The organism is Myxococcales bacterium (assembly GCA_016699535.1).
Lineage (GTDB): Bacteria > Myxococcota_A > Polyangia > Polyangiales.
Map to the genome: position 1 here is coordinate 1,943,136 of CP064980.1, position 57,671 is coordinate 2,000,806.

Sequence of the window (57,671 nt, forward strand, 5' to 3'; positions counted from 1 at the left end):
CCGCAAAACTACCAAGACCACCATAGACGCTATAATAACGTTCCCCGTGATCCAGAATCACAATCTGACCGTAGGAGCCGTAGTTATCGGCGAAGGCAACCCGTCCGTTGGCGGCAGAATAAACCGGAGCACCTGCGCTCGTAATAAATTCAAGGCCTGCTCCCTCACTCTCGGGGCGCTCGGCACTGCGGACCGATTGATAGGCTTCTACAGGCGCGGCGAGTTTGCCGCGAAGTTGTTCAAAATACGAGCTGGATGCTTCTCCTGATGCAGAGGAAAAGGAGATCCCCTGTTTCATTGCGCCGTAAGCATTGCGAGTGTTGACATCGAGATTATCCCAGTGAGCCGCAGCGTTCGGAGACGAATCAATAGGAAGCTGCAGGCTTAGCCCGCCCCCAAACTGAAGTGTGTCCATTTGGTTTTCATAGTTTGCAATTTTGCCAGCAAGCATTTCCGAACGATCATTCAGACCTTGCCAGTGTCGGCTCAGTTCCTTGAGCTTTGATAAGTTCTGAGCCACAAGTTTTTCCAAGCGGTTGATTCGCGCTGAATGAGACAGCAAAGCGTCAAAACCACCTGCGACCGGCAAGGTTCCAGCGCGCCTAAGCCGATACAAGCTCTGTGTATGCGTGCGCAAGGCTGTCTTTGCGCTGCTGAGGTTTGTGTCTATGGACATCATCTCGGTATCAATGCGAGCCTTCTCCGCCCGAAGAATCTCAAGCTCACCAAGCAGTTGGCTGATGTCCGTAACATTCGAGTGCTGAGAAAGCGTTGTAAGGCCATTTTGACTGTGGGCAATCGGTACGAGGCTTCCAAGGGCAGCAGCACAAAGCAAGCGAACGATCATTTTTCTCGAGCATATGCCTGCTAAGGTAATCATGGCTATGGATTCTCCCGAAGGTAGCGGTGAACCGACACAAAGCTGCCCAAGCTTCCCATAAGTAATCCAAGACCGATAAGCATCAAGCCTGAACCGAGTCCAAGGAAACTTGCACGCATGCCAGTAAAGACAGTGAGCGCTGCATCGATTTGTGGACGCATCAGTAAGAAAATCAGACTAAGGCAAAGCAAGGCGATTCCAGCAGAAGCCAGACCCTGCACCGCCCCTTCGACGAGAAAAGGACTACGAATGTAACTGTTTGTCGCCCCACAGAGCTTTAGGACTCGGATCTCATCGGAACGATTGCTCACTGCCAAACGGATCGTGTTTGCAACGACGGCAATCACACACAGAGCAACCAGGAGAGCGAGCAATGTAGCTGCCGTGTGTGCGGTTGAGAGCAATGCTTGCATGGGTCCGAACCAGGCCGCGTAGGTTTCAACATCTTCGGCAGCTGGAAACTCTTTGATGTGCTCCGATAGGTTTCTTATCCGGCTTTTATCGATGCCTTCGGCGATGCGAATCTCCAGCGATGCTGGAAAGGCGTCGGCAGGTACCGAAGCAAGGACACTGTCAAGCTCAGCGTCTTTAAGAAACTGAGTTTTAGCATCGTCGCTACTCAAGTAATGAACTGCACTAAACTCGGACATGCTTTGAAGAGCAAGTTGCAATTGCCTTACATCGTCCGTGCGGGATCCGTCACGCAAAAAGATGGTCATGCGGTTGCTCTGTGACCATTGATGCGCCATTTTTGAGAGATTGCCGATGGCGAGCAGTGACGTTGCCAGGCAGAGGAAAGCGACTGAAAGACTTACAATCGAGACCAAGTAAATCTTTTTGTTTTCTTGCATGCCGCGTTTTGAGCGTTTGATGAGTGTTCCAAGATCCATGATTGTTCCTATCCGGTAAGTGCTCTGATGTCGCTGTGGTACGATTGAAGACCATGACGTGCTTCGGTAATACTTCCTTCATCAAGCACGATGAGACGGTGTGGACGTGCTTCAAGCAAGGCATGATCGTGTGTGGCAAAAAGAACGGTAATGCCTGAAGCATTCACCTCTTCAAACAACGTGAGAATATCCAGTGCAAGATGTGGATCGAGATTGCCGGTAGGCTCGTCTGCCAGGATAATCGCAGGCTCGGTGACGATGGCGCGAGCCACCGCAACACGTTGTTGTTCTCCGCCGGAAAGTGATGCCACTTTATCACGTCCGCGACCTGCTAGACCGACGCGCTCAAGGGCTTCACTTACACGTGAGCGTACCAAGCGAGTGGGCATGCCAAGGATTTCCATAGGGATGGCCACGTTTTCAGCAACGGACCATTGGTCGATGACGCGGAAGTCTTGATAGACAATCCCAATGTTGCGACGCAAAAAGGTACGGATTCATCACGGAGTTTGCACACGTCACGACCGCAAAAAAGATTTGTCCGTGTTCAGCAGGGTACTCGCGATTGACAAGTTTTAGTAACGTGCTTTTCCCGCGCCGCTTGGTCCGGTGATAAAGACAAACTCACCGCGCTCGACACTGAGCGAAAGATTTTTCAGAATAGCTTTGTCACGATCGAAGTATTTGCTTACGTCGATCATTTCCAAAATCGGCCGCGGCGTGTCTCGAGGAACGCTGCCGCCGGCTCGAAAAAAGGAAAAAGGTCGTACAACGTTGTTTTGTTGTTCACCGTCGTCGCGGGATCGAAAGCGAACACTTGAAAAAATATCTTTGCTGGCCATGGGACATAGGTAGCAGTATGTAGTCCATATAAGCAAAAAACGTACATGCACCTACACATTGTGCGATGTTTGCATGTAACTATCTGAAATATATGGCTTTAGTTAAAAGTTAGGGGCTTGTTTCCAGGGCCATGGTGATGGATCGGCTGCCCAAGGGCTGGAAAAAGCGCGCTCCAGGTAAGTTTCGGCGAGCTTTCCATGCGGAGAAAAAGCCCAAATGGGTTCTTGAGAAACGTCGGCAAGATAAGCGTAGTAACGCCAGATAAATAGACCCGCGAACCAGGGCTTGGAGGCGAAAGCAGAAAGCATGGCGTGATAGCCGCGAACCTGCTCGTTTTCATCGTAGTTGACCTCGGATGTTTGTTCCGGCCACTGCCAGGGGTGAAAGAGGGTGTCTTTACGGCTTGTGAAACCAAGTTCAGTAAATATTAATGGCTTATTAATCACCTGTATAAGTTCTTTAAGCTCAGCCACGGCTTCTTCGGCTTTGATTTTGTTTTCGTAAGGTGTGTTTTTCTCCCAGGCCAGCTCGTAAAAAGCGTTGACGCCAATCACATCAAGTAAATCCCAAAAAGCACATCGATGGTTTCTTGGTACCAGTTGGCGCTGTAGGTAAGCAGGCCCGGAAAAACATCTCGAACTTGTGCAATAAGCGTTTTCCAATAGTGGCCATAGCGTCCAGAAAAGGTCTGGCATTCTTGGCCAATGGCATACATATCGACGCCCCAGTCGCCAGCATCCTTGGCCCATGCGACAATAAAACGTCGATACGATTCTAAAAATTGCTTCCAACGCGCCTCGCTGCCTGGATCGATGCTGCGTCTTTCGCCTCCGGCTTCCATCCAGATATGTGGCACAAGCATCACCCGGATATTGCGCGCGTGCGCCTGGGCCACGATGTCTTTCATGGCCTGACGGTTTTGTTCGTAGGGCGCTTCAAAGTCCATGCGGATTTCAGTCGAGCGATCGTTCCACATCCGGCCATAGGGCGTAATGGCTACCCAGTTCACGCCCATGCGCTTTAGTTCATCGAGCAGCTCAGCACTGGCGCTGCTGCCGTAGCCGCGATTGGGATGCTGGCTTGACTCAATCGGACCAATGGTAACGCCGCGGATGGCAGAAAGGCCTGTGTCGGGCCATGAGTTTGCCTCAACAGAGAAGGTCTCAAGTTGAGCGGAAGCGACAGATGTAGCAGGAAATAGGCAGAAAAGAAGACAAAAGTGGCGTAATTTTGGAAAAAACATGACAGGGTGTGCTGCACATGCCTAGTGGTTGGAGCTGTGCTGCAAAAAAACGGTTTTAGCCGCCACCGCGTTTTAGCTCTTGGAGTACCAGTTTGGCAACGGCTTTGAGTGTTTCAAACACGCCTTCGCCAGTGGTGGCGATAGCCTCGAAATGCAAGGTTCCGATTGGGTTGAGTAGGGTACGTAGCTCTTCAACCGAAGCTACGCCTGGCATGTCTCGCTTGTTGTATTGAATCACGTAGGGCAGTTTCTCAAGCTCGTAACCTTGCTCGATGAGATTGATTTTAAGGTTATCGAGTGATTCGGCGTTGGCTTCGATACGGGCAATTTGGGAGTCGGCTACGAACACGACGCCATCGACGCCTTTAAGAATCAGCTTTCGTGAAGCATCGTAAAAAACCTGACCTGGCACGGTGTACAGATGAAAACGGGTTTTAAAGCCGCGAATTTCGCCAAGAGCGAGGGGCAGAAAATCAAAAAACAAGGTGCGTTCTGTTTCCGTGGCCAAGGAAATCATCTTGCCTTTGGCTTCGGGGTTGGTCTTGTTATAGATGTACTGAAGGTTGGTCGTTTTTCCACACAGACCAGGGCCATAGTAGACTATTTTGCAGTTGATTTCGCGCGACAGGTAGTTGATGAAAGACATCGTTGGCCCGGTTTATCCTTAGTCGTTAAATAGATTGTCGATATCGTCGTCGGTGATTTCGGCAAAGGGAGTTTCCCGGTTGGGGTCCTGTACCTTCATAAGAAGCTTTTCAAAGATCAGATTAAGTTCTTCACTGGACCGTTTGACGCGCAAGCGTACCAGTCCCAAGCTGGTTTTATTATCGAATATCACTACCAAAATAACACGATTGCCAACAAGCTGAATATGAATGTTGGCTTTTTTCCCCTTCGTGAGTGGGTGGGTGGTCGTTTTCGCGCAGCAGTTTCGCCATGCCACCGGTAGCGGCAATGTTGCCGGCTGTGAGCGATGCAAGTGACGTTGTGTCGAGTTGCTCAGTGTCGCGTGATGCAGCGATGAGCTGGCCGTTCTTATCAATGATAAAGACGACGCGTGCATTGGCTTCGGAGACGAGTCGTTCCACGATGGCTTGAATCTGATGGAATTCCTCCTCGTACATTACCATTTGCGGACTGGTCATTTTTGCTTCTTTACCTCAGGCTAAGTCTATCGCTAAACATAGGCTCACGCGCACTATCGCCCGCTTGGCTAATGCTATAGTCGTAGCAAAGCCTGTGCCTTACGTAAAGTTGTTAGCTTTTTTGGGGCAAGCGAGTGAGCTTTGTGGCTTCTGCACCGCATCCGGGATGCCCTGAGACCTTATCGTAGGGGAACGGGGGTGTTTGGCTTACATGGCCTCAAAGAGCGTCGGGGTTTAAACTAGAGTTATGGTGTTGTTCTACTCAACTGCGCCAGCTCGACGTGAAGCTGAGCTCGAAGAAGCCATTGCTTCGTTGGCAGAGCTCTTGTGGCGCGCCTCAGCACATTCTTTTCCCGGCGCGGGAAAGGCAAGTGCGCTTCAGGATCATCTGATGCAGTGGGCGATGAAGGATCCGGCGTTTAAAACTGATCTTTTTCGTTTTGTTGATGTGTTGCCGTCACTGCAAACGCCTCAGATGCTAAGTGAGCACCTTCGCGAGTACCTGCTTTCTGACGGTCGGTCGGCGCCGTGGGCTATTGATAAGTTGCTACGGTTGGCCTCGAAGGAAAGTGTATCAAGCGTTTCGATTGGACAGATTCGCAAGCAAGTGCAGGGCATGGCCAAACGTTTTATCGCGGGTACAAACCTTCAAGATGCGCGAAAAACTCTGTCTGTTTTGGCTGAAAAAGGCTTGCTTAGCACTCTGGATTTGCTTGGTGAGATGGCGGTGAGCGAAAAAGAAGCGGAGCAGTACCAAGCGAGTTATTTGGTTCTTTTAGAGGAGTTGCGGGTGCAGGCAGCGGCTTGGCCCTTTCAAGAGGGCTTGCTTCGCAATCACAAAACCATACTTCCAGCAGCTCAGCTTAGTCTTAAGCTTTCGACTTTGTATTCCCAGTTTGATCCAGCAGCCATGAAGGAATCGGTAGAGCGCTGCTATGAGCGGCTTGCAGTGGTTGCGGCCAAGGCGCGCGAATATGACATCGGCCTTAACATTGATATTGAGCAGTTTGATAAGCATGAGTTCGCCTTTCAGGTGTTTGAAAAAATTGCTAAGGATCCTGCGTTCTGTGATTGGCCTCATCTCGGTATTGTCGTTCAGGCCTATTTGAGAACTTCGGAGCAGGACGTCGAGCGGCTGCTCAGTCTCGTCAAAGGTCGCGGAGCCCCCGTTGGGGTGCGTTTAGTCAAAGGGGCGTATTGGGACTACGAAACCTTGCTGGCTGAGCAACGTGACTGGCCTTGCCCGGTCTTTGGCAGCAAAGAGCACACTGATGCGAACTACGAGAAACTAACTCGTTTATTGCTTGAATCGAATGAATGGCTTTGGCCGGCTTTTGCTAGCCATAACCTTCGCTCTCTCGCGCATGCCATGTGCGTGGCTGAAGCGATGGCTTTGCCCAAAGAGAGTTATGAGTTGCAGATGCTCTATGGTATGGCTGGGGGCGAATGCCAGGAACTTATTAAGCGTGGCCATCGTGTCCGTCTTTATGTTCCCGTGGGCGAGCTCATTGCTGGCATGGCTTATCTGGTGCGCCGTCTGCTTGAGAACACTTCCAATGAAGGTTTTTTGAAGCAAACGAAGGAAAATGCTGAGTCTCTAAAAAAGTTATTAACAAAACCAACTGCTGAAAACCAACCCATGCCTTCTTCGTCCAAGATGGTTTTTGATGACGTGACAGGATCGTTTTCAAACTGTCCGCTGAGTGATTTTTCAAAAGCTGAAACGCGGGATGCTTTTATGCGTGCTCTTGAACAGGAGAAAAAAACCTTTCCTTGTGAAGTGCCAATATGTGTTGGTGGCGAAAAGCTGCTGTCGCAAAAGCAAGTCGTGAAACGTTATTGTCCGAGCGATCATAGTTTGCACGTTGCGACAGTGCATTATGCAACTGCCGATGATGTAAACAGGGCTTTGGATATTGCCCAGAGTCATACTGCCCGATGGCGCACGACTTCCGTGGAGCACCGGGCCAAGTTGCTATTAGATCTTGCTCGCTTGATGAATGAGCGGCGCTACCGTCTGGCTGCCCGTATTTGTTTCGAGATCGGAAAACCTTGGCATGAAGCCGATGCTGATGTTGCAGAGGGCATTGATTTTTGTGGCTACTATGCGCGCATGGCCATGCAGGAACTCGCCCCGCGACGAATCACAAGTCCTCCAGGTGAAGATAATACCTTGAAGTATGAAGGACGTGGCGTAGCTGTGGTGATTGCGCCTTGGAATTTCCCGTTGGCTATTTTGTGCGGAATGAGCACTGCCGCGCTTGTTGCAGGCAATACCTTGATCATGAAAGCCGCGGAGCAATCGAGCGCGGTGGGCTATGCGTTGTTGGAGTTGATGCACGAAGCGGGCTTTCCTACTGGTGTGGTGCAATTTTTGCCTGGCCTTGGACAAGACCTCGGGCCTGCGCTGGTTAGTGATAGGCGTGTATCGACTATCGCTTTTACGGGTAGTCGCGAGGTGGGTGTTGCCATTGCAGGGCAAGCTTCAAAGATCCAAGCAGGGCAGCATCAGCTCAAACGCGTGGTGTGCGAGATGGGTGGTAAAAATGCAATCATCGTTGATGACGATGCAGACCTGGATGAAGCTGTGCTTGGCGTTGTTCACAGTGCTTTTGATTTTGCGGGTCAAAAATGTTCGGCTTGCAGTCGGGTGATTGTGCTCAATGGTATCTATGATCTGTTTGTCGAGCGTCTAAGAGAAGCAGTGCGTTCCTTGGTGTGGGCGCGGCGAACGAGCCGCTTCATCGTGTGGGTCCTGTGATTGACAAAGAGGCGCATGAACGAATTTGGCCTTGCTTGATGGCTTTGGCTCTGAGCTTAGGGTGCTGGCGCAAGCAGAAGTTCATGAAGGTGGCTATTTCATTGCACCGACCCTAGTTGAAGTGCAAAACCCGAAACACGAGATCATGCAAAGCGAGCTTTTTGCTCCGATTCTCGCACTAATACGTGCTGCTGATTTTGCCGATGCACTCAGAATCGCAAATGATTCGGACTATGCGCTCACGGGCGCTGTTTATTCGCGACTGCCATCGCATCTGGAACTGGCACGGCGTGAGTTTCGTGTCGGCAACCTTTATCTCAATCGTGGTTGCACAGGTGCGTATGTAAACCGGCAGCCTTTCGGTGGATTTGGCATGAGCGGTACCGGACCGAAAGCGGGCGGGCCGGGTTATCTACTGCAATTTGCGGATGCAAGAGTGGTCACAGAAAATACAGTGCGCCGAGGCTTTGCGCCCGAAAATTGATTCATTCTATTCGACGATAACTTGCCTAGCGAATCGATAGGTGACGGCCGTTTCGGCATCACAGCTATCATTTTCGAGATTTGGTGAGTCGTCACTTCAATGCAGCAGCCACTTGGTAGATCTGATCTCCGAGATCGCGTAAGAATTGATTTTCATTGGCAAGATGTGGCTTGACGCTAAGCCTGACAGTTGCCCGCTGATCACTGTAGTCTATACCGGGGCATGCGATGTTGTCTGCTGTATCTTCTAGCATTTCTAACTCAGACAATAAATCTGTGAGATCGACGCGAATATTGGATGCAGCGCCTGCATCGGTGAAGTCAGGCTCTTCTGTTGCTTCGTCGCCGGATACATTGCGGAAACCATAAAAGGTCATTGCCGCTCTGCTTTGTTGGCCGTCTTCCATGATCCAGGAACCTTTACGCATGGCAGCACACACAACGCTTTCCCCACATCCATCGATCAGCTCTCCTAGTTCATTGTTAGGATGGGATATGACTCCTGACCAGTTAACTCGTGCATCTAGATCGGCGTAGCCGCTTACATAGTAGTATGGATCTTCCGATTCGTGCGTTCTCACATCAAACCGTGTCTGGTATTGAGCGTTAATAAACTTGTCCAATCCAGCTGACGAAGTAACAAAAAGGCCAGTCGTTGTTCCGTAAAACTCGTTTTCGAAAATCGCAGAGGCGCCGGAGCCATTCTCCAGCTCCGAGCCGATGTCGGTGCTGCAGCCGATCAAGGATATAAAAACAACGGTACTTAAGAAAATCCTCATTTTAAGTGCTCCTGCAACCAAAGCTATGCATCTTCCATGCCAGGAAAAGCAAGTGTTGATCCTAAATTGCGATTTTCGTAGAAAATTACAATCATTTTGAACGATCTCTTGTTCTCAAATACCTACATACACACGCAGGGACTTAGTAGTGACTGGGTTCAAAAGTCACCATTTGAGGAGCATGACTGACAGTAAATGTATCGCCGGCGCTCTATTTTTTCATGGCCAAGGCTACTAGTTTAAAGAGCTCGAAAACCGGAATGGTCAAAAAGGAGAGCACTAGGACGACCAACCATTCGTTGAGGTCTAGCAGATGACTCTTAAACACAGGGTGCAACACTGGAAGAAAAATAGCCACAAGATGAACCGCTGCGCTTGCGAGGACAGCGACCCAGAGCAATACGTTTTGAAAAAGACCGACGGAAAAAATTGAGTTGCGCGTGCTGCGGCAATTGAAGGCATGAAAGAGTGGGGCGATAGCTAAGAGTGTAAAGGCCATCGAACGCGCTCGTTCGAGTTGCTCCGATGGTGTTATGTCGCGCCAGAAACTTGGATAAAAATCTGGGATCAGAAAGATTCCTAGGGCGCTTATACCCATGAACAAACCAATGAAAAGAATACCTGCGGACTCATGAAGGCCCAGCAAGGACGCGCTGCTCGGGCGAGGTTTTTCTTTCATTTGTTTGCGTTGTGGTGGATCGACTCCCAAAGCAAGTGCTGGCAAGCCGTTGGTAACTAAGTTGATCCATAGAAGCTGCAAGGGGGTGAATTGGGGCCATGGAAAGAATGAGCCGACGATAACGGCAATGACTAGTCCTGCGTTGGAACTCAGCAAGAAGAAAATAGATTTCTGGATATTCTGATAAATCGCGCGGCCTTGCTTTACTGCTTCAACGATAGAGGCAAAGTTATCGTCTTTGAGAACCATCTCTGCTGCTTCGCGCGCTACGTCAGTTCCGCTTTGCCCCATGGCCACGCCGATTTGAGCCTCCCGTAAAGCGGGAGCATCATTGACACCATCACCGGTCATTGCGACGACTTGGCCTGTGTTTTTGAGTGCACGTACGATGCGAAGTTTCTGTTCAGCCGTGACTCTGGCAAAAACCGAAGTTCTCTTCAAAATTGACTCCAATCGCTGATCTTCGAGATCATCGATTTCGGTTCCTGTTAGGGCAATTGAATCATCGGTCCACATGCCAAGCTCACGTGCAATGGCTATGGCAGTGAGTTTATGATCGCCGGTGATCATGGCGGTGCGAATGCCGGCTTGATGGCAGGCGTGAACGGCTTCGGTGGCTTCTTCTCTTGGTGGGTCCATCATGGCCACCAATCCGAGAAAGGTGAGATCGGTTTCGGCTTGTTCGGCGGAGTCCACTGTGCCGGCGGCATCGCGCCGTGCAAGAGCTAAGACACGATAGGCACGGGAAGATAGTTCTTCGTTGTGGGTGATGAATTTCGCGCGAGTCTTTTCATCAAGCGTTTGAATTTGCTGCCCTACGAGAATGTGTGAGCATCGAGCAAGCAGGACATCGGGAGAGCCTTTGCTGTACACCTGACTTTTTCCATCGTGCTCCAGAACAACCGACATCATTTTTCGGTCGCTATCAAAAGGAAAGCTTTTTACGAGACGCCTATGCTCTAGTAGTGCACTCTTTTCAATGCCTAGCTTGTGGCCCAGCGTTAAGAGTGCGCCTTCGGTGGGATCCCCGATGGTTTTCCATTCGCCGTCTTTTTCTTGGACGTTTGCTGTGGTGCACAGGACGGCTGATTCGACGAGTTTTTCTAGGCTTCCGGTGGTTTTTTCTAGGGCCTTGCCGTTTTGCTCCAGGTGCCCGGTGGGGGAGTAGCCAACGCCGGTTACATTGAAAGCACCTTCGGCGTTTTCAATGTGTTGAACCGTCATGGCGTTTTGCGTCAGGGTGCCAGTCTTGTCGCTGCAGATGATGGTGGCCGAGCCTAGGGTTTCAACCGCAGGCAGCTTGCGAATCAAGGCGCCGCGCTGGGCCATGCGCTGCATACCAAGGGCCAGGGTAATGGTTGTGATAGCAGGTAGCCCTTCTGGGATGGCAGCTACAGCTAGGCTTACCGCGGTGAGCAGTAAACTCGTCCAATCATTGTGTCCACGTAGGATTCCAATCGTAAACAATCCGACACTGATTAAGAGACAAGCAAAAAGAATGAATTTACCAAACTGGGCAAGGCGGTGTTCAAGCGGGGTTTGTTCCCGTTTCACAGATTGGATGAGCACGCCGATGCTGCCAAGTTCAGTAAAACGACCGGTATGGGCGACAATGCCTCGGGCATGGCCTCGTGTGCTGATGGTACCCATGAAAACCAAGTTGGCACGTTCAGCAAGCGGGGTTTCATTCGCAAGTAAAAGATCTGCCTTTTTTTCGACCGGAACGGATTCGCCAGTGAGTGCTGCTTCTTCGACTGAAAATTCGCTTCTTTGAATCAGGCGCATGTCAGCAGGCACTGCGTCACCGGCCTCAAGTTCAACAATGTCCCCGGGTACGAGTTCGAAGGCTGGAACAATTTGCAGCTTTGCATTGCGAATCACGCGCGCATTGGGTGCAGCCATCTTTTGCAATGAGTCAAGGGCGGCCTCTGCTTTGCGCTCTTGCACGAAGCCGAGTAGTGCGTTTAGTGCCACGATAAGAAGAATCGCTATGGTGTCGCCAAAACGAGACAACCACGATGCGCTTTCAGGATCTTCGCTAAGGGCGACTCCAAAAGCGACCACTGCTGCTAAAAGCAGCGCCCCTACCAGCGGATTGGCAAATTGCGAAGCAAGTTGTAGGAGTGCAGTCGGTTTTGAAGTTTTGGGCAAGCTATTGTGACCGAACTGCTCCAGGCGCTTTTGTATCTCTTGACTACTAAGGCCATTAACCTGATCACTTTCCCAGTATTGAATAACTTCGCTGGCCGTCATGGCATGCCAGCGTTTATCGATCTGTTTTTGTATTTCTTCCATGAACTGAAGGCGGAGTGTAGCAGGCAAGTGCCAACTTTTGCATCAAGCTTGCTTCACCTATTACAATTAGGCCAAAAAACCGGCTACTTGGCAAATGCTCCCGGGACAGCTATGGGCAGGGCAGAAGGATGTAAATCGGTATGCGATGGTTTTTTAGACTTTTTTTTAACTTGATTCGATTGAGTTTGTTTTTCGTTTGGTTGCCTTTGCGCCTTTTTGCTCGTCCGCGTGGACCTTGGGCCATGTTGGTGGTGCATTCGCATATCGTTCAGTTCGCAAGTTCAGAAGGCTGGTTGCGAAAGCTGCTTTTGAGGATGTCGTCCGAGAAACAAAGTAGCCTTGCAGAGTTGCGCGAGATGGTGGAAGCGATTATTGAAAGTCAGGCCATCGAGAAAGTACTCATCAAGTTGCCTCATTTGCATGCAGGCTGGACGACATGCCAGGAGCTTCGTGAACTGATCGAGCAACTCAACGAGGCAGGTAAACATACGGTGATCTTTTTGAGTCACGGGGCAACGAACCGTGAGTACTATGTGGCCTGTGCGGCAAAGGAATGGATGCCGCCGCATGCTTCGTTGAGCGTGCTTGGTGTGGGCTCGAGTATTTGTATCCGAAAAAGCTCTTGCAAAAACTTGGTGTGGATATGCAAGTGTTTGCTTGCGGTCGCTATAAGACCGCAGCAGAGCGTTTCGATTCCGAGCAGATGAGCGATGCGCAACGTGAACAGACGCTAGAGATATTGCAGGCAGTTGATGCGAGTATTCGCCAAGCGGTTGCTAGGCGTTTTGAACACAATCCCGGCGCGGTTGATTTGTTGTTTCAGAACACGCCTTGCCTGGGTGAGGCCGCTTTAAACGAGAAATATGTGGACGTTCTCTGCGCAAAAGACGAGCTCAAAGAGAAATTGGGTCTTGAGGGAAAGGGCGTTTTTGCGAGCCGTGCAGAGCGTTTGCTTCGCTATAGAAAGCGTACGCTTTGGCGTCCGTTGCTTAACAAGCCCGCCGTCGCGGTGATTGAAATCCATGGAATGATTGTTGCTGAGCAAGGCCAACTTATGGCCAAAGCTGTCTGTGAAAAAAGCATGCTCAAGGCCATTGCGAAAGCCAAAAAAGACAAAAAGCTGCTCGGTGTATTGCTTGATATCAATTCACCAGGTGGTTCTGCAGAAGTGAGTGAAACGGTCTATCGAGCGATTAGAAAATTGAGCGAGGAGAAACCGGTTGTTGCTTATTTCTCGGACGTTGCAGCAAGCGGTGGTTATTTTATCGGAGTTGCTGCGAGTTCAATTGTTGCACGACCGCTAGCGATAACAGGTTCCATTGGCGTTATTTCAATGAAGCCAGTGCTTGACCGAGTCTTGCAGGGCTTGGGTGTCAAGGTCGAACGGGTTGAAGTATCGCCGCACAGCACAATGTTTAGCCCTTGGCGTCGGTTGCAGCACTCGGAAGCTGACATTATTCGACGAGAAGCCGATGTGTTTTATCAGCGTTTCATTGACGTCGTTGCCAAAGGCAGGGCGCTCTCGAACGAGCAGGTCCAAGAGTATGCACAGGGCCGCGTCTGGACCGGAGAGGCTGCACATCGGCGAGGGCTGGTCGATGAGCTTGGCGGTGTGGCTACTGCCCTTGATTGCTTGGCTAAAGCAATTCCGGGTTGCGGGAGTGGTCGAGAATTGCAAACTCGCACAATTACTGTAAGAAAAAGGCAAAGCGTTCCAGCGTGGCTTGGCGCATCCGTAGGGCTGCTTGGTCGTTATGGCTCAGATGTTGGAGATCTCTTAAATTTGTGTCTGAGCCGAGAAAAAGTGTTTTACTATGAACCGAATCTGCCTACCGAATAGGCTGGAGAATGGAGCCGGTTATGCATGGGTTAGCAAAAGCTACAGTTTTCGCATTGTTATTAGTCGCTTGCGGTGGTGGCAGTGCAAATATTAAATCGGGTCCCATGCCCAAAGGAGGATCCTTTGAAGGCGTATGGTTTTCTCCACAGTACGGTCGTTTAGATCTTCGGCAAACCGGACAAATTGTTATTGGCGAGTATACGAAGGATGAGCGCTTGGGCCGTATCCAGGGTCGCGTTGCGGGTAATGTCCTTCGCTTTCAATGGACAGAAAAGCGTGAGTTGATTCAGGGCATGCCTCGTGAAACTCAAGGGCGTGGTTATTTTGTCTACCTTATTGACACCGACGGTGACCATAAACTCCAAGGTGAGTGGGGGCACGATTCGGAAGAAAAAGGTGGAGGCCCTTGGAACGCCGTCAAATCGATGAAGCTGCACCCACGGCTTTCATCCGAGGATCACCCTGAAGACAATGCCGTTGGCCAGGAAGGCGTTGAGGATGAATCGGTGACCGAAGCGCTTAGCGATGATAAGGAGCCAAAAACCGAATCTAAGAAAGCGCCTAAAAAAGAGGAAGAAAAACAGCCAAAGCAAGGTCCAAAGGGCTTCGACAACATTGACGATTTAAGCGACTTATAGTCGTCATGAAGAAACGTGTTGTCGTTGCGTATCACGGTCATTGTTTTGATGGCATGGCCTCCGCGGCTATGTTAAGCCGGTTTTTATTGGATACGATGGATTCTTCGCTCCGTTTTGAATATCGTCCCCTTGATCATCAACCTGGAGGCTCCTTTGTCCCATCAAATATTCTTGATGGGGATATCAATGCCGTGGTCGATTTTCGCTATACGATTTCGGGACGATTGGACTGGTGGTTTGATCATCATATCACTGGCATTGTTGGAGAAGATGAGCGAGCACATTTTGATTCACACGACAAAAGCCAAAAATTTTTTGATCCCAGCTATGGTTCATGCTGCAAGCTGATAGCCGATATCGGGCAGAAAGTATTTTCGTGGAAAGTTTCCGAGTTGGCTGAGCTTGTGCATTGGGCGGATTTGATAGACACCGCTAGCTTTCCTTCAGCACAAGCTGCTGTGGAACTCAAAGAGCCTGCTTTGCAATTGATGACGGTGATTGAGACGTACGGAGATGCTGGTTTTTTGGCGCCACGAATCGAAAAACTCGCTCAAGGGCAAAGCGTAAATACGGTGGCAATGGATCCGGAAGTTCAACGTCTGTTCAAGCCATTAAAAGAGGCGGTTTCAGATAACTGTCGTGTAATTGAAAAAGTCGCGGTCGAAAAAAATGGCGTTGTAAGTTTTGATGTAAGCAATATAGGCACCGATAGATACAATAAGTTCATTCCCTATTGGCTTTTCCCCAATGCGCGCTACTGCGTTGCCGTAAGTTTGGGCAACGAACGCGCGAAGGTATCCGTTGGCGTGAATCCTTGGTCGAAACAAAAAAGGGATGTCGATATTTCTGCGATATGTGCCGAATATGGAGGCGGAGGCCATCCCGTTGTAGGCGCAGTAAGTCTCGAGCCCTCCGAAATCAAAAAAGCAAGACGTATCGCTCAGGAAATAACTGAACGCCTCGGCCAACAAGAATCGTAGGCTACCGACCGTGGCCCAATGCTAAAAGGCCGAGATACAGCTCAATATATTGTAGCCAAACTCTTTCATAAAAGAGAACTCATGAGCTTGCGTTTCCTATTCGGGATGAGCATCTCCCCAGGTATAGCTCCCCACCCCCTATATACTCGCCACTGCAGTCACGTAATCCGGTTGGTGTTGATAATGCTCGGTCATCAGCGTTTCAGCATGTTCGGGCGCCGGCATGGGCAGCGATTTCACAAGCCGAAGACGTTCCCGCGGAAACGTCGGTGCTCCTAACAGCGCCGTGCCGTCTGGCGTATGAAAACTCCAACTGTTTTGCTGTTTGCTCAACGTAAACCCATCTTCATGCACCGCGCGATGATGCTTTGTGCATAGCAATATCAGGTTATCAAGCTTGGTCTCTCCACCATGTGCCCAGTGCTTAACGTGATGCGCATGCAAGAACTTTGTATGCGTGCAGCCTGGAAACTTGCAACCTTGGTCGCGCAATCTTAGGGCCCTCGAGATAGCCGGCGGAATCGTGCGCGCCTTGCGACCAATATCGAGCACATTTCCGTGTTTATCTTCTTTCACTGCTACAAGCGAGCTATCGCAACACAAACGCCGGAATGTTTCTGGCGCAAGCCGTGAGCCGTCTTCAAGCCGCGCGCTCCAGCCGTCTTCTTCTGAAAGCACATCTTTTTTCAGATGCACATAAAGCTGCGTTTGCTCTGCCGAAGGCCGTGAAGCCGTGCCATGGGCCAGAAAACTCTCAGCCATCATCAAGAGCGCATCGCTCTGGTCCGTCGCCGAAGCCGGGGAGGGCGCTGCTTCAGGCTCGGGCGTTTCCGCGGAGATTTTTCCCGAGCGCTTCTCAGAAGTTTCCGCAGAAACGTCGCTTTCGGTTTCCCGCGCCTCGCTTTGCGCTGCCTGCAAAGCTTTCAGTACCACCAGCGCCTCTTCTTTGGGAAGCTGCACTTCAAAACGCACCATGCCTTCGTCGGTCTCCCAATGCCGCAGGTAGCGCTCCATCTTGCCTTGCTCTGTGGCCTCTTCAAGGTTTTGCAATTTGCGATACTGCCGGCAAATCTTCTCAAGCTGCGATGCGCTGCTATCAAGTGCAAGCGCCACCAGCCGCGCTTCGTTCGCAGGAGTTGCAATGCGCGTGATCGCTCTAACCTTAGAGTAACTCAGTTTCCCCTCACGCATCTGCGCATCCACCGTTGGAAGTTCCGCCAGCGCATGCGCCACTCTCACGTGCTCACGTGCCGCGCCCAAGCTCATCCCCACACGCCAAGAAAGCCAATGCGCGCAACTAAGCGCTCCCTGTTTGCGCGGCCCACCGCCTTCATCAAAGGCCCGAATCAGCAAGAGCAGCCGATGCGTCGCCAGCGAAATCTGAGCCGCCAAAAGCCCAATCTCCTCGCCAATTTGATCAATATCTTCAACCCTTTTCACCGCTATACTGTGCATGCGCTCAGTATACCCAAACCACCTCCAAAACCAAGCCCAGGCAGGTGTTTTTCTGGGTTTTTTAATCTGAAAAAAATCCCTTTCCCCACGCAACTACTGCCGTCACTGGCCGATAATCAAAGGGGGTGTGCGGGCTGGTCGGCAGACTTAAAATATGAGCTGGCAGCTTTACACGAAAAGGCGCCGGCACCTGCTTGGGTTCTAGTGACCCAGAAGTATTTCCTGATCATCGGGATGACAGAAAATAAACCTTTGGGCATGTTTGCAGATTCTTGAATTCAAACACCTAATGTACCCTGAATCTACGTTGCGAGATATTTCATTTGCGACGAATAGCAACGACGGAGTGGCGGGCAACACACCGCACTCGACGATGGCGTCTGAACAGATAAAACGATGGCCCTTAGGTGCTTTCAACACTCCCCACTTAACAACTTTTGAGGAAGCCATACATTGGTCAAAATTTAATATCGTGCGCCCTTTGTTGAAGATCCTGCTTGGTATCGCCTTATCACGAGTAAAACCGACTCCTTTCTTTTCAAGAATCTCTTCAGCTGCACGGGTGAGTTTGTCAGGTACTACTCCGTTGATTGGAATTTCGTGGTTGTCTTCCTGGGAAAAGCGAAGTCGGATTCTCCATATACACGAGTAAGAACTTATGATTTCGTGGTCGATTGATTGTTCTTTCAAGGCACGATCCACCTGTTGTTGAAACGTGGTTTCGTGTTTAGTAAAAAACTGTTGCTCAGTCACATGATCCCACGACCGCCAGGTGCAGAAAACCTTGTTATCCGATTTTGCTGGAAAGACTTTTTTCGACCCTGTTTGCAATACAGAAACAAGGCCCTTTTCGTTGGCGAATCTTCGGATATGAGCTGCACTTACTATGTGCTGGTTGCAGGACAGCTGGTGCGGATTGCCTTGCGTGGTACGGTTTCTCTGTTTCATATGAAAAAGGTAACAAAACAACCATTTGGATGGGAGATTTGCATGAAAGCTACGAGCGGTTTTTTCGGCGCGCGCGTCCGGCTAATTGTTGTTTGCGTTTCTTCTGTTGTTGTTTTGATAGTTTCTTGTTCATTTTTGTAGTCTTCGGTTCATTGTCTAAAGGAAACTCCCAGCGGGTTGCTTCTTTTTTTATACCTTCCTTGAAGTATTCGAATTTCGCATAGAGTTTTTGAGCGTTTTCTTGGTCTTTCTTCGTCCACGATCGTGCGTTAAAATAGAGTGTATCTTCCGACATGCCTTCCGCGTAGGGTTCTGTAGCAATGCCGCAAATATCCAGGGCCGAAGGATTTAGGTGCTTCACTACGAGACACATATGCTCAAGCATTGTACGGCGAGCAGTTCTATAATCATCATAGTCAACGGAGGGTGGTTTAGGAAGTACCAGAAAAACCCAGTATGGATCCCCCGACAACCAGGGGAGTACATATTGTTTTCGCATCGAGTTTGGTGGAGTTGTCGCCACCGCGTTCAATAAAATGTTGCTTAGTTCTCGCCGTCGAAAGCGATTTTCTCTGGCCATCCAGCGTAGAAGTTTTTCCTGCTCTTCAACGCCTCCTCCAGTTGAGAAGTGTTGAGTGTTGTTCACAATGTGATGTGCGAATTTTTCGATTAGTTTGTCCCAACAATAGCTCGGCTCATCGGCCTTTTGCTTTGCTGCACACTGCTCACTATCTTTCCAAGAAGACCAAAAGGTTTCGTCAATGTAGACGGCATCGTATTTTTTACCGTCTTCAAACTCAAAGTCGTACCCGTTTCTGGCATCATTTGTATTTCGGAGGTAACAGCCGAGTAAATCTTCCTCGCCAGTTGCAACGACTTTGTCGTGCGCACAAAAAAACTTTTCTTTTTTATCAAGGTATGTGCAGAAATCAGAAATAGTATCGACTGTTTCAAGCACTATGTCCAAGGCCACTTCATCAAAAATATGGAAAAAGTTGCCGTGGGAATCAAAACTTCCTAATTGGAAAGGGCGATCCAAACATTGCTCAAGAGTTTGATTTGTGACGAACAGGCTTCCTGTACCGCCCCATGTATCAAGACTCGCCTGAGCAGTTCCACGACAGGTCAGTATTCGGTGAAACCTAGGTTGTTTTGGTAGTTCTACCGGAAATCTTTGATTGCACCTTTTGTCCAAGAATATGCGATTCTGGTGTTTTAGTAACCATCTTTCGGCGCCAAGCACCTGTTCTGATGATTTGATTACCGCATCGCGATACCAACGTTTCCACGCTACGCTTAGATCGGAGTGCTTTCCGAATCTACAGTGCTTGTCGGAGAAAATAAGCACGTCATTCCCAAACACAACTAGCAGATCACATAGCTCTTTTCCTTCTCCCTTGTTTCGTTGGCCTTGGTCACGAAAAAGGTTTGGATAACTCCAAAGCCTCAAGAACGCCTTGCGGCAAAGTCGTTCCAGGTAAGCCTCGGATTCCGTCACAGGACCAGATTTTTTTGCTTTATCGTTCGCGTTGATCATTCAAACATTTGTGGACATAAAGGGAAGGTTCTGGCGTCCTCGCATCGAGCTTGTCATTTAATTTTCCCAAGATGTCACTACTCACTCACAAACCTCTTCTTCATCGCAGGCGCAGCCGGGTGGGGTGTGGCAGGTGTAGGAGCGGGAGATGCAGGTGTTGCCGCAGGCCTGGCCTTTGCGGCAGACTTTGCAGCATTGGCTGCGCGGTATGCAGGAGAGTGTGCTTGCGCGAAGCTCTGTTGCTTCAGTTCGCGGAGCCGTGTCCACAGCGGGTTCGAAAAACATACATGAAAGTAGAAATAGCGTTGCCCAATGACCCATAGTTTAGTTAACGGCAGCGCTGAAAATAATTTTAGAAGTATTTTAGCTCACGGTGTTTTTGGTGTGTGAGCGCGGCACAATGTCGTATCCGTGACAGGTGCAGTTGCCGTTACTGTGTCCGCATCTGTTTCCGTTGCCGTGACGGTTTCTGAAATTGTGACTGTGACAGAATCAGCGTCAGAAACGGAAGCGGAGACAGGCACAGTCATGGGAACGGTTACAGATACAGAACCGGAAGCACTTGGCTGAATAGGAGGCTGGGGTAGTGCCCTTTCGAAGTCGAAGTCGAAGTCGGGGGACGCCACCCATTTTGGGAAATAAGGTAACCGTCCCTCGGTTACGCGCAGTGTTCTTCGCTAGCCAATGGCTCAAAATCGAAATGGCGAATGTTTAATGCCTTGGCTACTCTTACACATGTCGCAAGCGTTGGATTATATCCTTCCGCAGTGAATAGCCTTCGCACAGCTTCTGGTTTCATCCCCACTTTTAGAGCAAGTGCCTGTTTAGTCAAACCCTGTTTCTCCCGAGCTTTATCAAGCATGCGAATTACCTCTCGTACACCTTGGTCAATCGCATCGATTTCTTTTCGTTCTTTCTGGTAAGCTTCGGCAAATGCGGGATCTTGCATCTGCTGCTCGAAGTACCGATCAAAGCCTGTTTTTTTCCTCTTTGCCATGCTCTGATCGTAACACAAATGTTACGAATCACAAGAGCGTAACAAAAAGACGAGTAATTTCAGATGTCGGAAGATTCAGTCTGGGCAGGTTCGCCAAATCAATGGGTCAACTTTCCTCATTACCGTGTAACGGTGTTGGGTCGTGCGTTTGAATGTATGTGATCAGGCGGTTGTTTGGCCTAAAGCATGTCCCCAGCTGAACTCGTTATGAAACAGCGGGGCAACTACCGCGTGGGTCGCAATTTGACGACCCGGCCTTATTCCTATTCCGTGTTCTCGTTAAAGAATGCGAGCTGTTCACGTGCCAAACGCAGGCCGATTGCAATTACGAGTTGCTCACGAGTTAGCTTTTGGCCGACAAAACTTGTGTCGCAGCTACTCGGATCAAAGTGCTCTTCAAGGGTGTTGTCTAAAGACTGCGTTTTTTCGGTTGACTGCTTGTGCAGGGGAATACCGTTAATATAATAAAGTGTTTCCCTTGCAATAAGGAAAGTTCCGCGAATCGTTAGCTCGTTTTGGGAAGCACTAAAGTCTGCCTCTATTGGACCAGAGTTCTCGCCCAACGCTTGCCAGGTGTAGCCGATACCGTCCCCTTCATCTACCCAGACCGCCTCTAACTTCGCTTCTAAGGTCTCAGGATCCAAGCTTCCTTGAACCTCAATGTCCCATTCGTCGCCATCGTTTGCGATCATGTCAAGTTCGTAATTCCCATCGGAACCCGGTGCTGTATCAAGTAGAACTTCGACCGTGTAGTGGTTGCCTTGCAAATCAAACGACGCTTCCTCAAGTGGACAGGTCCTTTGTTGAGCGGCGTTTGTAGATTCAAGTGTGCCGTCGGTACTCTCAAGTGCACAGCTGCCTGATGCCAAGACAAACATAGCAATCGCAGCATGGATATAATTCTTCATGTCTATGGTCTCCCGTTTTCGATCTTCACGCACAATGTACGCAAAATCTATGCCCGCCTCGATCGGAAATTAAACTAACAAATTCAGTAGTACCCGTGGCTACAGTAGTTGCCATGGGTGCTTTAGGCCTAACCTTAAAGGTTCCAGGCCGTTTGCTTTGAAGATTCAGTCTGGGCAGGTTCGCCAAATCAAAAGGATCCCCATGCGCCCGCGGCGTGGGGCGACGTTCTTTTAGGTTTGAGTGCCACGCACGCGCAGGATGGCACGCCGCGCGCCAACGATCCCTTTGGGTGGACAATAGTTCCCAGTGAAGATGCACCTTCATGGTGCATGGCCGAAAACCATTGTGGTTTTTACGGTGAAGTAATGGCATGCCAATTGCAGCTTACAATCGATTAAGATGTTTTTTTGGTACAAACATGCAAGTAAGCCGAGCACCTTGTGGGTGCTTGTGAGTTTGTTTTTTGCAGCGTGCGTGCCCTTTGAGGCTGAGAGCACCGGTGAGTCCGGATCTGCTCAAAGCAATGCATCGACTATGATGGGCCAACATGCTGAGTGCGGTGGCCCGACAAGTGGAATGTTTTTTGACTCTGCTTCTCGAAGTTGTGTTTCAGAAGGTGAAGGTGTTGAAACCACGTTGCGCCAAGCGCAACCTGGCATGCCGATGGGAGGTCTGCACCCGATTGCTCATGAACAACACCTTGCAACAGGGCAAGATCGAGATACGCCCACCGCTGAACTCGCTGCGAAATATGATTATTTCAGACAACTCGAAGCTCCCAATGCTCTAAAAGCCGATGGCGATATTGACGGCTGGAAACTTGGCGCATCGTTTGCCTACAAACGATTGCTTGCCGAGCAGTTTGCTTTGCCATTACTTGCGCAAGAGAGCGCTTCTTTGAACCAAACTGAAGCCATGATTGGCTACGGGCTCTATCAACTTTCGGAAGGCAAAATTGATCCAACCCTCTATGGAGCAGCGCAACGCATGGCCGATCAATACGAACGTCTGCTGTGGCAAGATGAGAGATTGGCGCCCATGTCTCGTGCGCTTGGCAGCGAAGATATCAGCGCGAAAAAATTTCAAGACTGTGTGAATGTTTTGGGAAGAGAGTCGGACTATATTCTGCTGGATACTGCAACGGCAGGCTGTGCCTCTATTTTCTTGGCGGTGGTTCCTGAGATCCAAGCGTTAAATGCGCAGCGGCAAGTGTATGACAATGTATTGCTTGAGCGCTACATCGAGAGCGCTGAACTTTTGCAACAACGCACCATGGCTTTGGGCGGCAGCGCGATTGTTCATGTCTCCGAGGAACCGGCTTTGTTTTTGCACTTTCGGGAATTGGGGATCAATGTGCTTACGGCATTTCATGCCGTCGTGGATCCAGAGCTTCAAGCCCAAGCGATGTACGGTCATTTGCGCATGACGCTCGAAGTCGAGGTCAAAGGTGTTGACGGGCAACCAGCGGTAAGTACCCAAACCTTAGGGCAGTGGGCCCATCAGTTGGTGCATAAGACAAGCTCGAACGCAAGCTCTCAAGCTGAGCGTTTGTCCTATTTCGCAGACGCTTTTTTGCAGGTGATTGGTCAGCTTCGAAGCAACAACACAGCCGTCACCGAAGAGCTTTCCTCAAACGCAATCGATCCAGAAAAAGCCTGGCATTATGGTTTGTTGATGCAACACAGTGGTCTTATGAGTTTGTACGGCGGCTATGATGGCTTGGGTCAACCCATGGGCTTTCAGCGCATTCATGATGTGCTGCTAGGGGAAGCCGAAGCCCACGAAATACCGCGACCGATGTTGGCTTTGGGAGCGTTGGCAACGTGCGCCACAACGATGTGGGTGCTTGGTCCAGCAAGCCCAGGGGCCGCAGTGGTATGCGCTCTTGGAGCATGGGTGTCTGTGACGGAATACCAACGTTTTGCCCAGCTTGTGAGCGTGGCGAATACCGCAGCGTTTGTGGGACTCGAATACAGTTTAGTGCCTGCTCCCTTATCGCTTAACTTGCAGCGCAGACTCCGTGTCGCAGGTTTTTGGGCGGCGGCCGATATCGTGCTTTCGGTGGCCGATGTTGCCTTGTCACTAACCGATGCATTTGCGCTTGCCAAAAGTCGGCAATGGTTTGCTGCGGATGAGCAGCTCAATGCGCGAATCGATGAAATAATCGACAACCACGCTACGTTGCGCAAACTTTTCCCTATTGAAGATGCCTACGCTGCGGGTCCGAAAGAGATTATGAAGATGACGGTCAACGCTCACCCTGGAACCACTCATATCCCTGGAAACGTGCACGTGCGTGGACAATATTGGGATATACTTAGACAATACGCTCGAGAGTATACCTTTGTTTTGGGCGAGGACGATTTAGACAAGCTAAGAGGAACAGGTAAGTGGCTAATCAACTGGACCTACTCCGAGACAAAACAAAGCTATGAAGTGAGGATGTTGCAAATGGTGGATGCTCGCACGCTGTTGCCAAACGACTTGCTGCAACGGGTAGAGCTGAACAATCACTTGGCAGACGCCATCTCAGACTTTAATAAGCAACGTGGCGTTTCCCACGATTGGATGCACGATTCGGTGTTCACGCATTACATAAACCGTGCAACGATCGAGTTTACCCCAGATAGCCGTTTGATCATTGAAGGCGATTTCAAACCAATAACCGGTGAGGATTTTCCGACCTTTTTGGAGTTGTTTCGCGCGCTGTCCCCAGCTGGTTACCGAGTCGAATTTACTCCCTAGTCTGATCCCCAAGCTGGATAAATTGACCAAGAATCGCTTTGGGGACATGCTTTAGGTGAATTAGCGATGCAATCTTAAGGAGTTGCAAACCGGATCGCGGTGCCTTTTTCTCACTCATAGGGTCCCGCGGTCGTGCGTTTGAATGTATGTGATCATGCGGTTATTTAGACTAAAGCATGTCTCCAGTTTCCCCAGTTTAATTGGTGCAGCGGGCAAGGAGTTGGTCTTTGGTGCACACTTGCTCGAAATCAAAATCGTGAGGCTTTGATAGGGCTGCGTAGCTTTCTGGATCGAAGTTCGTCCAGCGAAGACCCAGGATCTCGCCGCCACCTACGGTCATGGCTGAGATGCCTTCTTGGCTGCTTGTCCATGTTGCGTTGTTGCGTTCAAACACCATCCAAGAATAGTCGCTGTTGCAAAAGCAGTCTTCTATTGCTGGATCGCAGCCTGTCAGTTCATTGTCGTTTGGCCCCGCTCCACAAATTGCTTGGCCAAAACCTGCTCCGAAGTCTTGTGTTGCGATAGTGATTCCGGCGCTTGCAAATAGATCGGTGAGACTTACTTGCGTTCCGGCTTCTTGCAGTTCCAAGCATTCAACGCAGTAATTTTCATCATCAAAACTAACCACCAGTGCAATTCCGGTATCCGTCAGCACCTCGCTTTTTTCCGATGCGCAAGCCGCTATACAAAGCAAACAAGCAGTAATAACCCATGACAGTTTTGTTTTCATTTCACTTTCCTTTGTTATCCAAAGAAGTGATGAAGACACATTCCAAATATGGAAGTTGCCCCTTTCACCCCGAAGGAGGTTGATCTTTAAAAGCTTGGTAGGTCTCCTGGCTTCCGGATCCACCCAAAAACGTTCCTTCCCAGCTTGCGCCAGTGGTTTTATCGTTTTTAGTCCTCGGTTACAGTGGCGGGGGCCGCGTTGGATTTTAACCAACTTCCCTTAGCACCAAATCCTTATCGCAAAGTAACTAAACGCATTCCGTGTTTTTGTCTAGTGTCCCTTGAGTAGATCAAAGCAAAACTTTTAGAGTTGTTGTCTTCGGTATTATTTCCTGTCACAAAGCAGCAAGTTATGAAAGTCGTTCACACATTGGCATGCCTTGTTATTCTTGCTGCCTGTACATCGGAAGAGCACACACCCTTCGGTTTGGATTGTGACCGGGGCTTTGCGGAAACTGTTTTAGCCATGCCCAACTACGGTGACCATGCCGGCTTTGGTCAGGAGTATTTTCCTGACATCGTTCTAGGTCCTCCTCAAGGTGAGGGTGCGTCCCAAGGATCCCTCGATGTTCTCTCTCTTGGTGTTGGTGGAAGCATAGCGTTTGATTTTTCTGAAAATTGCATTGTGGATGGCGAAGGTTCTGATTTTATCGTGTTTGAGAATCCCTTTTTCGTGGGAGGAGAGGCAGCAAATGTTTACAGCGAGCTTGCGCAAATAAGCGTGAGTGAAAATGGCGAAACTTGGCAGAGTTTTCCCTGCGATGCGGAGCATCCGAATGAGAGTTCTTGCGCTGGAATTCATCCTGTTTTTACCAATCCAGACAATGGTATCAGCCCCTTTGATCCACAGGACTCTGGGGGTGACTTATTTGATTTGGCGGAGCTAGGGCTCAGTCGCGCGTGCTATTTACGCATTCAAGACCTAAGCGAATCGGGTCAAAGTCCCAGCGCTGGTTTCGATCTTGATGCGATTGCTACTTTGCATCGCGAGTGTTTGTAGTCTCCTCTTTGTACAGTTGCTCACAGAAGACTATGGTCTCTTCTGTCTACGAACGGACTCAAAATGGACGCTACGTTTGCGTTGAGCACGTTAGTACTAGTAAAAAGCGCTTGGGAGGCTTTTGGACGGAGTATTTGGAATATGTAGTCCTCGCAGGCGGTTGGCTAGTCTTCGATGGTATCCATTCTGTCGCTGGATGTGTGGGAGGCTACTGGAAGGTCATGCTTTTGTGGCGTGACAGCATGCACGCCACGACGCAACACAGAGAACAACCGCTCTAAGATGCTCATCACTGCCAAGATGGCTCCAGTCACAAGGGTGATTGCGATAGCCACACCATAGAGGTCTAATCCGGCTGCAGCGCCGATTGCGGCAAGGATCCAAATTACTGCCGCGGATGTCATACCGTGTACAGTTTCTCCGCGAGAGAGGATGACTCCACCTCCAAGAAAACCAACGCCAACGATTACCTGCCCCAATAACCGCGCTGGGTCTCCCGATGGCCCCTCTAGGTAAGATCCCATCCGAACGAAGGTAGCGCTTCCCAGACATATTAATGCACTGGTTCGTACACCCGCAGGTTTGCCTTTGACTTGCCGTTCGAGTCCGATTGCTGCACCACAAAACGTGGCGAGCGCTAATCGAATCCAAAAACTTGTTTCAAACACTTCAGCAAAGTGCATACGTGGAATTGTAAACTGTTTCTCGTAAGTTGAAAAGCCGTAGGACCCTTCTTTTCGCTTTGCAAATACTCTCCCAAGAGGCTCCCGCCCGGCTAAGCCGACAGCGTGACGACGCGATTGCTATAGTGTATCGCGAATGTTTGTAGTCTTCTTAGGCACTTGCTTGCGGAGGAATACTGTCTCGTCCGCAAAGTAGTATTGCGCAGTTTTTACATTTTGCGCGCTTGATACGATCACAAAGCGCAACCAAGTCAAAGTCTGAATCAAGAACCGCACCGTCGGTGGCTCGACCACTTACTTGATCGTAACGTGCGTTGTCAAGAGCAATCCATTGACCTCGGTATTCGTCGTTGCAACAAATATCTTTCCAGTTCATTAGTTCCATACAGTTTGCAATCCTGGTGCCCCGTTATTATTTGATGACACCTGAAACGGTGCCGGGGCTTACGTCTCCTGCAATGAAAGGTCAAGTGGAAAAAGAGGGTTCTCGATAAAAAGCGCTATGTTTTCAGATATTTGACGCTAGCTTTTGGGGTCGGTACACTGCATTTTATAGCCGACAAAAGGAGGAATCTTGAACGGAGACAAACGCGATCCAATGATGGTTTGGTTTCTCATCGTAGTGACCTGCGGACTTTATGGTTTGTATTGGTACTACGTGATGGGCAGTGACTTGAAAAGCTATTTGGCTGATGAAAGTATCAACCCTGCGGTGGATATCATCATTCTTCTCGTCTGTGGTTTTTACGGTCTGTATCTTCCTATCAAATATGGAAAGCTCATTCAGCGAGCGCAGCAAAAAAGCCGGCATGGCTGATGCGAGCGATCAGGGGAGTGCTCTTTTTGTTATTATCTTTTTTGTGTGGTTACGGTTACGTGAAGATGCAAGAAGAGCTTAATAAAGTTTGGGCTTCAGCATAGCTTGGATCGATGGTCATGAAGGCAAGGTGGATATCAGCTTTTGCCTTCATGGCTTTTGTTTTGCTTCTTTTCTTTGAAGTGCCGCTGTGTCCGGTGAAGAACCTGTTCGGAGTCCCCTGTCCTGGATGTGGGTTAAGCCGAGCGGGATTGGCGTTGCTTCAAGGACACTGGCTAAAGGCATGGCATTACCATCCCTTGATTTTCTTTTTCCTTCCTTTGTTGACTTTGTTGGGAGCAGCAGCTTTTTTCCCAAAGCTGCAAACTGCACTAAACAGGGTGCCCGTTTGGTTTTGGGCTACTTTCGTCCTCTTAAGCCTTATTCTTTGGGGGGGCCGGTTGTGCGGCTATTTCGGGGGACATCCGGATGCGATTGATCTTTCTCGATCGGTCCTGGGAAAGTTGTTCCACTTTCTCAATGCTTAGTGCCCTACAGTGGAATGTTTCCGTGTTTGCGAGGCGGGTTGTAGTCTCGCTTATTAGCGATGAGCTGTAGTCCCTGGCAGACACGACGTCGCGTTTGACGTGCTTCGATAATTTCGTCGACAAATCCAAGTTCAGCAGCGCGGAATGGCGTTGCAAAGTTGTCACGGTATTGCTCGATGAACTCTGCTCGTGCTTTGGCTTTGTCTTTTGCGCCCTGTATTTCTTTGCGGTAGACGATATTAACCGCTCCTTCGGGCCCCATGACTGCGATTTCTGCTGTTGGATAGGCTAGGTTCAAATCGCCGCGCAGATGCTTTGAGCTCATCACATCGTAGGCGCCGCCATAGGCTTTGCGAGCAATGATGGTTATTTTGGGCACCGTGGCGTGCGCAAAAGCATAAAGAAGTTTTGCGCCGTGGCGAATAATGCCACCAAACTCTTGGTCCGCTCCGGGAAGAAAACCAGGAACATCGACGAAGGTGACTATGGGCAGATTAAAGCAATCACAAAAACGCACGAAGCGAGCTGCTTTGACCGATGCGTTGATGTCCAAACAACCTGCAAGAACCATGGGTTGATTTGCCACGATACCGACGGGCATTCCGTCATAACGCGCAAAACCAATCACCATGTTTTGAGCGTAGTCTTGTTGTATTTCAAAAAAATGACCCTGGTCTACCGAGCCCTGAATTAGCGTGCGTATATCGTAGGGCTTACTCGGATCCTCGGGAACCACCGAATCAAGAGCCGTATCCTCGCGATCCCATGGATCGTTGCTTTTCAAAATCGGGGGATTCTCTTGATTGTTGGAGGGCAAAAAAGAGAGAAGTTCACGAATCGTTTTTAGGCAATGTGCATCGTCGTTGCAGGCAAAGTGAGCCACGCCACTTTTTTCGTTGTGGGTTTTTGCGCCGCCGAGCTCTTCTTTACTGACTTCCTCATGGGTCACGGCTTTGATCACGTCGGGGCCGGTGATGAACATGTACGAAGTGTTTTTAACCATCAATACAAAGTCGGTGATGGCAGGGCTATATACTGCGCCACCAGCGCAAGGTCCCATAATGGCACTGATTTGAGGAATAACTCCTGAGGCCAGCGTGTTGCGAAGAAAAATGTCTGCATAGCCAGCAAGCGATGCTACGCCCTCTTGGATACGTGCGCCACCCGAATCATTCAAGCCAATGACAGGTGCGCCCACTTTCGTTGCAAGATCCATGACTTTGCATACTTTCGAAGCGTTGGCCTGACTTAGCGAACCTCCAAAGACCGTGAAGTCTTGGGCAAACACGAACACTTTACGGCCTTCGACATTGCCGTAGCCCGTGATTACGCCGTCACCGGGAACCTTTTGGCTTTGCATATCGAAGTCATAGCAGCGATGGCTTACCAAACGATCGACTTCGACAAAGGAACCCTCATCAAGCAGAGCAGAGATGCGCTCACGTGCGGTCATTTTTCCCGCAGCATGTTGTTTGTCGATGCGCGCCTGTCCTCCGCCGAGTTCGGCGAGCTGATTAAGTTTTTCAAGTGTATCGTGTGAGCGGTCGCTTCGCATAGTTAGCCTTTGGCTAAAGCTAACACAAAGCGATCAAGATCCTCTAGGGAGTGTTTCTCGGTCACTGCGACCAGAAACTCGTTTCTCATGTGTGGGAAAAAGCGAGCAAGTTCTAGACCGCCAACGATACCGGCTTTTTCGAGCGAAGCTAGGCTGGATTTGGCACCTTTGTCGCTGCGTACTGTAAACTCATTGAAGGTTGGAGCCGAAAAAGCAATGTCGTAACCGTCGCATTTACGGATGGCTGCCTTCAAATACTCGGCTTTTTCAAAGCAATTTTGACCGATTTGCACAAATCCCTTTTTGCCGAGCAAGGCCACGCGGATGGCGAAAGCCAGAGCAATAAGACCATGATTGGTACAGATATTGGAGGTCGCGCGTTCACGACGAATGTGTTGTTCACGCGTTGAAAGTGTTAAAACAAAGCCGCGTGCTCCAGTGCTGTCTGTCGTTTGGCCCACCAAGCGACCAGGCATTTGTCTTAGAAAATCTTTTTTACAGCTGAACAGTCCAACCCCAGGGCCGCCAAGTTGCGGCGGCACTGCAAGTGCCTGACCTTCTCCAACGGCAATATCAACACCGAGGCTGCCTGGAGCCTTAAGCAACGAAAGCGCGTAGGGTTCGGCGGTTGCGCTGATGAGCAAGACGCCTTTTTCATTGCACAACTTCTGGATGCTCTTTAAATCTTCAACGCAGCCAAAAAAATTGGGATAGCCCACAACAAACGCTGCGATGTCGGTTGTGAGTAGTTCGTTTAGTTTAGCAAGGTCTGTTTGACCCTTGCTGTCGAGAGGGGCTGACTTTAAGTCCGGTTTGCCGTCATCGATTCCTTGCAAGTAAGTCTGTACCGTTTGAATGTATTCTGGATGAAGTCCATCCGATAGAAGGCAAGTGCTGCGTTTGGTGATGCGGCGAGCCATCAACACAGCTTCAGCCGTCGCGCTGGCTCCATCATACATGGATGCGTTGGCGACATCCATGTCAAAGAGCTGGCAGACCATGGTTTGGAATTCGTAGATAGATTGCAGTGTGCCTTGCGCTACCTCGGCTTGATAGGGCGTGTACGCGGTATAAAACTCATTGCGCCCGAGCAGTTGATCCACTGCGGGCGGGATGTGATGGGCATAATTGCCTGCACCAAGAAAGGGAGACAAATGAGCCGGCATCGGATTTTGCCGCGAGCGTTTTGAGATGGGACATCAGAGCCGCTTCATCAAGGGCAGGTTCGAGTTTAAGGTCTCCGTCGAGACGAACGTCCGTAGGAATGGTATAAAAAAGGGCATCGACATCGGGGACGCCAATGACCTTTAACATTTCCTTAATCTCGGATTCGGTGTGCGGCAAATAACGCATTGTTTGCTTAGTCCTGTTCTGCGACAAAGGTGGCGTAGCTTGCTGCATCCATGAGCTCTTCGAGTTGGCTTTGATCGCTGATGCGAATACGCAACATCCAACCTTGCCCATAGGTGTCATCGTTGATGAGCTCTGGTTTATCAGCGAGGGCTTCGTTGACCTCTATCACTTCACCATCAACCGGCGAAAAAAGCTCGCTTACTGTTTTGACCGATTCAATGTCGCCAAAACGCTCACCGGCTTTGATCGAGCTGCCCACCGACGGCAAATCAACCAGAGTCACATCACCGAGCTGCTCGACTGCAAAGGCTGTAATGCCAACTGTAATGCTGTCTTGTTCTAGCTTGGCCCATTCATGTTCCTTGGTGTAGCGGCGGTCTTCGGGAAATTGCGTGTCACTCATGCTTTTCTCTCTCACGTTTATCGTTTGTAAAAAGGTGTGGGGACGACCTCTGCCTCGATGGCTTTGTCTCGGATTTGTACGTGAACTTGGCTGCCAAGCGAAGCAAATTCGCTTTTCACGTAGGCTAGCGCAATGGCTTTATCCAGGCTGGGGCTGGGCGAGCCGCTGGTGATTTGTCCAATGACTTGTCCTTGCGCATCAAGCACAGGGTACCCATGTCGGCCGATGCCACGTCCGAGCATCTGCATACCCACCAATTTTCGCGATAGGGCTCGCTTTTTTAGCTCCATCAAGGCGGCTTTCCCTCGGAAATCAGCAGAGTCAAGTTTTACAGCCCAACCCAAGCCTGCCTCGAAGGGGTTTGTTTCTTCGGTGATTTCGTTGCCATAAAGAGAGAGTCTGGCTTCTAAGCGCAAGGTGTCGCGTGCGCCCAGACCGATCGGCTTTGCGCCGTGTACGAGGATGCTGCGCCATAGGGCAGGAGCGTCGGCGTTGGTACAGAAAATTTCAAAGCCATCTTCGCCGGTGTAGCCAGTTCGCGCCAGCTTACAAGCAATGCCATCGAGCTTATCTTCGCTGTACGCAAAGCGGGGCAAATCCAAGATACTGTCTTGGGCGCCAAGTTTTGCCATAATGGAGATGGCTTCGGGGCCTTGAAGGGCTAAGAGCGCCAGATCATCGGAGCGGTCGCTGTATTCACAATCAAACGCATCGGCATGCGTTTTGAAAATTGTGCTTATCTTTCCACGGTTGGAAGCGTTGCATACGACAAGGAATTCGCTGCTGCTTTTGCGATACACAATCAGATCGTCATGAACCCCACCATTCTCGTTACAGCAAAGGCAATACAGCGCTCGGCCCGAAGCAAGTTTCGCGATGTTTCCGGTCACCAAGCTATCGAGCATGCGCTCAGCGTCGGGACCGGTAATAACGAGTTCTCCCATGTGTGAGACGTCAAACAGTCCAGCGTGCTGACGTACGGCGAGGTGCTCTTTTACAATTCCCTCATACTGCACCGGCATCTGCCAGCCAGAAAATGGCACAATGCGTGCACCGAGTCGTTTGTGTTCCTCGAAAAGAGGTGTTTTTCGTAGCCCTGTTTCCACAGCGCTCGACCCTATCGGGGCTTTTTAGGGCTGGCAATGGCCGCATTCATAAAAAAGAGACAACTTTTCCCTTTTGTGGCCGATGACAGGGTGCGGTCACACTGACAGCTCGGCCAAGGTAGATATGGAAAAGATTTTACTTTCTCGCGACGGAGAAGTCGTTGCGGCGTTTTTGCTCAATCCAGGGAGTCTCTAGGTTGGTCGAGCCAATAACTCGGATATCATTATTGACGATCCGAGCGTGGCCGAACGTCATCTGCTCCTAGCGAGGCAGGGAGGAACGGTCATGGCTTACGATCTGCGCGATATCAAACAAAAACCTTCCATTTTTCCACCCGGGCAAGCCATTCATATTGGCCAACGACATACGCTTTTGCGTCATTTTGATCATCGCGTAAAAAAAGAGATTGAAACCGAACCGCTTGCTCAGCGGGCTGAGGATCTGTCATCGCGTTACCATCTTTTGGTGGGCAGTTCCCAAGATGCTCGAAAAATAGTGATAGAAGATAAAGCCGTGCACGTGGGCACCGATAGCGACAACGGTCTTGTGCTCTACGATTCAGCGGTAAGCCGCCGACACTGTCGTTTGGAGCCCGGCGCTCGTGGTCTTCGTATTCGGGATCTTGGTAGCACCAATGGTACCTGGGTTGATGGTGTTCAAGTCCTGTGTGCTCAGCTTGAGCACGGTATGAGGGTTCGGGTGGGTAAGACCACCCTTTATGTCGTTCGTGCTGAAACTGACGATAAGACAGACACAAAGGGGATCGATGGTTTTGTAGCCAAAAGTCTAGCGATGCAACATGTGGTATCGGAAGTCGAACGTTTCTGTCGTTTTTCTTGGCCGGTGCTTATCGCCGGTCCAACGGGCGTTGGTAAGGAAAGCATTGCACGCAATCTTCATCGCAAATCAATCCGCAAGAATGGACCTTTTGTTGCCCTCAATGCTGGAGGCTTGCCCCACGACCTTATGGAAAGTGAACTCTTTGGTCATGAAAAAGGGGCATTCACCGGAGCTGTGAATGCGCACAAAGGCGCCTTTGAACGAGCGAACGGCGGTGTCCTGTTTCTTGATGAAATAGGAGAGCTTCCGCTTAGTGCTCAAGCGAGGCTTTTACGAGTGCTGGAAAACTGGGAAGTGCTGCGTGTTGGCGGGGAGAGCTCTTTTTCGGTCGATTTACGACTTGTTTGCGCGACACATCGTGACTTGCCAAAATTAGTCGAAGCGGGCGAGTTCCGTGCGGACCTTTACTATCGCATTGCTCGCCTAGTCATTAAAGTGCCAGCTCTAAAGGAACGTCTTGAAGAACTTCGACCTTTAGCGGAACATTTTCTCAATGAAATGCGCGCAGAGCTTGGCCCTCGAGCGTTGGGGCAAGATGCTTTCGATCGATTGTGCCTGCACCACTGGCCCGGTAACGTTCGTGAGTTTCGAAATGTTTTGTGCGCCGCGGCGGTGAGTGCAGTGACGCCCAGCATCACTGCTGCGGACATCGATCACGCCTTTGTTCGTTTGGGCATCGAAGGTTCTGCGGACTATCCCATCGAGTCAATTGAACAGATGTTGGTTGAGCACAAAGGAAATCTATCATCGGTTGCAAGAGCGCTTGGCATTCCTCGTTCAACTCTTCGCGATCGACTCAGGACGAAAAAATAATCAACGATCTTCCCTAAACAACCGCAAACGAAGCGCTACTAAATCTGCGGCTACCGCTAGCGCTTGTCGTGTGTTCGCTGATTTAGAACGACCGGCCAGTCGGGGGCGGCAAGGGACGATGACCACTGAATAAGGCTCTTGTGCGCGCAGCATGCGAATAGGAAATTCAAATTTAAAAAGAAACTATCCGATGGAAGTTTTTTTCGATTGAAGAGCAAGCGGCGAAACAGATAGGGGCCGTCGCTTTTTAGCCGCACTCCAAGAAGCAAAAATATCAGGGTGCGTACGCCCCAGGACAATATCTTTCGATGCACGCCATCGTTGCGGTTTTCGTAAACCGAAAAAACAATATTGCTTTTGTTTTCATATTGCGATGACATGAGGATCCCCAAAGCTTCAGGCGGGATTTGCCCGTCAGCTGGCAGAAAACTTACCCATTCACCTCGAGCAGCTGCAACGCCCGTCTTGAGGGCCGCACCGATTCCAGAACGTTGTTTGTGCCGCAGACAGCGGTGTTCAATGCCGGCCAAAGACCGTTTCGCGATTTCAAGCGATGTGTCCGTTGAGCCGTCGTCTACAAATACAATTTCGGATGAAACAGGGTTTGCCCGAAGCCAACTGATAAGCTCAGTCATGACCGGCGGTATGTTTTCTGACTCGTTGTACGCGAACACGACGATGCTAAGTTTTACAGGGCTCATGGTGGACGCATCCGTAGTTTCTTTGCCGGAACCCCAGCCATTATGCTGTAGGCTTCGACATCTTTGGTGACCACCGCGCCGGCTCCAATTTGGGCACCTTTGCCGATGTGCACACCCGGCAAAATAATTGCGCCGCTGCCAATATCCACATGATCGTCGATGATGACCTCAGCATATGTAACCGAAGATTCAAGGATGGCCTTTTCGCGGCCTTCTTCCTGGTGCTGCGAAGTCAGTATCTTTACCCCAGGGCCGATGCCGACTTGTTTGCCAATGCGAAGTCCGCCAGCGCTGTGAAAGAAACACTGTTGTCCAATCCAGCTTTTATCACCGATGAGCATTTCATTCTTGTAGTAGGCTTTCAGAATGCTTTGATGTCCGATATAAACATTGTGACCCAAATGAATGTTTTCCGGATGAAAGACCAGCACGCCCGTCTCAAACACGGGATCATCGCCACATGAAGCGAAGTCCTCGATGGAAAAATGACCGCTGCCGTGGCTTTGATGGCGCATGGGGAAAGTATACCTTGTTTAGCAAAAAACGGCAGATTTTAGCTTATTCTTTGCTGCGAAGCGCTTGACATTCGGGGCCTCAGTGCGTTCAAAGGGCAGTATCTTCTTTGTTTGCCTTGGATTGGAGCGGGTATGTTGAAGCAATGGCTTGGAAAAAGCTATTTGGGTAACTCGGTTGAGGAATGGGCCCTCGCTTTGGGCGTTGCGCTTGCTGTGTGGATTGCTTTGGCGGTGACGCGCAGAGTTGTGATTTTTCGACTGGCGAAGATTGCGAAACGAACCACGAGTTCGGTCGATGACGTCATTGTCGAAGTGCTTGAAGCTACGCGAGCTTTTTCTCATATTGCGCTCGCGATCTTTGTTGCTTCTCATTTCTTAGAGCTATCATCAAAAGCGACCGATATTCTAAGAACGGTTGTGATGGTAGCTCTGCTGCTGCAAGTCGGTTTTTGGGCGCAACGTGGTGTTAATGTTGGCGTAGCGAAATGGAAGGAGAACAAGGGCGACTCTTCTGGAGCACGCACAATGAGTGCTGCAATCACTTTTATTGGACGATTGGTAATTTGGTCACTGGTCCTTGTTTCGGTGCTTTCACAATTGGGTGTGAAGGTTGGAGCAGTCGTCACGGGTCTTGGGATTGGTGGTATCGCCGTTGCCTTAGCTGTGCAAAATGTGCTCGGCGACCTGCTTGCCTCACTGTCGCTTTATTTCGATACGCCTTTTGATATTGGTGATTTTATTGTTACCGGTGGCAGCAAAGGCACGGTTGAAAAAATTGGCCTTCGCTCGACTCGAGTGCGTGCTTTGTCAGGTGAGCAGCTTGTATTTCCAAATGCCGAACTCGCTAATAAATTGATCCAAAACTACAAACGCATGGAGGAGCGACGGATCGACTTTCGCCTTGGACTTGTTTATGGCACGCCCTACGACAAGCTCAAGCGGGTGCCTGCAATCATCGAAGAGATTATTTCCGGGATGGAAGGCGTTCGTTTTGATCGCAGCCATTTCTCGAGTTACGGTGACTTCTCGCTTGTTTTTGAGACCGTCTATTTTGTGCTTAGTCCTGATTACGCCGTGTTTATGGACAAACAGCAAAGCCTTTTTTTGGCTCTCTATGAGCGATTTGAAAAAGAAGGTCTAGATTTTGCCTTCCCAACGCAGACCCTTCATTTGGTAAAAGAGCAAGCTTAGCTACAGAAGCTTTCTATCCGAAGGCAGTTCCAGGTAGCCAAGATCAGGACCCTTCGGGATAAAGCCCGTGGGATTAAGTTGTCGGTGACTTCCGTAGTAGTGCCGTTTGATGTGATCGAGGTTGCAGTATTCCGAGACTCCGGGCATCTGATAGATGTCGCGCAAATAGCCCGATAGATTTTTATACTGCATCAGCAAACGATTATTGCATTTAAAATGTACATAATAGACTGGATCAAATCGCAATAGCGTTGTGAACAAGCAGATATCAGCTTCTGTAAGCTGATCGCCGCATAAAAAGCGCTGCTTTTCCAAAAGACGATCCCATTGGTCCAAGGCATCAAACAGGGTATCGAAGGCGTGGTTATAGGCGGCTTGGCTTTGCGCAAAACCGCAGCGGTATACGCCGTTGTTGATGGGTTCGTAGATTTCATCAATGCGTTGGTCAATCAATGGCTGCAAATGATCCGGACAAAGGTCAAGATCCTTGTTGGCAAAGCGATGCATTGCTTTATCGAGCATGCGCAAAATGTCTCGAGACTCATTGTTGACGATAGTGTTGGTTTTTGTGTCCCAGAGTACAGGCACAGTGACACGGCCAGTGTAGTCTCTTTGTGCGGCTACGTAGACTTGCCACAGATAGTTTGCTTTTAGATGAGGATCGGGATCAACTCTATCATCGCTCCTGAACTCCCAACCGTGCTCGCCCATATGGGGGTGAACAGCCGTAAAGGAGACAGCATGCTGAAGTTGTTTGAGCGCAATAACTGTTAAGGTTCGATGAGCCCATGGACAAGCATAGGAGACATAGAGATGATAACGCCCTGCTTCTGCGGAAAAAAGAGCATCTTCTTTATCCTCAATCCAATTCTGAATGAGCTCTGCTGCCGTTGGAACTCCCCTTTTTGGTTCGTTTCCCATTGCTCTTTTGTTTGCCATTTACCCTGGTACAGTTGTCCTGACATCGCAATTACCGTCATACGGAGCGAAGCATGGTTCGTCAACCCATGACAATCCTTCAGTCGTGTTGAGGCAGGTTTACTCTGAGAGTGAGCAGGTCTTGTGTCTTTTCAACCGTGCTGAATGCTCGGCACGCCCTGGGCAATGCTGTTTCAATCACTTTTTGCATTGCCGTAAAGCTTGTTCCAAATCACTCGGGCTATGCCATTGAGATATCCAAAGCAATCCAAAATCATTGTTCGCTTTCTTTAACACAAAGACGCGATCCCCAAGCCAACCTTCGGCGGCCAGATTGGCTTCTGTTTCATCCGATGCTTGATCAAAATACACACGGAACACCAACTCGCCGAGAGTGTCCTGATGCAAAATCACAAGTTCGGTTGAATCTGCGAATCCCGATGGAAGTTCGATGCGCTTTGATTTCTTTCGGCTTTGCTTAGGGTGGAAGATTTCAGCCATCGATTGGGGTGGTTTGCGATATCGCCGATTGATTGCGCGCCATCCACCCTGTTTAAAAAGTTTGGCGGCGTAGATAGTGCCGTCGGCATAGGGCGCGAGCATTTGCGCTTGTACGATGGCTGGCGCTGCGCGCAATGCTTTGCTCGGAACGCTTGCCATGGCAATTTTGGCAAGTTTGTCTTTCATGGCGAGAAGACCCGCAAGCATCTGTTCGGTCGAAATCCCCATTAAATCCGCGGTAAATGCAAGCATGGCCAAGGTTGCATCGCCTTCGACAAGCGATTGAAATGCAAGGCTTTCATCGGTGCTTTGAAGGTTTTTATAAAGTTTCCTGAGTCCCAAGCGTTGATCTTGAAGCGCATGTGCAAGTTCGTGAACTAAGACCGCACTTGCTTCATCAGGATAGAGCAGCAGTTGGGGCTTTTCCTTAAAGCCTTCAGCCAAACTTTCGCGGAGGACCATGATTTGCCGGTCAGCATCGTAATAGGCCAAAAGCTGCTCGCCGATGATTTCCATAACTTCGCCGTTCAGTTTTCGCTCGTTTTAATCAGACCAAGCATGCGATAGATGCTTTGCTCAAAAAACAAATCCTCGGTGTCCATGCGAGCGATTACGTTTTGAGTAATACCTTGCTGTGATTCTGTGTATATCGCCAAGGCTTTGCGAAACTTTAATTGGCGAACTTTTTCCGCCATGCGAATCAGAGGCTTTAGGTTGTTGAGTTCTGTTTTAGAAAGGGTTTCTTCGGTACTATCATTGAGAGGCGTTGTGTTTTTTTTCTCCACCTTTGCTGAAGGAGGCATCGTGGGCCAAGAGCATCTTACTTCCGGTTTAGATAGTGCTTTTGCTTCTGGTTTCTGGGCTATAGGGCCTCGAGCTGCTTCTATAGGATGCGTGGCGCTCCGCTTACTATGATTCGAAGTGCAAGCAGCCAATGCGATCAGAAGCACGACACAGTTTTTTATCACTTTAAAATTAGAACTTGCCATAGTCTTTAGGGCAATAGGGGTTCTGGTCGTGGTTCAAGATGAGCGGATAGGGGGCTGGCCTCATTGGCGAGTTCCGGGGCGACGCTTAGGAAGGCATCGAGCGCGACGCGTGCTGATTCGAAATCGCCTTCGGCAAGACGGAGCCATGCGAGTTGCAGAACCGAACGAGGGTCTCCACGCTCAAGTTGTGCGTCCAAAAGTGCGCGTGCGGCTTCATCGGATCCCATGGCCCAGAGTAGTGATGCAGCTTCACGCACCGCGTCCTCTTTTGAAAGTAGAAAGGTATGAGGTTCGTGTACTGCAGGTGGTGGAATCAGGGTTTTCTTTACGGATGCTTCATTGAGCAAGGTCAGTTCGTGTTCGCTGAGATCAAACAAAGCATAACGTATGGCCTGTAGGGCTTCGTCGCTACGATTACTAAGCACTAAACGTTTGGCGCGATGGACTTCGTAGTAACGAAGCACTGCAGCGGCGGTACCATAATCACCGCGTGGTCCAAGCATGGTGTCGCGCCCAATAGCGGAGGTCCAACGTTCGGCCATGGAGCTGTCCAGCATGGATTGCGCGAAGTTCTGCCCTTGGCTTGGCAGAAATACATAGGCTCCCAGAACGTATCCTTGGCCTCGCGTCGGTTTATGCGATTCTGACAGAATTGGCATCTTTTGATGGTATTTAATGACAATTCCGTCATTAAAAGCCTCAAAAGCATGACTGCCTTGTCCACGCAGCGGAATGCCGTCCATGCCGCGGTGTTTGGCCAAACGCTTCCAGTGCCAAGATGAAGTCGCAAGACCACTGATGAACAAGGGAACATCGGGACGAGCCCCGTCGATGCTTTTCGCTTGCATCCAACTGGCTGCGAAAAAATCGGTTTCGACAATAACAAGCGCATGGGGTGGGGCTGCTTCGGTCAATGCGCCACTCAGTGTTTCAAGCGCGGGTACATCTGCTTCAAAAGCATGTGCAACGCGCGGCAAGGAAGGAATATTTAAAGCAATTAACGCTATGGCTCCGATAGCGAGAACACGATTTTCATGATCTTCGGCAAAGAGCACAAAGCCGGTGACGCCCAGAGCAAGGAGCAGTGCGGTGATGGGTCCAAAGTATGCGACGTTGTCTGGGTTGCTGGTTTCAAGTGCCTGAAGGGATGCGGCCATGAGAGAAACAAAAAGTAGGGTGACGAGCCACAGCAGAGTGGACCACGACCTGCTTTGTTTTTTTAACAAGGGTAGAGCAAGCAAGGCTACGCCGATGAGTGGAAGCATACCGCATGCGCTTAGGCTGTATCCGATGGCATCGGCCAGCTGCACTACGGCGCTGCTTTGCTCAACTCCCAAGTTCATACGGTAAGCTTTTGCGCTAAGGTAGTCCCAAAATCCGGCAAGATTTGTGGGATCTCCCCAGGTTTCGGCACCTGCCTTTGCGCGCAAAGGCAGCCATGCGTAGACAAAAGCGCCCAACAAACCAGCCACTGTGAGCCAACTGAGCTGTTTTACACGAAACCAGTGGCGAAGGGGGCTTATCAAGGCGCTGATCAGTGCTGCGCCTAAGATAACCAGTGCGTGCGGCGGATGCACCGCAAAACACAAACCAAAGGCAAGGGCTGCTTGATAAAGGTACGATGCTTTGTAATCCTTTTTCCACTGCACAATGCGGCACAACGCGAACAGGGTTAGACTGAGCGACAGACCGTAGACTTCGATGCGCATGGCTTGGCGAATCACGGGTGGGCTAAGCAGCAATGCAATTGCTGCGGCATCCGGGGCAAAGCGTAGGGCTTTACTGCTCCAGTTTGCATTCTCAAGGTTTTCGGCGATGGCTTTGCCACACAGCGTGAAGTGGAGTGCTTCAATAAGGCGAGCTAGCCAAAAAGCTGCAAGTAGTTCGGTGAGCAGACTCAATAGCGCCATGCGATAGGGGATGGGGCCGACGGGTATCCACGCGATGGCGTGGGCGAGGATGGCGTGCAGTGGCTGACCCGGTGGATGGGATGCCCCAAGATCCCAGGCAGCAGCGGCAAGCTCGCCTGCATCATAAACCGAAGGTCCCGCACTGAGATAAAGCACACCAATGCATGCATAAAAACACAACAGTGGAATACGCCAGGGAGTGTTGCTGCAAAAAGGCATGTCTCAACAGCATAGCGCGTCTGCTGCAAGTTGGATATTTTAGACACTTTTCAGGTGCTGCTCGAGTCGATGAGCACCGCTTTTTCCTAAAAGCTCGTCGGCTCTTAGCGGATTACTAAAATCGGGCTCGCCGCGAAACCAAGTGCGTTGGCGGCGTGCGTAAATGCGTGTTGCTTTTTCGCTTTGCGCAGACTCTCCTCCAGAGGCTCGGAAGCAAGTAAGTGCGGTAGCAATTGTCGGTAACCCACACTACCAAGTGCTCGGCAATGTGGACCATAGTGCGACAGAAGCATCTCAATCTCGCTTAGCCAACCCGCTTCGATCATGCGATCCGCACGCGCGTTGAGTCGCTCTTGATGCTCCGGGCTGTGATCGTCCAAAAATATATGGAGCGCATCATAACGTGCTTCTCCTAAAGCATGCTCTTCGCGAAGCTTTCCAAGCGCTTGACCGGTCTGCTCGTAGACTTCCAAGGCGCGCACGATGCGCACGGTATCGTTTTCATGAATTGCTTTTGCGCCGATTGGATCGACCTGAGCGAGGCGCGTATGCATGGTTTTGGTTCCCAGTTTATGGGCTTCGTTTGTGAGCATTTCACGAAGCGCTGCGTCGACTTTAGGTAAATCAAGTAAGCCTCGGAGCAGCGCACGCAGCCAAAGCCCCGTTCCACCCACGACAATGGCTGTTTTTCCTCGCCGATGAATGTCCGCAATGGCTTGATCGGCAAGCTTGGCATAGTCAACGGCATCGATGGGTGCATCGGGGTCGGCGGCATCGATCAGATGATGCTTAATGCCTTGAAGTTCACTCTCTGTGGGTTTGGCTGAGCCAATATCAAAACCGCGGTAGACCTGAACAGAATCAGCACCGACGAGTTCGGCATCGAACCGTTTAGCTATCTCAATAGCGCACTGGGTTTTGCCGGTTCCCGTCGGCCCGGCAATCACGATCATGGCATTGGCTTTTTTCATTGCAAGACTAGCCTAAGAGTGGATTACTATGTCTGAAAAGGCTAGCGTGTGTGCGATGGGTTGGTCGTGATGGCAATGTCCTTGAAAGTCCGATACCTCATCGAGAGCGGATAAGAGGGCTTTGCATTCATGCGCAGACATCGCATCGCCAGCGCTTCGCGAGGCATGACAAGCCATGGTAGCGAGCACAGTGTCCATGCGGTCGCTGAAACTTCGTTGTGCGGTATGTGTGATTTCGCTTAGCGCATCGTTTATCAATAGCTCGACGCTAAGGTGAGCCAGTTGGGCAGGAACCTCGTCGATAAGCAGGGCATCGTCTGCGATGGCCCGCGATTCGATGCCAAGCGATTCAAGGGCTTCGTGATGTTCTAGCGCATACGCCATGCGCTTAGGGTCCAAGGTGACGCGTTCTGGAAAGAGCAGCCGCTGTTTAGTGACAGAGCCCTCGGTGAATGCTTTGTGAAGTTTTGCAAACCGTATGCGTTCATCTGCGGCGTGCTGATCCAAGATGTAGAGAGCATCCTGTCCTTCGCATAAGATGTACATGTTTTTTAATTGCGCAATGAAGCGCAGTTGAGCGAAAAAGCCTAGAGACTGACTTTGACTATCTAAGTTGGGGCTGCCGTAGCTCGTCTGCTTTTGATTCAGCGATAGAATACCTTCGCTTAGATGCTGGGCCATAGCGGGGTAGAAACCCGGCGGTCTTTGTGAAGCGTTTGCGGCGCCTTCGTTCGAGTGTCGGGCGATGTTAAGCCAATTGCTCTTGGCAAGTTCCTTGCTCAAGCTGCGTGAGACAATGTCGAGAATGCGACGTGGTTTTGCAAAGCGAATTTCTGTTTTTTGAGGATGAACGTTGACGTCGATTTCTGCGGCGGGCACTTCGATGAACAACGCGCCAAAGGGATAGCGACCGGGCGGCATGACACTTCCATAAGCGAAGGCAAGCGCATGAGCTAAGCCTCGGTCTTTGACGGGTCTTCGATTGACCAAAATACGTAACCCACTGCTGTTGCTTCGCGCTCGCTCAGGTGGAGCCAATGCGGCTTCGATGCTTACTTCCTCGTGCTTTACTCGGAAAGGTAGCATGGTGCTTTCGCGCAATATGCTGGATGCCCGAGACAGGTGATCGTTGTGGCGCTGGTAGTCGCGAATTAAACGGCCATCTCGCACAAGCCTGAAATGAACTTGGGGGTTGGCCAAAGCTGCGTTCATGACGACTTCGGCGATGTGCGAGTTTTCCGTGGTGGTGGATTTAAGAAATTGTAGACGAGCTGGAACGTTGAAAAAGAGCTCAGCGATTTCAATGCGAGTGCCAGGGGCGCAGCCGATGTCGGCAACTGCGGCGGGCCGGCTGCCCTCGCTGCTGATCCGTGTTCCGACAGGATCATCGGTGCGCCGAGTTTGGATGGCCCAACGAGAAACAGAGACAATGGCGGCCAGTGCTTCGCCACGAAAACCAAAACTTTGAAGCTCAGCGAGTTCTTCAAAGCGGGAAAGTTTGCTTGTGGCGTGCCGCGAAGTGCATAGTTGGGCATTGCTGCGAGTCATGCCTTTGCCGTTATCGATGACGACAATGCTGCCTAGACCACCGTTACTGATCTCGACATCGATGCGGTCTGCCCCTGCATCAAGCGAATTTTCCACCAGCTCCTTGACCACGGAAGCAGGCCGAGAAACCACTTCACCAGCCGCAATTTTGTCGATCAGGCTGTCTTCAAGGAGCCTAATATCGTCGCACATGCCCCGACACTATGTTGCCGCTGCTTGCCTTGCAACCAAACAGAGGGCAGTTAGGCAGTGGACCCGATGTAGTCATCCGGGTATGATAGCACTAAGTAGGTAAAATCACCCATCAATGAATGCAAACGCGGCCATCCGAGTCATGAGAAGCTGTCCAAGCTGCAATAGAGAATACCCCGGTGGGGAGATGTTCTGCCCACTTGATGGGACACGTATAAGGTCGCCGTCCATGGCGGTACAGGGCACGGATGTCGATCCTTTGCTTGGCGTGGTGGTTTCTGGGCGCTACAAGATCTTGCGTCGCATTGGCGAGGGCGGCATGGGCATTGTCTATGAAGCCCAACACGTGGTGATCGAGAAACGTGTAGCACTCAAGGTCTTGCGTGATGACTTTTCCAAGCGTCCCGAAGTGGTAGAGCGGTTTAGGCAAGAGGCTCGAAGTGCATCACGTATTGGCCATGACAACATCATCGACATCTCAGACTTTGGTGAAATACCAAATGGCGCAAGTTATTTTGTCATGGAAATGCTTGATGGCGAAGATCTTGCCATGCGTTTAGAGCGTGAGGGGCTTTTGGATCCCTTTGATGCTGTTGATGTTATATTGCAATGTTGCCGTGGCTTGGGTGCAGCGCATGCCAAAGGGATTGTCCATCGCGACATGAAACCTGAGAATATCTTTCTCATCGAGCGCGAAGGGCGTAGTGGTTTTGTAAAACTGGTGGATTTCGGTATCGCTAAAATGAGCGATCTTGAAACGGCAGGTGAACCTGGGCGCAAGCTTACGAAAACCGGCATGATTTTCGGAACCCCTGAGTACATGTCTCCTGAGCAAGCCGGCGGCAAATCACTTGATCACCGTGTGGATGTCTATGCTCTGGGCGTGATTTTGTACGAGTTGCTGGTTGGGCGGGTTCCTTTCGTGGGTGATACTTTTATGGGTATCCTAACCCAGCATATGTTTGAGCAACCGCCTCCTCTTAGGGAAATCAATCCTAAAGTCGAAGTGGCCCCTGAGCTTGAAGGCATTGTGTACAAGGCCATGTCGAAAGACCCGCTCGACCGTTTTCAAACCATGGACGAAATGTCGATGGCTTTGCAGCGCGCGATGGGGCTTGAAGCGCCTGATCTCAGTGGTCGATTCAATCTTTCTTCGACATCAGGGGTCATGCGACGAACAAGTTCTGGCCGCTTTGTGCGTAGCACTCCATCCGGCGTCCAAGCGTTTGCGGATACACAATATCTTCCGGGTGAACGCAAAATTAACGGCAAGCTTTGGATAGCCGTTGGCGCAGTGCTTGCTCTTGCAGCCGGAGGTGCGGCCTTGGCCCTGACGCAAGGCAATCCTGCTGCGCAAAACTCCGCTCCCAAGGATGAAATGCAAGCGGTCAAGGAGCAAGGCTCGGCGCTCGAGTCTCTGGAAAAGAACGACACAGAGAGCCCGAAAGCGACCGAGCCAGAAAAAGTTAAGATTAGTGTGACGACCGATCCCGTTGGTGCACAGATTAGCATTGAGGGGCAGGGCCAAGTCTGCGCAAGCACGCCTTGTGACTTTGAAGCAACAAAGGGCTCTTCAATTCGGTTGCTTGCATCAAAAGGAGAAAGAACTGCTAGCCGTGATCTTGGCGCTGAAGCAGACAGTCATGTTGAGCTTGCGCTTGAAGAAGCTGTGGTTCGGCGCAAAACACGAAGAACACCGCCTCGTGAAAAGCAAGCGCAAACAGAAGCTAAGCCAGCATTAAAACCCAAGGAAGATTCAGCGGAAAGCAAACCTACTGCGAACGTAAAAGTGCGAGCCACCGGTGATTTGAAGATCCCTGACGTCTTCCGTTGAATTTTATTTTGCAGCTAGGAAATAGGCTGTTAGCAGTAGATAAATCGGCGTTAGAATCATAACCGAGCGCAGCATGAAGGCGAAGAAGCTTGGCATTTTATAACGGGCTTCTTCAGCAATTGCTTTAACCATAAAGTTGGGTCCGTTCCCAATATAGGTATTCGCTCCCATAAAGACTGCTCCACAACTGAGCGCTGCAAGATGCATGTGGCTGATTCCAACGATTTGCGAGGGTAAATCAAGCGATTGAGCTGTTGTAAGGAAGGTCAGATAGGTTGGTGCGTTGTCGAGCACAGAGGATAAGAATCCTGTGGTGAGGAAGAACTCCCAGGCGTAGTGAAGACCAAGCTCAGGGCCTTTGTTCTCGAGAATCGCCAGAGCGGGGACCATGGTAATGAAGATCCCAAGGAAAAGCACCGCAACTTCGATAATGGGAGAAAAAGTAAACATATTTGCAATACGAGGTGCGCGCGGAGCAAATTTCCAAGACAACAGGGTAAACAATCCCATGCTAAGTTCGCGATAAGGACTTGGCAGAAAGACAGAACCCACTACACCTGCAAGAAAGAGTATGTTTAGGTTTCCGTGAATACGTAGTGGGATACTCACACTGATATCTCGTGCGAGATCCGCCACGTCTTCTCTGGTGTAGGCTCGACTGTCCCAAAGGTAGAAAAGAATCAACAGGTATCCAACGCAGATAAGCCAAGCGGGCCATAAGTGCAGGGTCCAGAAAAAAGGAACCCCGCGTAAATAACCAAGAAAAAGTGGTGGATCGCCAAGTGGGGTAAGCAAGCCTGCGCAGTTCGATACGATCAGGATGAAAAGAAAAGGAATGTGCGCAACGTGTTTGCGTTGTTGATTGATGCGAAGCATTGGCCGAATAAGCAACATGCTTGCACCCGTGGTACCGATGATATTGGCGAGTACGGCTCCAATGGCCAACATCAAGACATTTTTCCCGGGTGTCCCTTGGATGTCTCCGGAAATATGAATCCCGCCAGCGATAATGTAGAGCGCGCCGAGAAGTGCAATGAACGCCGTGTACTCATGCAAGGCATGCCAGAGCCCTTCCTGATAGCGCAGTAGCAAGTAAGCTAGAATTGGAGCTGTTACGATGCTGCTGAAGATGGCACGGTTGCGATTGCTCTCCCACCATTTGTGCGCAACCAAAGGCATAAGAGCGATTCCCAAAAGAATGATGACAAAAGGTGCAATAGCGATCATTGGAACAGTTGCTCCAAAATGTTCGACTGCGGGAGAATGAGCACTGTGTTGCATAAGAGCGCCTCAACAACGTGAAGGACTTGCCTTGCGCAAAGTCTTGCCTTGCGCGAGCCGAACCATAGCAAAGCTTGTCTCGTTTGTGGGAAAATCTAGCTTCAAAAGATGAACATGCCAAAGCGGGAATACCGGTCGTTGCGGTAGGCTTTTCGCTGGGGGGGGTTCGTTATTCTGCTGCGGAAAGGGTCTCGCTTGGCGTATGCAACTGCGAAATGCGTTGCCAATTGCCATTGCCTGAGGTATGTCAAAGCATGCGTTTTATCTCGCTTTCGCTTGTCGGGTTGCTTTTTTTATTTGTTCCTAGCCACCATGTTTTCGCCCAGTTTGCGCGGTCGGTGCCCCTTGTTGAAGCACCGCCTGTTTCAATCACAGGTGTGGATGATGCGCTTGCAGTTGACGTCAACCCAGCGCTTCTCTCTTTTCTGCCTGCCTGGAGTCTTGTGTACGTGCACATGGATGGCAGTAATCGCAGTGACTTTGCCACCCGGGGTGATGCGTTCTATGCGGCCATGCCTTTGCCATTTGGTTTTGCGCTAGGTGCGAGTGCACAGAGCTTGCGACCTACCGATGCTTCGTTTGCGCCCAATGGTGGTGCAGGAAGTTTGGCGCTCTCCTTTTCGCCTGCGCGAACAATGGCAGTTGGTACGGCGTTTCGTTTTATAAGTTCAGATTCTGCTTTGCTCGATAATGTGACGACGGTGGATGCCAGTATGGTATGGCGTCCGAGCACTTGGCTTGGCTTTAGTTTAATCGGTCGAGACCTTACAAGTCCCGAGAACCTGGCGCGTTCGTATGTCTTTGCAACAGGTATAAGACCTTTGGGCGACCGTAGTTTAGGCATCGAAGTGGCGGCCACGACTGACGATGATGCGCGTGTTGGTCTAAGAGGCGTTCTCGATACTGCTATTCCTTATTTTGGACGCTTTCAAGTTGCAGCAGAAGGCAAGCGATTAAGCGATGTCGATCGCGAATGGCTTTTGACGGGAGGCTTGGTCTTTCAATGGGGGCATGCCAGTTTTGCTGCCGGTGCGCTTTATGGCGATGGCTTCAATGAGCGTCCAGGTTGGTACATTATGGAAAGGCTCGAAGGCGCAGAGCGTCCCGGACCCGCCATGGCCATGGATTCCTTTGTGATTGATGTGGAAGTGGAAGGCGGTCTTTCTGAGCGCAAAATGTTATCCACCTTGCACAACTTGGATGCGTTGCGTTTTGATAAGCGTGTTCAGGGTGTGATGCTTCGTTTTCGCTCCTCTGGTCTGGGTCAGGCGGATGCACAGGAGTTTCGCTTAGCGGTGATGGCTTTACGTGCTGCCGGGAAAAAAGTGCTTTGTCATTTGGATGCGGCTTCGGGGAGCGAGTTTTACGCATGCAAAGGAGCCGATGCGATTTGGCTCGACCCTGCGGGTGGAATACGTCTTGTAGGCCCCTCGTTGCGCTTTTTGCATATCGCCGAATTGATGGAAAAGGTCGGTGTGCGAGCTGATTTTGAGAAAATTGGTCGCTACAAGAGTGCTCCCGAAATGTTGCAGAGCAACAGCATGAGCGATGCTGCGCGAGAGCAACGTGAGGCCTTGCTTTCAGATGTCTATCAGCGCTTTTTGGTGGATGTTGCCAAGGACAGTCATCTTGAGACGGCCAAGATCAGGCAATGGGTGGACAACGGGCCTTATCTTAGCACCGAAGCGTCAGAGGCGGGTTTAGTTGACGCGCTAACTGATGAAATGGACATGAACCCTTTGCTGGAAAAGCAGTTTGACGGCCTTCCTGTTTTGCGTGATTCACTTCCGGTTGAACACGAGAAGCATTGGGGCGTTCCGCCACGTATTGGTGTTGTGGTAATCGACGGCGATATCATCGATGGTCAGAACGTGGACATTCCTTTTGTGAACATCCATATGAGCGGCTCACGAAGTGTACGTAAAACCATTGAAAACTTTGCCAACGACCCGAGTATTCGCGCGATTGTCGTGCGCATTAACAGCCCTGGTGGTTCGGCCATGGCATCGGATCAAATCTGGCGCGCGCTCAAGCGTGCCAAGGAACGTAAACCAGTGATTGCATCGCTTGGTGCAGTGGCGGCAAGTGGTGGTTACTATGTTGCTTCGGTAGCTGATGAAATATGGGCCGATCCGTCGACAGTGACGGGATCGATTGGTGTCTTTTTTGGAAAAGTGGACATTGCGCCGTTGGCAGAGCGACTTGGCATTCATGTCGAGCTTTTAGGTCGCGGTAAACGTCACGGAGTTGAATCCATGTGGCGACCATTTTCGGACGAAGAACGCGCCATGCTGCGGGATAAAATTCAAAAGTGGTATGCGATGTTTGTGGCGCGCGTTGCCGCTGGGCGAGGACTTAGTGAGAAAAAGGTCGATAGCTTAGCGCGCGGCAGGATTTGGTCAGGCGATGCGGCAATGCGGCATGGCCTTGTGGATCGTTTGGGTGGTTATATTGGTGCGATTAGTCGTGCACGTGAGCTAGCAGGTTTGTCTGATGATGCGGAAGTTGTGTTGCGACCCGAACGGCCAAGTTCGTTGCTTGATTATGTGCTTGGCACCGGCCAGAGCACCGATGCGAGTGTTGCAGAGGCCTTGCTGCAGATGAGTCCTGAGATGCGTGGACTTGTTCAAATGGTAGCTGCTATGCAACAGTTGCCACCAGGCGTAGCCCTCGCGCGCCTTCCTTGGATAAGCTCCGAAGATCTTTAGGATCATTGTCATTATGCGAACGCGCTCATTAGGAAAAACAGGAATCAAGCTTAGCGAACTTTCCTTAGGCACGTGGGGCCTTGCCAGCGGAGCTTATGGTCCAGTGGGTCTGAGCCAGTTCGTTCGAACGCTGAGCGCTGCTTACGATAAAGGCATACGTAGTTTTGATATGGCGCCACTTTGGGGCGAGGGCGAGTCCGAAAGCACAGTGGCGATGGCAGTTGGTCCGCGGCGCTCGGAAGTTGTTTATGTGACGCGCGCAGGGCGTCGTATGGAAAAAGATAAAACTCTAAGCGATTTTTCAGTCAAGCAGTTGCGAAAAGACTGCGAGAAGTCGCTTGAGCGTTTGCAGACCGACTACATCGATGTGTGGCTGCTTCATAACCCACCCGAAAGTGGTTACGATAAAGATGAAGTTGCTGCCTTGGCTGGTAAACTAAAAGAAGAAGGTAAGATCAAAAGCTTTGGGGTGAGTATTGGTAGCGTGACCGCTGGACGCGATGCGCTGCAAATGGGCGCAGAAGTCATCTGTTATGTTCACCACTTACTGAATCCAAGCATTTGGAATGCGCTTGGGACTGTTTTCAAAGAAAAAGAGTGTGGGCTTTTGGTGCGTTCGGTACTAGCGCATGGTCTGCTCTGTGGCCATTGGGGCAGCACAAAGAGTTTTGTCAAAGGCGATCATCGCGCGGAGCGTTGGAAAGCAGACACTTTTGCGGTGCGTTTGCGGCAGCTTTCTAATTTTCGTTTCTTGCTTGAAGCTTCGCTGCGTTCTATGAGTCATGCAGCCTTTCGATACGCGCTATCCGAGGCGCAAGTGAGCTCGCTTCTGTTGGGAGCCAAAAACCCAGCGCAAATAGATGAAGCTCTTGCCGCCTTAGAAGAGCAAAGTGCTTTGAGTGAAACACTGAAAAACCGCATCGCTGAAGTGCAACGTGGCGTGTGGATAAGCAGCGCCGGTGATATAGCCTCGAACGAGCCTGCAACGGTTGCACGGGAACAATAGGTTTTGGCAATAATTTATGACATTACATGCCAAAAATGGCATGTAGAAGGTGTAAAACATGACAGGGTTGTCTGCTGACGAAGTGAAGATTTATACGGATGGAGCCTGCTCTGGTAACCCTGGTCCGTGCGGGGTTGGCGTACTGCTCATGGAAGGCGAGCTAGTCAAAGAACTTTCCGAATACCTTGGCCAGGGCACCAACAACATTGCTGAGCTTACTGCCATTCTTCGTGCAGCTGAGGCGCTGGCTGGAAGCACTAAAACTGTGCGCATTTATTCAGACAGCCAATACGCTATCGGTGTGCTCAGCAAAAACTGGAAAGCCAAAGCCAATCAAGAACTGGTCGCGAAGACAAAGTTAGCGCTTGGAAAACTCAGTCATGTTGAACTGCACTATGTCCGTGGCCACTCCGGCGATCCCCACAACGAACGCGCGGATGAACTCGCCGTCCAAGCCGTCCAAACCCAACAAACCACCGGCTGGAAATAAGTCGATCCAGGATCCCGTATTTTTTCCTTCGTGATTACAACGGTTTGAATACCACACCGCGATTTTTTGAATTGTTCCTGCTGGATGCGCTCGTCTGCAGCTTTGCTGAGAAGGAGCGTTTATTTACACGAACACTAGATGGCTTGACTGCGATCCGGGCGTTCGTAGCGACGGCGATCGGTGGGTAGTCGGGTCGCTAGTTTTTCTTCGATGGTGCGAAGCTTTGGATGATCCAGGACACAGTTGCGTTTCAGATCAAAGAAACTTTCATATGCTCGTGCGCGCGTGGCTGAGTTTATTCCCAAACTTAGGTACCAGGGGCTAGGCGTCCAGAGCTTGGCAATGCTTGAATGCACTCGATCTGATTTAGTATGAAGACCCAAGGACGACCATCCTGCCCAATACGACGAAGCGTCGATACCTGCACGTAGAGGGTTAGAGTCAATATAGACCGTCGCTGCTCCGAGATAGCTATCGTCTAGAATCACATTGCTCCAGAAACGTTCTTCAAAGAGTTTTCCTGAGCCCTTGCGCGAGAGATTACGATGGCGTGCGTATTGCTGGCACACAAAATGGCACAATCGTGCGAGGCTGTCATCGAATGTCGGCACCACCAAGAGATGGACGTGGTTCTTCATCAAAGCAAAAGCGTTCAGTGTGCAATTGTAGCGGCACAAGGCTTTAGCAAGAAGGGTTGTGAATTGTAGACACTCTTTTCTGTACGAGAAAAGACAACGACGGTTGTTTCCCCTAAAAACGATATGATGGGGCATGCCTGGCACGATTTCACGGGGTGTTTTTCTTAGCATCAATGCCTTATCGGCCATTGGGCTTCGAAGTTGCGTTTTCAAGAAATCGCGGTACGCCCATTAAGTCCTTGGAATTACTGGTGATTTTAGGGGTGATCCTGGATAGGGGTTTCGGTGTATAAGGGGGCGGATGAAACCTGAACTTCTTTGTCCGGCGGGTAGCAGGAAATCCATGCGTTATGCTTATGCTTATGGAGCGGATGCCGTTTACATTGGCCAGCCGCGCTATAGCTTGCGTGTTAGGGAAAACGAATTTTTCAAGCTTGCGGTGATTGATGAAGCGGTCACTGAAGCACATCGTCAACAGAAGAAAGTTTATATTGCATCGAATATCGCGCCGCATAATGCAAAGGTGCGAAGTTATTTGCGCGATATGGAGCCGGTGATTGCGATGAAACCGGATGCGTTGATTATGTCTGATCCGGGGCTCATCATGATGGTGCGCGAACGGTGGCCTGATGTGCCGGTGCATCTTTCGGTGCAGGCCAATACCGTTAACTTTGCTGCGGTTAAGTTTTGGCAGAAGCTGGGGCTTGAACGCATTATTCTATCGCGCGAGCTTTCCCTTGAGGAGATTGCTGAAATCAGGCAGGAGTGCCCTGATATGGAGCTTGAGGTTTTTGTGCATGGCGCGCTCTGCATTGCCTATTCTGGGCGTTGTTTGCTTTCAGGATACATGGCGAACCGCGATCCAAACCAAGGCGCGTGTACCAATGCTTGCCGCTGGAAGTATCAAGCGACTGAGGCTGTGCAGACTGAAGAAGGTAATTATGTGCCGACGGGCGCGGAGGAGCAGGAGGGTTTGAAACAGGAGCACTCGTGCTGCAAAGAGGGTGAACATGACCTGCCGGGCAAGGACAAAGTGTTTTTGCTTCAAGAAAAGATGCGCCCTGATGAGGTGATGCCAGCCTGGGAAGATGAGCATGGCACCTACATCATGAACTCCAAAGATTTGCGCGCTATTCAGCACGTGCGAAAGCTTGTTGAGCTTGGTATCGATTCGCTTAAGATCGAAGGGCGCACCAAGTCGCATTATTACGCGGCACGTACGGCACAAGCGTATCGAAAAGCGATCGATGATGCAGTAGCGGGTCAGGCTTTTGATGAAAGCTTGATGGATTCTTTGGACGGGCTTGCCAATCGCGGTTACACCGATGCCTTTTATGAGCGTCATCGACCCAATCAGCTTCAGAACTACGACATGGGCAACTCGAATCAAAAAAGCAGACAATTTGTTGGCGAACTTGTCGAGCAACGCGATGGCTTAGGGCGCGTCGAAGTGAAGAACCAGTTTCGCGTGGGCGATCAGCTTGAGCTCATGACACCCACCAGTACTGTTAATTTTGTCCTGGAACAGATGAAGGACAAAAGCGGAAAAGATATCGAACTTGTGAGTGGCTCGGGGCAGCAAGTGGATATATTGCTCCCTCAGAAGATGGATCTCGATTTTGGACTTCTCACGGTTTCACGTTGAGAATAACCAGTAATTCGTGTCGTTTGGCCGATAGTTTGTATTTATTGTGATTTGCCGTTAAACCAAAAACATGAATACACAGTCCAAAGTTTGGGCCACTGGCCTCATGTTGTTTTCTTTTGCCGTCGCGCTTTTGGGCGTGGCATGTTCTGACAGCGGCAGTAGTGATTCAGACGCTGGCACGGATGCTTCGTCCGATGCAAGCACATCCACTCAACTGGATCCGCAAGATTCAGAAAGTATCAAAAGCTTTTTGGTTGATGAGAGCTACTCTGACTTTATTTGTGAGCCAGCGCCTCGCGAGGCACGTGTTGGAAGTGCTCATGGCAGAGCACGTGTATGCATCAACTCAATTCTTAGAGACTCGCTACAAGCAGCAAACGATACGCATCCTGAAGGCAGCATAGCGATCAAAGAGCTCTATTCAAACACCGACGAGTTGGAAGGTCATGCCATGGTTATCAAGACCTCTGCGGGTGATAGCGATGATAGTTGGACCTGGTACGAGGCTTTGGCTCCCGACTACAGCAATCCAAGCTATGGAGTCGGCCTCAGTTCTTGCGCCATCTGTCACAGCGGCGCCACAGACCATATCTTCTTCGAGCTTCCCTAAGCAGTAATATGGGATCCGAAATGCTCAGCGGCTTGGTTTAGGGTGACGAAACGGCAGCCGTCTTGCTTGAGTTGGCTGATGGCGGCAACGAGAGCGCTTTTCTTCTGAGCGAGGGTTTTTCGTAAATCTGGCTGGTGAGGACGCAGGTAGCCAAGGTCGTCTTGTTCGGCATCGAGCAGATCCATACCGTGAAGCTCGAGGTTTACGAAAGGACGAGAGCGCATGCCTTTGGCAAAGCTCTGTGCAGCTTTATCCCCGAAAAGAACAACATTGGTGCCAATGAACGGAAAACGAAGGCGTGCGTTGCTTTGCACTCCTATGGGGAGTTCAAGTAAGCCGTTGCCACGTTTCCAATAGGGCGCTCCGATGCGATAAGGATTTGCAGGAGCAAAAAGCACCTTTGGTGTATCGGCGATGCTGGGACTTTTACGGCCACGAAGTTTGATCCAAGCCAGCGCAAGATGTTTTGCAACATAATACCACGGGCAGGGAAAAACGCTGCTGTCGTATTCAAGGCCAAGTTCTTCTAAAATGCGAAACACTTGATTGTTGATGGTGTAGCCTGGCGCGCGAAAACCTCTTGGTATCTTCCCTGTGACAGCCTCAATCGCTTTTTGTCCGCGTAACACGTCGTCGCGAATGCTATCCTCGCTTTGTTTTGAAAAATCATAACGGTGATGAAAGCTGTGGTTTGCAAGTTCATAGCCTTCCTTATGCAGGCTGCGAAGTGTCTCAGCATTTTTATCGCGTTCAAGGTCGCGCCCAATCACAAAAAAAGTCGCGGGAATATCTAACTCTTTGAAGGTTTGAGCTAACCTTGCAATAGCGTAGTCGTAAACTGGATGCGTGGGCTTTTGATCAATCTTCAGGCCATGAATCGCATGGTAGCAATCGATTTCATCGAGATCGACCGACACTGCGGCCAGCCGCTGCACGCTCACCCTTTAACTCGAATGGCGACGACGAGTTTGGTCAGGTTCTTTAGAACATTCGGGACACGGCGAACCAAGCCAATGGAAGGTGGCCTTTTTTCAAGCACTCGAACGGGAATCTCTTTGATTTGAATCTTGGCACGTTCCGCACGAATGACAAATTCGCTGGCGAACAAGTCTTTGTCGACGATGCAGGCTTCTGCAATCGGCAGCAATGCGTTTTTGCGAAAGGCCTTGAGCCCATGGGTGTCGGAGCCCTTGAAACCAAGGGCGACACGAAGCATGCCATTGATAACTACACTGCCCATGTGCCGCATCCAAGGCCGTTCATCACTCGCACCGTCGGCGAGTTTCGAGCCAATCACAAGGTCATGTTGTCCCGAGTCAAGCAATGCAACTGCTTGTTCGTGAAACTCAACGTCGCAGAGGTCAATCTCATCGCAGATGATAAGTTCCCCGTTGGCCATCATGATGCCTTCACGTAAAGCTTTACCGTAGTTTGGCTCGCCGAGACTAAAAGATCGGACTTGCGTGAAACGTTTGCTTAAGTCTTCTGCGATAGTGACTGTTTCGTCTTGCGATCCGTTTTCAGCGATGATGATTTCATAGCTCCAGCGCTTGTCGCGCAAACGGTCAATCAGGTCCACAATCGCTGCGTGTAAAATAGCTTCTTCATTGTAGACAGGAATCACAATGGAAACCCGAGGCTGGGAAGGAGAGGGAATCGTCATCCGTGGTTTGCCTGAGATGGGTTCAACATCAGGGGCGGGGATGGTCATTCGTGGCTTTTCGGTCATGTGCAGAGTTCCTCGGCTTGCTGAGCTGCCTTTTGGCCGAAGAGTAGCGCATCTTCCATCGAAGAGTAATTCCAATCGCCGTAACGCCCGGTCGGGATAATGTTATGTCGGGCTAAAAAGGGCTTAATTCTGTCTAGGGCACCGTAGTAGTTGTGATCGTACAGCACATAGGCATGGGAAATCAGCCGCGGAGATGCAAAGGCGACGTCGTCTGCTTTATCGATGATGCGCATTTCAATTAAACCCTCGATGACTTTTGGTAGCAAGATCGCCATATCGGGTTTTTCCCTCGAAGAAAGCTCGACGTACAGACCTGCTTTGCCTGGTGGCGCCATTTGTTCGCTAAAGTTGGAGTAGCAGCCAACGCGGTAAAATGGGAATCGCTCCTCGGGTACATAAGCCCAATGCAAATCAACCCCGCATGGCCTTTGTAAGGCAACGTCTAAATACCACAAGGGATTGCAGCGCAGTTTGCTTGCTGCTTCTTGAATGTCGGCTGGCAGGTCTTGGAGTAAAGCAAGTAATATATCCAAGGGAAGGGTTGCAATCAGTGCTTGATAGTCCCGACTGCCATCTTGGAAATGAATGCGTTTGTTTTGAAAATCGATGCTTGTGGGAGCGTGCTCGAGCAGCGTATGTTGCTCGAGGCCTTTGTAAAGGGCCTTAGGGAGCTCGCCGATGCCCTGCTTGGGATAGAGAAAATTGGTGTTGTAGCCAAGTTCGCGATCATTTTTGCCCACCGCACCAGCGATCACATCATCAAGTTTCGGCATGGGAACAAAGCGTGAACACCACTGCGCGGTAATCTCTCGTGGATGCGTTCCCCAAAGTTTGGCGTTGTAGGGGATCATGAAGTGCTTGCTAAAACCTTCACCGAAATATTTTAAGCAAAACTCTTCGAAGGTGTTTGGCTCGGTGGTCTGTGCTTGTTTTTGCAGAGCTTCCAAGAAACCGGTAAGGCATTCGTAGGCAATATCGGGGGGAAGGCCAAAGGTGTTTGCTTGGTAGGGATAGCGTGTGTAAACGCCATGGCTAAACACACGACTTTTGCGCTCCACGGTGACGGTGCGATCCTTAAGGAGGGTAGTGACCCAACGACGCATGGCCTCGTCGCGTAGATGCAAAAGATGACCTGTCCGATCGAAGCGATAGCCTTTCTCTTCGATGGTGATGGCATGCCCTCCAACAAAATCGTTACGTTCGTGGATTTCGTAGGGCCGCTTGAGGTGATGTCCGGCGGACATACCGGTCAGGCCGGCACCAATGATTTGGATGGGGCGGTCATTGGAGGCGGACTCTTTCCTGCCATAGCGCTCCCGTCAAGGTGTTTTGCATGCTTTAATGCGCCCTTAGTGTTGATGTTCTAGTCTTGGCTTACATTTACCGTACTAATTAAGGCATGCGCTTGCTTGCAGTGCAATTGACCGTTTCCGCTAAAAACAGCTGGAATTGCGGCGCTCTCGCCTTTTTTTACAGTGACCGAGTCGCGCTCAGCCTCGATGGTAATCTCGCCAGCGACAACGGTAAGCCCCATGAGATAACCGCTATCTGGAATCCGAAGGCTGCCGTTGCCCTGGATGCGGCTGACGTTTAGAAAATCAGAAGGCAGAGCTTTTGATCCTTTCCCGCAGAGTGCATCCAATTGAACGCTGCCGGTGGTGTTGGCTCTGCCGCTGCGCCGAAAGACGCGTGTAAGCCAAGCGTCATTTTCAGCAAGATCCCAGTTGGTGACTGCGAGTGCGTGATCGAGATGCAGCTCGCGCGGGCTACCTTGAGGATCCGCCGAGCCATCTTTGGCATAGCGGCGATTCCAATCCCAGTAACGATAAGTCACCCCTCGCTTACCGGGCAGGACATGTTGTGGCTCGATCAGGGTGACCCCCGCGCCGACTGCGTGAGGCATGCCGGCTTCAATCACCAAAAAATCACCTGGCTCGAGTGCCACGAAGTGAAGAAACTCAGAAAAGTCCCCTCGCTCCTGAAGACATTGGCGCATGGCCTCTTTGCTAGCGCCTTTTTTAAGGCCGACATAAACGCCGCTATTTGGCGAGGCTGCGAGCACATACCAACTCTCGGGTTTGCCGGCTTCCTCGGGTTTTAGTCCTTGGTAGTTATCGCTGGGATGAATTTGCACGGACAGGGCTTCTCCGGCATCAAGCAGCTTGACTAGCAATGCCGTTGAGTTGCGTCCGGCCTGA

The 57,671-nt window shown here is 50.4% G+C and carries 49 protein-coding genes, 4 pseudogenes and 1 riboswitch (2 of these 54 cut by a window edge); of the genes and pseudogenes, 18 read left to right on the forward strand and 35 right to left on the reverse strand.

The annotated features are described in order from the left end of the window. The 7 genes and pseudogenes from IPJ88_09260 to IPJ88_09290 form a co-directional block, all read right to left on the reverse strand. On the reverse strand, positions 1-880 hold the 5' portion of the coding sequence (locus IPJ88_09260; GenBank protein ID QQR91861.1) for a M23 family metallopeptidase. 137 nt of this gene lie to the left of the window's left edge; 880 of the gene's 1,017 nt are visible here — the first part of the coding sequence; its start codon is at positions 878-880; the stop codon falls past the left edge of the window. A 2-nt stretch (positions 881-882) separates the two neighbouring features. Further along, the gene (locus IPJ88_09265; GenBank protein QQR91862.1) at positions 883-1,770 is read right to left on the reverse strand and encodes a hypothetical protein; all 888 of its coding nucleotides are present in this window, start codon (positions 1,768-1,770) and stop codon (positions 883-885) included. An 8-nt stretch (positions 1,771-1,778) separates the two neighbouring features. After that, positions 1,779-2,471, reverse strand: a pseudogene (locus IPJ88_09270) (ATP-binding cassette domain-containing protein). Positions 2,472-2,714: 243 nt separating this feature from the next. Further along, the gene (locus IPJ88_09275; protein QQR91863.1) at positions 2,715-3,167 is read right to left on the reverse strand and encodes a hypothetical protein; all 453 of its coding nucleotides are present in this window, start codon (positions 3,165-3,167) and stop codon (positions 2,715-2,717) included. Further along, positions 3,164-3,856, reverse strand: a complete 693-nt coding sequence (locus IPJ88_09280) for a hypothetical protein (protein ID QQR91864.1) — start codon at positions 3,854-3,856, stop codon at positions 3,164-3,166. The genes IPJ88_09275 and IPJ88_09280 overlap by 4 nt, the downstream gene beginning before the upstream one ends. 55 nt (positions 3,857-3,911) lie before the next feature. Next, positions 3,912-4,502: a GTPase domain-containing protein gene (locus IPJ88_09285; protein ID QQR91865.1), complete on the reverse strand. Its 591-nt coding sequence runs from the start codon at positions 4,500-4,502 to the stop codon at positions 3,912-3,914. Between the two features lie 18 nt (positions 4,503-4,520). Next, positions 4,521-5,001 (reverse strand): annotated as a pseudogene (locus IPJ88_09290) (roadblock/LC7 domain-containing protein). Positions 5,002-5,248: 247 nt separating this feature from the next. Between IPJ88_09290 and IPJ88_09295 the strand changes: the two are divergent. Together IPJ88_09295 and IPJ88_09300 are read left to right on the forward strand one after the other, a co-directional pair. Further along, positions 5,249-7,762 (forward strand): proline dehydrogenase family protein, encoded by a 2,514-nt coding sequence (locus IPJ88_09295; GenBank protein QQR91866.1) that lies wholly within the window; start codon positions 5,249-5,251, stop codon positions 7,760-7,762. A gap of 25 nt (positions 7,763-7,787) precedes the next feature. Beyond that, entirely contained in the window at positions 7,788-8,246 is a 459-nt protein-coding gene (locus tag IPJ88_09300) for an aldehyde dehydrogenase family protein (GenBank protein QQR91867.1), read from the forward strand. Between the two features lie 91 nt (positions 8,247-8,337). Here the strand turns inward: IPJ88_09300 and IPJ88_09305 are convergent, their stop codons facing one another. Then, positions 8,338-9,024, reverse strand: a complete 687-nt coding sequence (locus IPJ88_09305) for a hypothetical protein (GenBank protein ID QQR91868.1) — start codon at positions 9,022-9,024, stop codon at positions 8,338-8,340. Between the two features lie 211 nt (positions 9,025-9,235). Continuing rightward, positions 9,236-12,025, reverse strand: a complete 2,790-nt coding sequence (locus tag IPJ88_09310) for a cation-transporting P-type ATPase (protein QQR91869.1) — start codon at positions 12,023-12,025, stop codon at positions 9,236-9,238. A gap of 113 nt (positions 12,026-12,138) precedes the next feature. Here IPJ88_09310 and IPJ88_09315 point away from each other — a divergent pair, with 113 nt between their 5' ends. Genes IPJ88_09315 through IPJ88_09330 form a run of 4 tightly spaced genes read left to right on the forward strand, consistent with a single transcriptional unit; the run spans position 12,139 to position 15,456 of the window. Next, complete coding sequence (locus IPJ88_09315) at positions 12,139-12,705, forward strand: hypothetical protein (protein ID QQR91870.1); 567 nt, start codon at positions 12,139-12,141, stop codon at positions 12,703-12,705. Beyond that, positions 12,642-13,838, forward strand: a complete 1,197-nt coding sequence (gene sppA, locus IPJ88_09320; GenBank protein QQR91871.1) for a signal peptide peptidase SppA — start codon at positions 12,642-12,644, stop codon at positions 13,836-13,838. Before IPJ88_09315 ends, sppA (IPJ88_09320) begins: the two co-directional genes overlap by 64 nt. A 20-nt stretch (positions 13,839-13,858) precedes the next feature. Continuing rightward, positions 13,859-14,476 carry a hypothetical protein gene (locus IPJ88_09325; protein ID QQR91872.1) on the forward strand — a complete coding sequence of 206 codons (618 nt, stop codon included), beginning with the start codon at positions 13,859-13,861 and terminating at the stop codon, positions 14,474-14,476. A 5-nt stretch (positions 14,477-14,481) separates the two neighbouring features. Next, complete coding sequence (locus IPJ88_09330; GenBank protein ID QQR91873.1) at positions 14,482-15,456, forward strand: hypothetical protein; 975 nt, start codon at positions 14,482-14,484, stop codon at positions 15,454-15,456. Positions 15,457-15,594: 138 nt separating this feature from the next. Here the strand turns inward: IPJ88_09330 and IPJ88_09335 are convergent, their stop codons facing one another. The 5 genes from IPJ88_09335 to IPJ88_09355 form a co-directional block, all read right to left on the reverse strand. Then, the gene (locus IPJ88_09335) at positions 15,595-16,896 is read right to left on the reverse strand and encodes a DUF222 domain-containing protein (protein ID QQR91874.1); all 1,302 of its coding nucleotides are present in this window, start codon (positions 16,894-16,896) and stop codon (positions 15,595-15,597) included. Between the two features lie 216 nt (positions 16,897-17,112). Then, a complete protein-coding gene (locus tag IPJ88_09340; GenBank protein QQR91875.1) occupies positions 17,113-17,859 on the reverse strand; it encodes a hypothetical protein in 747 nt (248 codons plus the stop codon). Positions 17,860-17,908: 49 nt separating this feature from the next. Further along, the gene (locus IPJ88_09345; protein ID QQR91876.1) at positions 17,909-19,102 is read right to left on the reverse strand and encodes a hypothetical protein; all 1,194 of its coding nucleotides are present in this window, start codon (positions 19,100-19,102) and stop codon (positions 17,909-17,911) included. 952 nt (positions 19,103-20,054) lie between these two features. Then, positions 20,055-20,393, reverse strand: coding sequence for a helix-turn-helix transcriptional regulator (locus tag IPJ88_09350; GenBank protein ID QQR91877.1), 339 nt, complete (start codon positions 20,391-20,393; stop codon positions 20,055-20,057). A 263-nt stretch (positions 20,394-20,656) separates the two neighbouring features. Continuing rightward, positions 20,657-21,301, reverse strand: coding sequence for a hypothetical protein (locus IPJ88_09355; GenBank protein ID QQR91878.1), 645 nt, complete (start codon positions 21,299-21,301; stop codon positions 20,657-20,659). A gap of 400 nt (positions 21,302-21,701) precedes the next feature. On the opposite strand from IPJ88_09355, the gene IPJ88_09360 reads away from it, so the two are divergent. Further along, positions 21,702-24,047: a hypothetical protein gene (locus IPJ88_09360; GenBank protein ID QQR91879.1), complete on the forward strand. Its 2,346-nt coding sequence runs from the start codon at positions 21,702-21,704 to the stop codon at positions 24,045-24,047. A gap of 196 nt (positions 24,048-24,243) precedes the next feature. Here the strand turns inward: IPJ88_09360 and IPJ88_09365 are convergent, their stop codons facing one another. Next, positions 24,244-24,777: a hypothetical protein gene (locus tag IPJ88_09365; GenBank protein ID QQR91880.1), complete on the reverse strand. Its 534-nt coding sequence runs from the start codon at positions 24,775-24,777 to the stop codon at positions 24,244-24,246. 78 nt (positions 24,778-24,855) lie between these two features. Beyond that, positions 24,856-25,044: riboswitch (cobalamin riboswitch) on the reverse strand. A gap of 198 nt (positions 25,045-25,242) precedes the next feature. Here IPJ88_09365 and IPJ88_09370 point away from each other — a divergent pair. Continuing rightward, entirely contained in the window at positions 25,243-25,776 is a 534-nt protein-coding gene (locus IPJ88_09370) for a hypothetical protein (protein QQR92008.1), read from the forward strand. A gap of 164 nt (positions 25,777-25,940) precedes the next feature. On the opposite strand, the gene IPJ88_09375 is transcribed toward IPJ88_09370, so the two are convergent. After that, the gene (locus IPJ88_09375; protein ID QQR91881.1) at positions 25,941-26,459 is read right to left on the reverse strand and encodes an MgtC/SapB family protein; all 519 of its coding nucleotides are present in this window, start codon (positions 26,457-26,459) and stop codon (positions 25,941-25,943) included. A 151-nt stretch (positions 26,460-26,610) separates the two neighbouring features. Next, positions 26,611-26,835, reverse strand: a complete 225-nt coding sequence (locus IPJ88_09380) for a hypothetical protein (protein ID QQR91882.1) — start codon at positions 26,833-26,835, stop codon at positions 26,611-26,613. 198 nt (positions 26,836-27,033) lie between these two features. Here IPJ88_09380 and IPJ88_09385 point away from each other — a divergent pair, with 198 nt between their 5' ends. After that, the gene (locus IPJ88_09385; protein ID QQR91883.1) at positions 27,034-27,276 is read left to right on the forward strand and encodes a DUF4234 domain-containing protein; all 243 of its coding nucleotides are present in this window, start codon (positions 27,034-27,036) and stop codon (positions 27,274-27,276) included. A gap of 188 nt (positions 27,277-27,464) precedes the next feature. Continuing rightward, a complete protein-coding gene (locus tag IPJ88_09390; protein ID QQR92009.1) occupies positions 27,465-27,803 on the forward strand; it encodes a DUF2752 domain-containing protein in 339 nt (112 codons plus the stop codon). A gap of 4 nt (positions 27,804-27,807) precedes the next feature. Here IPJ88_09390 and IPJ88_09395 read toward each other — a convergent pair whose 3' ends face one another. The 4 genes and pseudogenes from IPJ88_09395 to gcvT all read right to left on the reverse strand — a co-directional run bounded on the left by IPJ88_09395 (position 27,808) and on the right by gcvT (position 32,235). Further along, positions 27,808-29,358: an acyl-CoA carboxylase subunit beta gene (locus IPJ88_09395; protein QQR91884.1), complete on the reverse strand. Its 1,551-nt coding sequence runs from the start codon at positions 29,356-29,358 to the stop codon at positions 27,808-27,810. Between the two features lie 2 nt (positions 29,359-29,360). After that, positions 29,361-30,711, reverse strand: a pseudogene (gene gcvPA / locus IPJ88_09400) (aminomethyl-transferring glycine dehydrogenase subunit GcvPA). Between the two features lie 7 nt (positions 30,712-30,718). After that, positions 30,719-31,114 carry a glycine cleavage system protein GcvH gene (gcvH, locus tag IPJ88_09405; GenBank protein ID QQR91885.1) on the reverse strand — a complete coding sequence of 132 codons (396 nt, stop codon included), beginning with the start codon at positions 31,112-31,114 and terminating at the stop codon, positions 30,719-30,721. Positions 31,115-31,131: 17 nt separating this feature from the next. Continuing rightward, complete coding sequence (gene gcvT / locus IPJ88_09410; protein ID QQR92010.1) at positions 31,132-32,235, reverse strand: glycine cleavage system aminomethyltransferase GcvT; 1,104 nt, start codon at positions 32,233-32,235, stop codon at positions 31,132-31,134. Positions 32,236-32,506: 271 nt separating this feature from the next. On the opposite strand from gcvT, the gene IPJ88_09415 reads away from it, so the two are divergent. Beyond that, positions 32,507-33,874, forward strand: coding sequence for a sigma 54-dependent Fis family transcriptional regulator (locus tag IPJ88_09415; GenBank protein QQR91886.1), 1,368 nt, complete (start codon positions 32,507-32,509; stop codon positions 33,872-33,874). A 56-nt stretch (positions 33,875-33,930) separates the two neighbouring features. Here the strand turns inward: IPJ88_09415 and IPJ88_09420 are convergent, their stop codons facing one another. Together IPJ88_09420 and IPJ88_09425 are read right to left on the reverse strand one after the other, a co-directional pair. After that, positions 33,931-34,575 (reverse strand): glycosyltransferase family 2 protein, encoded by a 645-nt coding sequence (locus tag IPJ88_09420; GenBank protein QQR91887.1) that lies wholly within the window; start codon positions 34,573-34,575, stop codon positions 33,931-33,933. Further along, on the reverse strand, positions 34,572-35,090 hold the full coding sequence (locus tag IPJ88_09425; GenBank protein ID QQR91888.1) for an acyltransferase: 519 nt from the start codon (positions 35,088-35,090) through the stop codon (positions 34,572-34,574). The genes IPJ88_09420 and IPJ88_09425 overlap by 4 nt, the downstream gene beginning before the upstream one ends. 132 nt (positions 35,091-35,222) lie before the next feature. Between IPJ88_09425 and IPJ88_09430 the strand changes: the two genes are divergently transcribed. Further along, on the forward strand, positions 35,223-36,281 hold the full coding sequence (locus tag IPJ88_09430) for a mechanosensitive ion channel family protein (protein QQR91889.1): 1,059 nt from the start codon (positions 35,223-35,225) through the stop codon (positions 36,279-36,281). Here the strand turns inward: IPJ88_09430 and IPJ88_09435 are convergent. From IPJ88_09435 to mutL, 6 genes and pseudogenes are all read right to left on the reverse strand, one after another. Next, positions 36,282-37,246: pseudogene (locus IPJ88_09435) on the reverse strand (glutathione S-transferase family protein). A gap of 151 nt (positions 37,247-37,397) precedes the next feature. After that, positions 37,398-38,216 carry a hypothetical protein gene (locus tag IPJ88_09440; protein QQR91890.1) on the reverse strand — a complete coding sequence of 273 codons (819 nt, stop codon included), beginning with the start codon at positions 38,214-38,216 and terminating at the stop codon, positions 37,398-37,400. A gap of 11 nt (positions 38,217-38,227) precedes the next feature. Continuing rightward, positions 38,228-38,503 (reverse strand): hypothetical protein, encoded by a 276-nt coding sequence (locus tag IPJ88_09445; GenBank protein QQR91891.1) that lies wholly within the window; start codon positions 38,501-38,503, stop codon positions 38,228-38,230. A gap of 191 nt (positions 38,504-38,694) precedes the next feature. Further along, on the reverse strand, positions 38,695-40,818 hold the full coding sequence (locus tag IPJ88_09450) for a DUF2723 domain-containing protein (protein QQR91892.1): 2,124 nt from the start codon (positions 40,816-40,818) through the stop codon (positions 38,695-38,697). A gap of 104 nt (positions 40,819-40,922) precedes the next feature. Next, positions 40,923-41,789: a tRNA (adenosine(37)-N6)-dimethylallyltransferase MiaA gene (gene miaA, locus IPJ88_09455; GenBank protein ID QQR91893.1), complete on the reverse strand. Its 867-nt coding sequence runs from the start codon at positions 41,787-41,789 to the stop codon at positions 40,923-40,925. Positions 41,790-41,801: 12 nt separating this feature from the next. After that, a complete protein-coding gene (gene mutL, locus IPJ88_09460) occupies positions 41,802-43,529 on the reverse strand; it encodes a DNA mismatch repair endonuclease MutL (GenBank protein ID QQR91894.1) in 1,728 nt (575 codons plus the stop codon). A gap of 229 nt (positions 43,530-43,758) precedes the next feature. On the opposite strand from mutL, the gene IPJ88_09465 reads away from it, so the two are divergent. Next, a complete protein-coding gene (locus tag IPJ88_09465) occupies positions 43,759-45,363 on the forward strand; it encodes a serine/threonine protein kinase (protein QQR91895.1) in 1,605 nt (534 codons plus the stop codon). Positions 45,364-45,366: 3 nt separating this feature from the next. Here the strand turns inward: IPJ88_09465 and IPJ88_09470 are convergent, their stop codons facing one another. Next, positions 45,367-46,644, reverse strand: a complete 1,278-nt coding sequence (locus IPJ88_09470; GenBank protein ID QQR91896.1) for a sodium:proton antiporter — start codon at positions 46,642-46,644, stop codon at positions 45,367-45,369. Between the two features lie 74 nt (positions 46,645-46,718). Between IPJ88_09470 and sppA (IPJ88_09475) the strand changes: the two genes are divergently transcribed. Genes sppA (IPJ88_09475) through IPJ88_09485 form a run of 3 tightly spaced genes read left to right on the forward strand, consistent with a single transcriptional unit; the run spans position 46,719 to position 50,848 of the window. Further along, the gene (gene sppA / locus IPJ88_09475; GenBank protein QQR91897.1) at positions 46,719-49,352 is read left to right on the forward strand and encodes a signal peptide peptidase SppA; all 2,634 of its coding nucleotides are present in this window, start codon (positions 46,719-46,721) and stop codon (positions 49,350-49,352) included. A 13-nt stretch (positions 49,353-49,365) separates the two neighbouring features. Next, positions 49,366-50,358: an aldo/keto reductase gene (locus tag IPJ88_09480; protein ID QQR91898.1), complete on the forward strand. Its 993-nt coding sequence runs from the start codon at positions 49,366-49,368 to the stop codon at positions 50,356-50,358. 58 nt (positions 50,359-50,416) lie between these two features. Beyond that, the gene (locus IPJ88_09485; protein QQR91899.1) at positions 50,417-50,848 is read left to right on the forward strand and encodes a ribonuclease HI; all 432 of its coding nucleotides are present in this window, start codon (positions 50,417-50,419) and stop codon (positions 50,846-50,848) included. 134 nt (positions 50,849-50,982) lie between these two features. On the opposite strand, the gene IPJ88_09490 is transcribed toward IPJ88_09485, so the two are convergent. Beyond that, on the reverse strand, positions 50,983-51,621 hold the full coding sequence (locus IPJ88_09490) for a transposase (protein ID QQR91900.1): 639 nt from the start codon (positions 51,619-51,621) through the stop codon (positions 50,983-50,985). A gap of 166 nt (positions 51,622-51,787) precedes the next feature. Between IPJ88_09490 and IPJ88_09495 the strand changes: the two genes are divergently transcribed. Together IPJ88_09495 and IPJ88_09500 are read left to right on the forward strand one after the other, a co-directional pair. Then, complete coding sequence (locus tag IPJ88_09495) at positions 51,788-53,131, forward strand: tRNA 5-hydroxyuridine modification protein YegQ (protein ID QQR91901.1); 1,344 nt, start codon at positions 51,788-51,790, stop codon at positions 53,129-53,131. 70 nt (positions 53,132-53,201) lie between these two features. Further along, positions 53,202-53,744 carry a hypothetical protein gene (locus tag IPJ88_09500; protein ID QQR91902.1) on the forward strand — a complete coding sequence of 181 codons (543 nt, stop codon included), beginning with the start codon at positions 53,202-53,204 and terminating at the stop codon, positions 53,742-53,744. Here the strand turns inward: IPJ88_09500 and IPJ88_09505 are convergent. From IPJ88_09505 to IPJ88_09520, 4 genes are all read right to left on the reverse strand, one after another. Next, positions 53,741-54,679: a polysaccharide deacetylase family protein gene (locus tag IPJ88_09505; GenBank protein QQR91903.1), complete on the reverse strand. Its 939-nt coding sequence runs from the start codon at positions 54,677-54,679 to the stop codon at positions 53,741-53,743. The two genes, IPJ88_09500 and IPJ88_09505, sit on opposite strands and share 4 nt — an antisense overlap. A gap of 2 nt (positions 54,680-54,681) precedes the next feature. Then, the gene (locus tag IPJ88_09510; protein ID QQR92011.1) at positions 54,682-55,407 is read right to left on the reverse strand and encodes a glycosyltransferase; all 726 of its coding nucleotides are present in this window, start codon (positions 55,405-55,407) and stop codon (positions 54,682-54,684) included. Between the two features lie 62 nt (positions 55,408-55,469). Further along, complete coding sequence (locus tag IPJ88_09515; GenBank protein QQR91904.1) at positions 55,470-56,717, reverse strand: FAD-dependent oxidoreductase; 1,248 nt, start codon at positions 56,715-56,717, stop codon at positions 55,470-55,472. A gap of 119 nt (positions 56,718-56,836) precedes the next feature. Beyond that, positions 56,837-57,671, reverse strand: the 3' portion of a protein-coding gene (locus IPJ88_09520; protein ID QQR91905.1) for a class I mannose-6-phosphate isomerase. It continues 239 nt past the right edge of the window; only the last 835 of its 1,074 coding nucleotides appear in the window; its start codon lies beyond the right edge, outside the window — the gene reads right to left on this strand; the stop codon is at positions 56,837-56,839.

Bases quoted from the DNA above. Each gene is read 5' to 3' on its own strand.
- IPJ88_09330 (QQR91873.1), top strand. From the start codon at position 14,482: ATGAAGAAACGTGTTGTCGTTGCGTATCACGGTCATTGTTTTGATGGC.
- IPJ88_09415 (QQR91886.1), top strand. From the start codon at position 32,507: ATGGCTTACGATCTGCGCGATATCAAACAAAAACCTTCCATTTTTCCA.
- IPJ88_09490 (QQR91900.1), bottom strand. From the start codon at position 51,621: ATGCCCCATCATATCGTTTTTAGGGGAAACAACCGTCGTTGTCTTTTC.
- IPJ88_09350 (QQR91877.1), bottom strand. From the start codon at position 20,393: ATGGCAAAGAGGAAAAAAACAGGCTTTGATCGGTACTTCGAGCAGCAG.
- IPJ88_09325 (QQR91872.1), top strand. From the start codon at position 13,859: ATGCATGGGTTAGCAAAAGCTACAGTTTTCGCATTGTTATTAGTCGCT.
- IPJ88_09470 (QQR91896.1), bottom strand. From the start codon at position 46,644: ATGCAACACAGTGCTCATTCTCCCGCAGTCGAACATTTTGGAGCAACT.
- IPJ88_09425 (QQR91888.1), bottom strand. From the start codon at position 35,090: ATGCGCCATCAAAGCCACGGCAGCGGTCATTTTTCCATCGAGGACTTC.
- IPJ88_09375 (QQR91881.1), bottom strand. From the start codon at position 26,459: ATGCACTTTGCTGAAGTGTTTGAAACAAGTTTTTGGATTCGATTAGCG.
- IPJ88_09285 (QQR91865.1), bottom strand. From the start codon at position 4,502: ATGTCTTTCATCAACTACCTGTCGCGCGAAATCAACTGCAAAATAGTC.
- IPJ88_09315 (QQR91870.1), top strand. From the start codon at position 12,139: ATGCGATGGTTTTTTAGACTTTTTTTTAACTTGATTCGATTGAGTTTG.
- IPJ88_09395 (QQR91884.1), bottom strand. From the start codon at position 29,358: ATGCGAAGCGACCGCTCACACGATACACTTGAAAAACTTAATCAGCTC.
- IPJ88_09450 (QQR91892.1), bottom strand. From the start codon at position 40,818: ATGCCTTTTTGCAGCAACACTCCCTGGCGTATTCCACTGTTGTGTTTT.
- IPJ88_09265 (QQR91862.1), bottom strand. From the start codon at position 1,770: ATGGATCTTGGAACACTCATCAAACGCTCAAAACGCGGCATGCAAGAA.
- IPJ88_09380 (QQR91882.1), bottom strand. From the start codon at position 26,835: ATGAACTGGAAAGATATTTGTTGCAACGACGAATACCGAGGTCAATGG.
- IPJ88_09360 (QQR91879.1), top strand. From the start codon at position 21,702: ATGTTTTTTTGGTACAAACATGCAAGTAAGCCGAGCACCTTGTGGGTG.
- IPJ88_09420 (QQR91887.1), bottom strand. From the start codon at position 34,575: ATGAGCCCTGTAAAACTTAGCATCGTCGTGTTCGCGTACAACGAGTCA.
- IPJ88_09495 (QQR91901.1), top strand. From the start codon at position 51,788: ATGAAACCTGAACTTCTTTGTCCGGCGGGTAGCAGGAAATCCATGCGT.
- IPJ88_09440 (QQR91890.1), bottom strand. From the start codon at position 38,216: ATGGAAATCATCGGCGAGCAGCTTTTGGCCTATTACGATGCTGACCGG.
- IPJ88_09340 (QQR91875.1), bottom strand. From the start codon at position 17,859: ATGAAACAGAGAAACCGTACCACGCAAGGCAATCCGCACCAGCTGTCC.
- IPJ88_09365 (QQR91880.1), bottom strand. From the start codon at position 24,777: ATGAAAACAAAACTGTCATGGGTTATTACTGCTTGTTTGCTTTGTATA.
- gcvH (QQR91885.1), bottom strand. From the start codon at position 31,114: ATGAGTGACACGCAATTTCCCGAAGACCGCCGCTACACCAAGGAACAT.
- IPJ88_09445 (QQR91891.1), bottom strand. From the start codon at position 38,503: ATGCCTCCTTCAGCAAAGGTGGAGAAAAAAAACACAACGCCTCTCAAT.
- IPJ88_09370 (QQR92008.1), top strand. From the start codon at position 25,243: ATGCCCAACTACGGTGACCATGCCGGCTTTGGTCAGGAGTATTTTCCT.
- sppA (QQR91871.1), top strand. From the start codon at position 12,642: ATGCAAGTGTTTGCTTGCGGTCGCTATAAGACCGCAGCAGAGCGTTTC.
- IPJ88_09515 (QQR91904.1), bottom strand. From the start codon at position 56,717: ATGTCCGCCGGACATCACCTCAAGCGGCCCTACGAAATCCACGAACGT.
- IPJ88_09295 (QQR91866.1), top strand. From the start codon at position 5,249: ATGGTGTTGTTCTACTCAACTGCGCCAGCTCGACGTGAAGCTGAGCTC.
- IPJ88_09485 (QQR91899.1), top strand. From the start codon at position 50,417: ATGACAGGGTTGTCTGCTGACGAAGTGAAGATTTATACGGATGGAGCC.
- mutL (QQR91894.1), bottom strand. From the start codon at position 43,529: ATGTGCGACGATATTAGGCTCCTTGAAGACAGCCTGATCGACAAAATT.
- IPJ88_09480 (QQR91898.1), top strand. From the start codon at position 49,366: ATGCGAACGCGCTCATTAGGAAAAACAGGAATCAAGCTTAGCGAACTT.
- miaA (QQR91893.1), bottom strand. From the start codon at position 41,789: ATGAAAAAAGCCAATGCCATGATCGTGATTGCCGGGCCGACGGGAACC.
- IPJ88_09280 (QQR91864.1), bottom strand. From the start codon at position 3,856: ATGTTTTTTCCAAAATTACGCCACTTTTGTCTTCTTTTCTGCCTATTT.
- IPJ88_09430 (QQR91889.1), top strand. From the start codon at position 35,223: ATGTTGAAGCAATGGCTTGGAAAAAGCTATTTGGGTAACTCGGTTGAG.
- IPJ88_09465 (QQR91895.1), top strand. From the start codon at position 43,759: ATGGCGGTACAGGGCACGGATGTCGATCCTTTGCTTGGCGTGGTGGTT.
- IPJ88_09305 (QQR91868.1), bottom strand. From the start codon at position 9,024: ATGAGGATTTTCTTAAGTACCGTTGTTTTTATATCCTTGATCGGCTGC.
- IPJ88_09500 (QQR91902.1), top strand. From the start codon at position 53,202: ATGAATACACAGTCCAAAGTTTGGGCCACTGGCCTCATGTTGTTTTCT.
- IPJ88_09355 (QQR91878.1), bottom strand. From the start codon at position 21,301: ATGAAGAATTATATCCATGCTGCGATTGCTATGTTTGTCTTGGCATCA.
- IPJ88_09510 (QQR92011.1), bottom strand. From the start codon at position 55,407: ATGACGATTCCCTCTCCTTCCCAGCCTCGGGTTTCCATTGTGATTCCT.